At 67.0% G+C, this 56,569-nt stretch carries 53 protein-coding genes, 1 pseudogene and 1 riboswitch; of the genes and pseudogenes, 21 read left to right on the top strand and 33 right to left on the bottom strand.

Annotation, left to right across the window (positions count from 1 at the left end; all coding sequences use genetic code 11):
• Window positions 1–155: 155 nt before the first annotated feature.
• From BJQ95_RS18085 to BJQ95_RS18065, 5 genes are all read left to right on the top strand, one after another.
• On the top strand, window positions 156–1,331 hold the full coding sequence (locus tag BJQ95_RS18085) for an ROK family transcriptional regulator (protein WP_205750269.1): 1,176 nt from the start codon (window positions 156–158) through the stop codon (window positions 1,329–1,331).
• A 69-nt stretch (window positions 1,332–1,400) separates the two neighbouring features.
• A complete protein-coding gene (locus tag BJQ95_RS18080; protein WP_130179401.1) occupies window positions 1,401–2,753 on the top strand; it encodes an extracellular solute-binding protein in 1,353 nt (450 codons plus the stop codon).
• 45 nt (window positions 2,754–2,798) lie between these two features.
• Window positions 2,799–3,743, top strand: coding sequence for a carbohydrate ABC transporter permease (locus BJQ95_RS18075; protein WP_130179400.1), 945 nt, complete (start codon window positions 2,799–2,801; stop codon window positions 3,741–3,743).
• Window positions 3,740–4,666 (top strand): carbohydrate ABC transporter permease, encoded by a 927-nt coding sequence (locus tag BJQ95_RS18070; protein ID WP_130179399.1) that lies wholly within the window; start codon window positions 3,740–3,742, stop codon window positions 4,664–4,666. Before BJQ95_RS18075 ends, BJQ95_RS18070 begins: the two co-directional genes overlap by 4 nt.
• Window positions 4,663–6,228 carry a glycoside hydrolase family 3 protein gene (locus BJQ95_RS18065; RefSeq protein ID WP_130179398.1) on the top strand — a complete coding sequence of 522 codons (1,566 nt, stop codon included), beginning with the start codon at window positions 4,663–4,665 and terminating at the stop codon, window positions 6,226–6,228. Before BJQ95_RS18070 ends, BJQ95_RS18065 begins: the two co-directional genes overlap by 4 nt.
• A gap of 203 nt (window positions 6,229–6,431) precedes the next feature.
• Here the strand turns inward: BJQ95_RS18065 and BJQ95_RS18060 are convergent, their stop codons facing one another.
• The gene (locus BJQ95_RS18060) at window positions 6,432–7,394 is read right to left on the bottom strand and encodes an ROK family protein (RefSeq protein ID WP_130179397.1); all 963 of its coding nucleotides are present in this window, start codon (window positions 7,392–7,394) and stop codon (window positions 6,432–6,434) included.
• Between the two features lie 214 nt (window positions 7,395–7,608).
• Here BJQ95_RS18060 and BJQ95_RS18055 point away from each other — a divergent pair, with 214 nt between their 5' ends.
• The 3 genes from BJQ95_RS18055 to BJQ95_RS18045 all read left to right on the top strand — a co-directional run bounded on the left by BJQ95_RS18055 (window position 7,609) and on the right by BJQ95_RS18045 (window position 10,644).
• The gene (locus tag BJQ95_RS18055; protein ID WP_370688350.1) at window positions 7,609–9,246 is read left to right on the top strand and encodes a peptide chain release factor 3; all 1,638 of its coding nucleotides are present in this window, start codon (window positions 7,609–7,611) and stop codon (window positions 9,244–9,246) included.
• 94 nt (window positions 9,247–9,340) lie between these two features.
• Entirely contained in the window at window positions 9,341–9,517 is a 177-nt protein-coding gene (locus BJQ95_RS18050; RefSeq protein WP_130179396.1) for a DUF1059 domain-containing protein, read from the top strand.
• A gap of 92 nt (window positions 9,518–9,609) precedes the next feature.
• Window positions 9,610–10,644, top strand: coding sequence for an EAL domain-containing protein (locus tag BJQ95_RS18045; protein WP_370688349.1), 1,035 nt, complete (start codon window positions 9,610–9,612; stop codon window positions 10,642–10,644).
• A gap of 6 nt (window positions 10,645–10,650) precedes the next feature.
• On the opposite strand, the gene BJQ95_RS18040 is transcribed toward BJQ95_RS18045, so the two are convergent.
• The 13 genes from BJQ95_RS18040 to BJQ95_RS17980 form a co-directional block, all read right to left on the bottom strand.
• Complete coding sequence (locus BJQ95_RS18040; RefSeq protein WP_130179395.1) at window positions 10,651–11,091, bottom strand: SRPBCC domain-containing protein; 441 nt, start codon at window positions 11,089–11,091, stop codon at window positions 10,651–10,653.
• Window positions 11,092–11,169: 78 nt separating this feature from the next.
• Window positions 11,170–12,255: a sulfate/molybdate ABC transporter ATP-binding protein gene (locus BJQ95_RS18035; RefSeq protein ID WP_130179394.1), complete on the bottom strand. Its 1,086-nt coding sequence runs from the start codon at window positions 12,253–12,255 to the stop codon at window positions 11,170–11,172.
• Entirely contained in the window at window positions 12,252–13,070 is an 819-nt protein-coding gene (locus BJQ95_RS18030; protein WP_130179393.1) for an ABC transporter permease, read from the bottom strand. The genes BJQ95_RS18035 and BJQ95_RS18030 overlap by 4 nt, the downstream gene beginning before the upstream one ends.
• A 4-nt stretch (window positions 13,071–13,074) precedes the next feature.
• Entirely contained in the window at window positions 13,075–13,875 is an 801-nt protein-coding gene (modA, locus tag BJQ95_RS18025) for a molybdate ABC transporter substrate-binding protein (protein ID WP_205750271.1), read from the bottom strand.
• Complete coding sequence (locus tag BJQ95_RS18020; protein WP_130179392.1) at window positions 13,875–14,279, bottom strand: molybdopterin-binding protein; 405 nt, start codon at window positions 14,277–14,279, stop codon at window positions 13,875–13,877. Before BJQ95_RS18020 ends, modA begins: the two co-directional genes overlap by 1 nt.
• Window positions 14,280–14,336: 57 nt before the next feature.
• Window positions 14,337–15,347: an epimerase gene (locus tag BJQ95_RS18015; RefSeq protein WP_130179391.1), complete on the bottom strand. Its 1,011-nt coding sequence runs from the start codon at window positions 15,345–15,347 to the stop codon at window positions 14,337–14,339.
• A gap of 181 nt (window positions 15,348–15,528) precedes the next feature.
• Window positions 15,529–16,635 carry an alanine dehydrogenase gene (gene ald / locus BJQ95_RS18010; RefSeq protein WP_130179390.1) on the bottom strand — a complete coding sequence of 369 codons (1,107 nt, stop codon included), beginning with the start codon at window positions 16,633–16,635 and terminating at the stop codon, window positions 15,529–15,531.
• 303 nt (window positions 16,636–16,938) lie between these two features.
• Entirely contained in the window at window positions 16,939–17,316 is a 378-nt protein-coding gene (crcB, locus tag BJQ95_RS18005; RefSeq protein ID WP_130179389.1) for a fluoride efflux transporter CrcB, read from the bottom strand.
• Complete coding sequence (locus BJQ95_RS18000) at window positions 17,313–17,771, bottom strand: CrcB family protein (protein ID WP_130179388.1); 459 nt, start codon at window positions 17,769–17,771, stop codon at window positions 17,313–17,315. The genes crcB and BJQ95_RS18000 overlap by 4 nt, the downstream gene beginning before the upstream one ends.
• Window positions 17,771–18,481: a 2,3-diphosphoglycerate-dependent phosphoglycerate mutase gene (locus BJQ95_RS17995; RefSeq protein ID WP_165385043.1), complete on the bottom strand. Its 711-nt coding sequence runs from the start codon at window positions 18,479–18,481 to the stop codon at window positions 17,771–17,773. Before BJQ95_RS17995 ends, BJQ95_RS18000 begins: the two co-directional genes overlap by 1 nt.
• 73 nt (window positions 18,482–18,554) lie before the next feature.
• A riboswitch (Fluoride riboswitch) is annotated at window positions 18,555–18,627 on the bottom strand.
• A 9-nt stretch (window positions 18,628–18,636) separates the two neighbouring features.
• On the bottom strand, window positions 18,637–19,173 hold the full coding sequence (locus tag BJQ95_RS17990; RefSeq protein ID WP_130179386.1) for a universal stress protein: 537 nt from the start codon (window positions 19,171–19,173) through the stop codon (window positions 18,637–18,639).
• Window positions 19,174–19,379: 206 nt separating this feature from the next.
• Window positions 19,380–20,231: a siderophore-interacting protein gene (locus BJQ95_RS17985; protein WP_256041457.1), complete on the bottom strand. Its 852-nt coding sequence runs from the start codon at window positions 20,229–20,231 to the stop codon at window positions 19,380–19,382.
• 46 nt (window positions 20,232–20,277) lie between these two features.
• The gene (locus tag BJQ95_RS17980) at window positions 20,278–20,748 is read right to left on the bottom strand and encodes a hypothetical protein (RefSeq protein WP_130179384.1); all 471 of its coding nucleotides are present in this window, start codon (window positions 20,746–20,748) and stop codon (window positions 20,278–20,280) included.
• A gap of 126 nt (window positions 20,749–20,874) precedes the next feature.
• Between BJQ95_RS17980 and BJQ95_RS17975 the strand changes: the two genes are divergently transcribed.
• Window positions 20,875–21,390: a hypothetical protein gene (locus tag BJQ95_RS17975; protein ID WP_130179383.1), complete on the top strand. Its 516-nt coding sequence runs from the start codon at window positions 20,875–20,877 to the stop codon at window positions 21,388–21,390.
• 159 nt (window positions 21,391–21,549) lie between these two features.
• On the opposite strand, the gene BJQ95_RS17970 is transcribed toward BJQ95_RS17975, so the two are convergent.
• From BJQ95_RS17970 to BJQ95_RS17940, 7 genes are all read right to left on the bottom strand, one after another.
• Window positions 21,550–23,619 (bottom strand): glycoside hydrolase family 32 protein, encoded by a 2,070-nt coding sequence (locus BJQ95_RS17970; protein ID WP_130179382.1) that lies wholly within the window; start codon window positions 23,617–23,619, stop codon window positions 21,550–21,552.
• Between the two features lie 131 nt (window positions 23,620–23,750).
• Window positions 23,751–24,707 carry a carbohydrate kinase gene (locus tag BJQ95_RS17965; protein ID WP_256041456.1) on the bottom strand — a complete coding sequence of 319 codons (957 nt, stop codon included), beginning with the start codon at window positions 24,705–24,707 and terminating at the stop codon, window positions 23,751–23,753.
• Window positions 24,704–25,714 carry a glycosyl hydrolase family 32 gene (locus BJQ95_RS17960; protein WP_130176439.1) on the bottom strand — a complete coding sequence of 337 codons (1,011 nt, stop codon included), beginning with the start codon at window positions 25,712–25,714 and terminating at the stop codon, window positions 24,704–24,706. The genes BJQ95_RS17965 and BJQ95_RS17960 overlap by 4 nt, the downstream gene beginning before the upstream one ends.
• 9 nt (window positions 25,715–25,723) lie before the next feature.
• Window positions 25,724–26,674 carry a carbohydrate ABC transporter permease gene (locus tag BJQ95_RS17955; RefSeq protein WP_130176440.1) on the bottom strand — a complete coding sequence of 317 codons (951 nt, stop codon included), beginning with the start codon at window positions 26,672–26,674 and terminating at the stop codon, window positions 25,724–25,726.
• Between the two features lie 2 nt (window positions 26,675–26,676).
• Window positions 26,677–27,627: a carbohydrate ABC transporter permease gene (locus BJQ95_RS17950; protein ID WP_130176441.1), complete on the bottom strand. Its 951-nt coding sequence runs from the start codon at window positions 27,625–27,627 to the stop codon at window positions 26,677–26,679.
• Window positions 27,628–27,681: 54 nt separating this feature from the next.
• A complete protein-coding gene (locus BJQ95_RS17945; RefSeq protein WP_240694604.1) occupies window positions 27,682–28,977 on the bottom strand; it encodes an extracellular solute-binding protein in 1,296 nt (431 codons plus the stop codon).
• 102 nt (window positions 28,978–29,079) lie between these two features.
• The gene (locus BJQ95_RS17940; protein ID WP_130176443.1) at window positions 29,080–30,102 is read right to left on the bottom strand and encodes a LacI family DNA-binding transcriptional regulator; all 1,023 of its coding nucleotides are present in this window, start codon (window positions 30,100–30,102) and stop codon (window positions 29,080–29,082) included.
• Between the two features lie 247 nt (window positions 30,103–30,349).
• Here BJQ95_RS17940 and BJQ95_RS17935 point away from each other — a divergent pair, with 247 nt between their 5' ends.
• The 4 genes and pseudogenes from BJQ95_RS17935 to BJQ95_RS17920 form a co-directional block, all read left to right on the top strand.
• Window positions 30,350–31,465, top strand: coding sequence for a DUF3500 domain-containing protein (locus BJQ95_RS17935; protein WP_256041455.1), 1,116 nt, complete (start codon window positions 30,350–30,352; stop codon window positions 31,463–31,465).
• On the top strand, window positions 31,465–32,880 hold the full coding sequence (locus BJQ95_RS17930; protein WP_130178237.1) for a HupE/UreJ family protein: 1,416 nt from the start codon (window positions 31,465–31,467) through the stop codon (window positions 32,878–32,880). Before BJQ95_RS17935 ends, BJQ95_RS17930 begins: the two co-directional genes overlap by 1 nt.
• A gap of 27 nt (window positions 32,881–32,907) precedes the next feature.
• Window positions 32,908–33,522 (top strand): hypothetical protein, encoded by a 615-nt coding sequence (locus BJQ95_RS17925; RefSeq protein WP_256041454.1) that lies wholly within the window; start codon window positions 32,908–32,910, stop codon window positions 33,520–33,522.
• Between the two features lie 344 nt (window positions 33,523–33,866).
• Window positions 33,867–34,009: pseudogene (locus BJQ95_RS17920) on the top strand (IS982 family transposase); the annotation flags it as partial.
• A 417-nt stretch (window positions 34,010–34,426) separates the two neighbouring features.
• Here BJQ95_RS17920 and BJQ95_RS17915 read toward each other — a convergent pair.
• The 3 genes from BJQ95_RS17915 to BJQ95_RS17905 all read right to left on the bottom strand — a co-directional run bounded on the left by BJQ95_RS17915 (window position 34,427) and on the right by BJQ95_RS17905 (window position 37,273).
• Window positions 34,427–35,239 carry an ExeA family protein gene (locus tag BJQ95_RS17915; RefSeq protein WP_130176659.1) on the bottom strand — a complete coding sequence of 271 codons (813 nt, stop codon included), beginning with the start codon at window positions 35,237–35,239 and terminating at the stop codon, window positions 34,427–34,429.
• Complete coding sequence (locus BJQ95_RS17910; protein WP_165384866.1) at window positions 35,236–36,648, bottom strand: DDE-type integrase/transposase/recombinase; 1,413 nt, start codon at window positions 36,646–36,648, stop codon at window positions 35,236–35,238. Before BJQ95_RS17910 ends, BJQ95_RS17915 begins: the two co-directional genes overlap by 4 nt.
• 148 nt (window positions 36,649–36,796) lie before the next feature.
• Entirely contained in the window at window positions 36,797–37,273 is a 477-nt protein-coding gene (locus BJQ95_RS17905; RefSeq protein ID WP_205750046.1) for a hypothetical protein, read from the bottom strand.
• A 705-nt stretch (window positions 37,274–37,978) separates the two neighbouring features.
• Between BJQ95_RS17905 and BJQ95_RS17900 the strand changes: the two genes are divergently transcribed.
• Genes BJQ95_RS17900 through BJQ95_RS17885 form a run of 4 tightly spaced genes read left to right on the top strand, consistent with a single transcriptional unit; the run spans window position 37,979 to window position 41,656 of the window.
• On the top strand, window positions 37,979–38,770 hold the full coding sequence (locus BJQ95_RS17900) for a carbohydrate ABC transporter permease (RefSeq protein WP_165384860.1): 792 nt from the start codon (window positions 37,979–37,981) through the stop codon (window positions 38,768–38,770).
• A complete protein-coding gene (locus BJQ95_RS17895; protein WP_130176540.1) occupies window positions 38,770–39,609 on the top strand; it encodes a carbohydrate ABC transporter permease in 840 nt (279 codons plus the stop codon). The genes BJQ95_RS17900 and BJQ95_RS17895 overlap by 1 nt, the downstream gene beginning before the upstream one ends.
• Window positions 39,606–40,958: an extracellular solute-binding protein gene (locus tag BJQ95_RS17890; RefSeq protein WP_130176539.1), complete on the top strand. Its 1,353-nt coding sequence runs from the start codon at window positions 39,606–39,608 to the stop codon at window positions 40,956–40,958. Before BJQ95_RS17895 ends, BJQ95_RS17890 begins: the two co-directional genes overlap by 4 nt.
• Window positions 40,955–41,656 (top strand): hypothetical protein, encoded by a 702-nt coding sequence (locus tag BJQ95_RS17885; protein ID WP_130176538.1) that lies wholly within the window; start codon window positions 40,955–40,957, stop codon window positions 41,654–41,656. The genes BJQ95_RS17890 and BJQ95_RS17885 overlap by 4 nt, the downstream gene beginning before the upstream one ends.
• On the opposite strand, the gene BJQ95_RS17880 is transcribed toward BJQ95_RS17885, so the two are convergent.
• On the bottom strand, window positions 41,646–42,671 hold the full coding sequence (locus tag BJQ95_RS17880; RefSeq protein WP_130176537.1) for a LacI family DNA-binding transcriptional regulator: 1,026 nt from the start codon (window positions 42,669–42,671) through the stop codon (window positions 41,646–41,648). The two genes, BJQ95_RS17885 and BJQ95_RS17880, sit on opposite strands and share 11 nt — an antisense overlap.
• Before the next feature lie 2 nt (window positions 42,672–42,673).
• On the opposite strand from BJQ95_RS17880, the gene BJQ95_RS19605 reads away from it, so the two are divergent.
• On the top strand, window positions 42,674–43,417 hold the full coding sequence (locus BJQ95_RS19605; RefSeq protein ID WP_130176542.1) for an HAD family phosphatase: 744 nt from the start codon (window positions 42,674–42,676) through the stop codon (window positions 43,415–43,417).
• 66 nt (window positions 43,418–43,483) lie between these two features.
• Window positions 43,484–44,497, top strand: coding sequence for a sugar diacid recognition domain-containing protein (locus BJQ95_RS17870; protein WP_130176536.1), 1,014 nt, complete (start codon window positions 43,484–43,486; stop codon window positions 44,495–44,497).
• On the opposite strand, the gene BJQ95_RS17865 is transcribed toward BJQ95_RS17870, so the two are convergent.
• The 5 genes from BJQ95_RS17865 to BJQ95_RS17845 all read right to left on the bottom strand — a co-directional run bounded on the left by BJQ95_RS17865 (window position 44,492) and on the right by BJQ95_RS17845 (window position 50,325).
• Window positions 44,492–45,643, bottom strand: a complete 1,152-nt coding sequence (locus BJQ95_RS17865; protein ID WP_240694612.1) for a glycerate kinase — start codon at window positions 45,641–45,643, stop codon at window positions 44,492–44,494. The genes BJQ95_RS17870 and BJQ95_RS17865 overlap by 6 nt on opposite strands.
• Window positions 45,644–45,845: 202 nt before the next feature.
• Complete coding sequence (locus BJQ95_RS17860; protein WP_130176534.1) at window positions 45,846–48,440, bottom strand: hypothetical protein; 2,595 nt, start codon at window positions 48,438–48,440, stop codon at window positions 45,846–45,848.
• Window positions 48,441–48,464: 24 nt separating this feature from the next.
• Complete coding sequence (locus tag BJQ95_RS17855; protein ID WP_130176533.1) at window positions 48,465–49,553, bottom strand: PTS fructose transporter subunit IIC; 1,089 nt, start codon at window positions 49,551–49,553, stop codon at window positions 48,465–48,467.
• Window positions 49,553–49,810, bottom strand: coding sequence for a PTS system fructose-like transporter subunit IIB (locus BJQ95_RS17850; RefSeq protein WP_205750035.1), 258 nt, complete (start codon window positions 49,808–49,810; stop codon window positions 49,553–49,555). Before BJQ95_RS17850 ends, BJQ95_RS17855 begins: the two co-directional genes overlap by 1 nt.
• A gap of 53 nt (window positions 49,811–49,863) precedes the next feature.
• Window positions 49,864–50,325 carry a PTS sugar transporter subunit IIA gene (locus BJQ95_RS17845; RefSeq protein WP_130176531.1) on the bottom strand — a complete coding sequence of 154 codons (462 nt, stop codon included), beginning with the start codon at window positions 50,323–50,325 and terminating at the stop codon, window positions 49,864–49,866.
• A gap of 302 nt (window positions 50,326–50,627) precedes the next feature.
• Between BJQ95_RS17845 and BJQ95_RS17840 the strand changes: the two genes are divergently transcribed.
• Complete coding sequence (locus BJQ95_RS17840) at window positions 50,628–51,206, top strand: TetR/AcrR family transcriptional regulator (protein ID WP_130176530.1); 579 nt, start codon at window positions 50,628–50,630, stop codon at window positions 51,204–51,206.
• Between the two features lie 247 nt (window positions 51,207–51,453).
• On the opposite strand, the gene BJQ95_RS17835 is transcribed toward BJQ95_RS17840, so the two are convergent.
• Window positions 51,454–52,698, bottom strand: coding sequence for an IS256 family transposase (locus tag BJQ95_RS17835; RefSeq protein ID WP_256041350.1), 1,245 nt, complete (start codon window positions 52,696–52,698; stop codon window positions 51,454–51,456).
• A gap of 69 nt (window positions 52,699–52,767) precedes the next feature.
• On the opposite strand from BJQ95_RS17835, the gene BJQ95_RS17830 reads away from it, so the two are divergent.
• Complete coding sequence (locus BJQ95_RS17830; RefSeq protein WP_370688348.1) at window positions 52,768–54,351, top strand: IS1182 family transposase; 1,584 nt, start codon at window positions 52,768–52,770, stop codon at window positions 54,349–54,351.
• 199 nt (window positions 54,352–54,550) lie between these two features.
• On the opposite strand, the gene BJQ95_RS17825 is transcribed toward BJQ95_RS17830, so the two are convergent.
• Both BJQ95_RS17825 and BJQ95_RS17820 read right to left on the bottom strand, forming a co-directional pair.
• Complete coding sequence (locus BJQ95_RS17825; RefSeq protein ID WP_130178143.1) at window positions 54,551–55,657, bottom strand: Gfo/Idh/MocA family protein; 1,107 nt, start codon at window positions 55,655–55,657, stop codon at window positions 54,551–54,553.
• Window positions 55,654–56,457: a sugar phosphate isomerase/epimerase gene (locus BJQ95_RS17820; RefSeq protein ID WP_130178142.1), complete on the bottom strand. Its 804-nt coding sequence runs from the start codon at window positions 56,455–56,457 to the stop codon at window positions 55,654–55,656. Before BJQ95_RS17820 ends, BJQ95_RS17825 begins: the two co-directional genes overlap by 4 nt.
• Between the last annotated feature and the right edge of the window lie 112 nt (window positions 56,458–56,569).

Below are 56,569 nucleotides of genomic sequence, written 5' to 3'. Positions count from 1 at the left end.
GTTCATCGGCATCGCAGCGCAAACACTTTCGCGGCCTGCCGCGCTGAGCCCGGGCGGCCGTTCCGGTGGCCGCGCCGCGTCACGACTTGGTAAACACTCGGCCAATAGTTTGTTCTCCCTTGCGCGCGTTTCGTTCGTAAGGTTTACTAACAAACATGACAGCCACCGGCGCCCCGCGGATGATCCAGGACCGAGCCCTCCGTCCCACGACGAAGGTCCTGCCCGAACACATCCGCCTGAACAACCGCACCCTGGTGATGCAGACGCTGTACCGCGCCGGCCTGCAAAGCCGCGCGGACCTGGCCCGGGAAACCGGCCTGACCCGGGTGACGGTGTCCGACCTGATCAGCGAGCTGATGGGGGAGAACCTCGTCATCGAGCTCGGCCAGCGGCAGGAATCGCGCCCCGGCAAGCCCGCCACCCTGTTGGACATCAACCGGGTCGCGTTCCAGATCGTGTCGCTCGACCTCTCCGGGCATACCCGGTTGCGCGGCGCCGTGCTCAGCCTCGACGGTGCGGTGCTCTCCAGCTCGGAAGTCGAGCTGGCCGGAGCCCGCGGCGAGGCCGCCTTCGACAAGGTCGCCGAACTCCTCGCCCAGGTGATCGCCCGGGCCACCGCCCCGATCCTCGGTGTCGGAATCGGGTCCCCCGGCATCGTCGACGGGGCCGGCATCGTGCGGAACGCGCCCAACCTGGGCTGGCGCGACCAGCCGCTCCAGGCCCGGCTGCAGGATGCGACCGGCCTGCCCGTGCGGGTGGTCAACGATGCCAACGCCGCCGTGCTCGCCGAACACAGCTTCGGCGGCGCAGACCACGATCTGCTCCTGGTCAAGGTGGGCCACGGTGTCGGCGCCGGCCTGCTGATCGGCGGTCGGGCCATCTTCGGTGAACGCTTCGCCGCCGGTGAGATCGGCCACGTCGTCATCGGCACAGACGACGGCCCGCTCTGCGCCTGCGGCAAGTCCGGCTGCCTCGAGGCCTGGCTCTCGGTCCCGCGGCTGACCGCGGCGATCCACGACGCCACCGCCCAGGCCGCCACACCGGCGGATGCCGAGCAAGCCGTCTCCGACATCCTCACCGAAGCGGGCCGCCGGCTCGGCATCATCCTCGCCCCCGTCGTCGGTGCCCTCAACCTGCTCGAGATCGTGTTGAGCGGGCCACCCGAACTTCTCGATGGCCCGCTCTCCACGGCCACCGTCGAGACCCTCCGGTCCCGGACCATGGCCACCGAAACCGGCGATCTCACCCTGCGCATGACCGCACAGGGGGAGGACATCGTGCTCCGCGGTGCGGCCGTCATGGTTCTCTCCGCACAACTCGGAGTCTCGTAGCCCCAACGCTTCCCCTGCACCAACGATGTGGCGCCCGCCAACGTCGGCAATCCCCGAAAGGAAAAGCTCATGACGAGAAAGATCGTATCTCTCACCGCACTGGCCGCCGCCTCTGCGCTCGTGCTGGCGGGATGTTCATCCGCGGCCGATGACGGTGCCGACGCCTCCTCCGACAACAGCGACAAGAGCATCACCCTGTGGCTCGCCGGCGGTGACACCCCCGATGAACTGCGCGACTACCTCAAGAAGGAGTTCACCGCAGAGACCGGCGCCACGCTGAACATCCAGCAGCAGGACTGGGGAGACCTCGTCACGAAGCTGACCACCTCACTGCCGGACGCCAACAACACGCCCGACGTCGCCGAGCTGGGCAACACCCAGTCGTCGACCTTCACCAACGTGGGGGCGTTCCTGGACGTCTCGGACCTGTATGAGGAGCTCGGCGGCAGCAAGCTGCTGCAGTCCTTCGTCGACGCCGGAAAGGTGGGCGAGAAGAACTACGCCCTGCCGTACTACTTCGGTTCGCGTGCCGTGTTCACCCGGGCCGACGTCTGGGCGGCAGCCGGCGTCGAGCAGCCGACGACCCTCGATGAGTTCAACGCCGGTGTCGCCGCGGTCAACGCCGCCGACCCGCTGGGCATCCCCGACTTCTCGGGCTTCTACCTCGGCGGCCAGGACTGGCGCAACGGCATCTCCTGGATCTTCGCCAACGACGGCGACCTCGCCACCGTCAAGGACGGCACCTGGACCTCGACGCTGGCCTCCGAGAACACCCTGAAGGGCCTCGCCCAGCTGCAGGAGCTGTACAAGTCCGCCTCCAACGCGCCCAACGACGCCAAGGACTCGAACCAGTACATCTACCTCAACGACAGCGACGAGATCAAGGATGCCGAGGGCGCCGTAACGTCGAACACCTCGCTGTCCGCCGCCACGATCATGGCTCCCACCTGGGCGCACTGGTCGATCGGCACCCTCGGCGCCGACGCCGACGGCAAGGCCACCCGCACCTGGGATGACACCAAGAACGCGGTCTTCGCGCTGCCGGGCAACGACGGCAAACCTGCCCCGGTCTTCGCCGGCGGATCCAACATCGGCATCTCCGCGACGAGCAAGAACCCCGAGCTGGCCAAGAGCCTGCTCAAGATCATCTACTCGGGGGAGTACCAGACCATGCTCGGCCAGAACGGCCTCGGCCCGGCGAACAGCGACTACGTGGACTCGCTCGGCGACGACCAGTTCGCCGAGGCACTGATCGCCTCGGCCTCGAACTCGAAGCTCACCCCGGCGGCGCCCGGCTGGGCCACGGTGGAGGGCTCGCTCGTGATGGAGGAGTTCTTCAGCAAGATCGAGGGCGCCACCGACCTCAAGGCCCTCGCGAAGGAATACGACGCGAAGCTGACGCCGATGCTGAACGGCGAGTAACACGCGCACCTGTCGAACCAGACGAACAACGAAGGGAGGACCGGCGTGACCACGCAGAACCTCGTGCTGGGCCAGGCCGATCCGCCGCGCCAGGCCAGGCCCCGCAAAAAGGGCAGATCAACGCCGTACCTGCTGGTCATCCCGGCCTGCGGCATCCTGATCCTAGCGCTCGGCTACCCGCTGGTCTGGCAGTTCATCACCTCGATGCAGAGGTTCGGACTCTCCCAACAGTTCGGCCAGCCTCCGGAGTTCGTCTGGTTCGACAACTACGTCACCCTGTTCACCGACCCGTACATGTGGACCGTGGTGGCCCGGTCGCTGGCCTTCTGTCTGGTCACGGCCGCGGTCACCATGGCCATCGGTACCCTCATGGCACTTCTGATGAACGCCGTGCACACGGCCGTGCGCATCACCCTGCAGATCTCGATGCTGCTCGCCTGGGCGATGCCCGTCGTCGCGGCGATGACGGTCTGGAACTGGCTCATCGACTGGCGCCGCGGCGTGCTGAACTCGGTCCTGACCGGCATCGGCCTGGATTTCCAGAACCACAACTGGTTGGCAGACCCGCTGTCGTTCTTCGTCGTCGCGATGGTCATCGTGGTGTGGATGAGCGTTCCGTTCGTGGCGTTCTCGATCTACGCCGGTCTCACCCAGGTGTCCACCGAGGTGCTCGAGGCCGCCCAGCTGGACGGCGCCACGCTCTCCCAGCGGCTCCGGTTCATCATCGTTCCGATCATCCGGCCGGTGCTGGCCATCATCCTGCTGCTGCAGGTGATCTGGGACCTGCGGGTGTTCACCCAGATCCGGCTGCTGCAGGATGTCGGCTCGATCGCCTCGGAGACCAACCTGCTCGGCACCTATATCTACCAACTCGGCGTCGGCTCCAGCGACTTCGCGATGGCCAGCGCCGTCTCGATCTTCGTGCTCGTGCTCACCGTGGCGCTGAGCTGGTTCTACGTACGCAGCATGCTCAAGGAGGACGAATCATGACCTCGACAGTCCAGACCGCCTCGACCGTCTCCCGGCCCCGACCCAGCGCTCCGCCGGCCCGGCGGCCGGGTGGCCCCAACGGCACCCGCCGCATCCGGCCCGGACGGATCGTGCTGGGCGTTGTGGGCATCGTGGTGTCGCTGATCTGGGTCTTCCCGGTCTACTGGATGCTCAACTCATCGCTGCTGCCCAATGTGGTGCTGCAGAGCACCACCCCGACCTGGCTGCCGTTCGGCGGCTCACTGGACAACTTCGCCGCCGTCTTCTCCGGCGGCACCTTCCTGCCCGCCCTGGGCATGAGCACGGCCATCGCCATCATCACCGTGGTGTTCTGCCTGCTTTTCGCGTTCCTCGGGGCGCTGGCGATCAGCCGGTTCCGGTTCCGCGGGCGCAAGGCGTTCGTCCTGGCCGTGCTGCTGATCCAGATGCTCCCCGCCGAGGGGCTCTTCATCGCCCAGTACAAGCTGATGGGCAGCCTGAACATGCTCAACTCCATCGTGGGGGTGAGCATCATCTACATCGCCGCCGTCGTGCCCTTCACGATCTGGATGCTGCGCGGCTTCGTCGCCGGGGTGCCCGCCGACCTCGAGGAGGCGGGCATGATCGACGGGCTGAGCCGCACCCAGGCCTTCATGCGCATCACCTTCCCGCTCCTCGCTCCCGGGCTGGTGGCGTCGGGCGTGTACGCCTTCCTGCAGGCCTGGAACGAGTTCACGGTCGCCCTGGTGTTGCTGCAGGACAACTCCAGCCAAACGCTTCCGCTGTGGCTGCGCGGCTTCATCCAGGCCAGCGCCAGCCGGGCCACCGACTGGGGCCAGGTGATGGCGGCCTCCACCATGGTGGCCATTCCGGTGATCATCTTCTTCCTCTTCGTGCAGGGCAGAATGACCAGCGGACTGGTCAGCGGGGCGGTCAAGGGATGACCAGCCTCCTCGGCGACGAGACCCTGGTGCGTAGCCACATCCGGGCCACCCTGATGCCGGGCTTCGTGGGCACGGTGCTGCCGGGCTGGCTGCGCCAGCGCCTGCGGGACGGTCTCGGTGCCGTGTGCCTGTTCGGGCAGAACATCGTCTCGATCGACCAGCTGCGGGCCTTGACGGATTCGATCCGCGCTGCGAACCCGCTCGCGGTCATCGCGATCGACGAGGAGGGCGGCGACGTCACCCGGCTCTACTTCCACTCCGGCTCGCCCTACCCCGGCAACGCCATCCTCGGCCGGATCGACGACCTCGGTTACACCGAGGAGGTCGGCCGGCTGGTCGGCTGGGAACTGCGCAAGGCCGGCTGCACCCTCACGTTCGCCCCGGACACCGACGTCAACTCCAACCCCGACAACCCCGTGATCGGGGTGCGCAGTTTCGGCGTCGACCCGGCCCGGGTGGGCCTGCACTCCGCCGCCTGGGTGCGCGGAGTCCAGTCCACCGGGGTCGCCGCCTGCCCCAAGCATTTTCCGGGCCACGGTGACACCGCCCTCGACTCCCACCTGGCCATGCCCGTCGTCGACCTGCCGACGGCGACCCTGCGGGAGCGGGAACTGGTGCCCTTCGGCGCCGCGATCGCCGCGGGCGCACGGACCATCATGACCTCGCACATCCTGCTGCCCCAGATCGACGCGGAGAACCCGGCGACGCTCTCGTCGCGGGTGCTCGGCGGCCTGTTACGCACCGAGTTGGGCTTCACCGGCGTCATCGTCAGCGACGCCCTGGACATGAAGGGTGCCAGCGGCATCCTGGGCATCCCGGGAGCCGCCGCCGCCGCGCTGGCGGCCGGCTGCGATCTGCTCTGCATTGGCACCGAGAACACCGCCGAACAGCTCGACGAGATCGAGGCCGCGGTCCTGGCCGCCGCCCTGGCCGGAACCCTCCCGGAAGACCGGCTCGCCGAGGCCGCCGGCCGGGTGGGCCGACTGGCCGTCGGCATCAGCGCGGCGACCCTGAGCATCCCGATCCCGGATGCCGCGCTGGCCGCGACCGAACCGCGCTTCGACACCGGGCGCATCATCGCCTCCTTCGCCGTCAGCGACCACGCGAAGCGGTGGCTCGCGGCGGCACCGGAGTCCTACGCGGTGGTGCGGCTGGACACCGCAACGAACATCGCCGTCGGCGCCGCGCCGTGGGGGCCGTTCGCCGAGGTGGCCGCTCACCCGGAGTCAGGCCTCGGGGCCGCGTGGCGGGCCAAACCTCTCGTCGGCCGCACGGCGGCCGACCACGAAGCGCTGGACCTGGCGGACCGGGCAGCCGTGGTCGTGATCGGCAAGGACAACCACCGGCATCCGTTCATTCGGGACCTCGTCGATGCCCTCCGGGCCGAGCGCCGTGATGTGCTCGTGGTCGACATGGGCTGGCCGTCGGATGACCTCGCCTACGCCGACATCGCCACCTTCGGTGCGTCCAGGCTGGCCGGGCGGGCGCTTCTCGAGCTGCTGGTCTTCCCGTCAGGCGAGCCGGCCGAGATCGCGGGCGCTGCCCGTCGCGCCGCATCATGACTCGCCCATTCTTGCTAGTGCGGCTCCTGTTCGACTAGCAAAAGTGGGCGAGTCGGGTGGCGGCGGCGTGCGGGGTCGGGTGCGGGGTCCGGTGCGAGTTCCTGACTCGCCCATTCTTGCTAGTGCGGGTCCTGTTCGACTAGCGAGAATGGGCGAGTCATGGCGGGGGGTGATGGTTCTCGGTGAGACTGGGGGATGCGCTGCTAGCTCACCAGGTCGCGAGCGCGCAGGGCGCCGCCGAGCAGGCCGGCGTTCTCGCCGATCGACGCCGGCACGATCACGGGACGCCGGTGGAAGCTCAGCAGGGCATTCACCCGCTCGCGCAGGGGAACGAACAGGCCCTCGCCTGCCTGCGCCAGCCCGCCACCGATCACGACCGCCTCCGGGGCGAGAATCGCGGCCAGCTGGGCGATGCTCAGGGCGAGGGCGTCGAGGGCATCGTCCCAGATCGCCGTCGCGGCGGCATCGCCGGCCCGGGCGAGGGCCAGCACCTCACGGGCTCCGCTCGGTCGGCTGCCGGTGAGTTCGGTGTAGCGCCGCACGAGCGCGCCGGCCGACGCGATGCTCTCCAGGCAGCCGCGCGCCCCACAGCCGCAGACGGGGCCCGCCGGGTCGACGATGGAATGGCCGATTTCGCCCGCATAGCCCGCGCCGGTGTGCGCCCGGCCGTTGATGAACAGTGAACCGGCGATTCCGGTGCCGATGACCAGCACGACCACGTTGCGATACGGGCGGGCGGCGCCGAGCCTGAATTCGGCTTCGCCGGCGGCCCGCACGTCGTGCGAGAACGTGGTGGGCAGGTGGATGAGGTCTTCGGTGAGCTTTTTGAAGGGCACGTTCGACCAGTGCAGGTTGGTGGAGAGCACGCCGATGCCGGCGTCGTCGTCGACGACCCCCGGGGCGAGCAGACCTACCGCGCGCGGCTGCACCTCGGGAAAGTGCGCGGCGAACTGCAGGGTGAGTTCCTGCACCCGGGCGATGACCGAGAACGCCGTGCGCTCGCCATCCACCGGTGTCGGCGTGCGGCTGAGACCGAGCATGCGGCCCGTCGTGTCGAAGAGGGCGGCCTTGGTGTCGGTGCCGCCGACATCAACGGCGATCACGGCCTCACCATTGCCGAGCGGGAGGGCCTGGCCGACAACCGAAGTGAGGGTCACGTCGGTCATGGCGGGGCTCCTCAGCGGTAGGTACCAAAATTATCCCATGTGCCGGCGCTGTTTGTAAAGGATGGTAACAATTAGCGGGGAGGAGTTGAACAGCTGCGCAGGTTATGTTTGGAGGACTCGTGTGCCCAAGCGCCGTATCAACAGACGCATATTTGAAGGACTCGTGCGCGCGAGCGCCGTATTGACAGACGTATACAGGTAGGAAACTAAGCACGTGGCTGAAGCAACCGTGACCTTGGGCACCGAGGTGTCCCCGAAAGAGGTCGAGGCCCAGGCCCTTCGCCGACGCACCTTCGCCGTCATCTCCCACCCCGACGCGGGCAAGTCCACGCTCACCGAGGCGCTGCTGCTGCACGCGCACGCCATCACCACCGCCGGCGCCACGCACGGCAAGGCCGGCCGTCGCGGTACCGTCTCCGACTGGATGACCATGGAGCAGGAGCGCGGCATCTCGATCACCTCCGCCGCCATCCAGTTCGAATACCGCGACAGCGTGATCAACCTGGTCGACACCCCCGGCCACGCCGACTTCTCCGAAGACACCTTCCGGGTGCTCTCCGCGGTGGATGCCGCCGTCATGCTCGTGGACGCCAGCAAGGGCCTCGAGGTGCAGACCATGAAGCTCTTCGAGGTCTGCAGGCAGCGGGGCCTGCCCGTCATCACCGTGATCAACAAGTGGGACCGGCCCGGCTCGGCCGCGCTGGACCTGATGGACGAGATCCGCACCCGCACCGGCCTGATCCCCACCCCGCTGACCTGGCCGGTCGGTATCGCGGGCGACTTCCGCGGGGTGATCGAGCGGGACAGCAGCGACTTCATCCGCTTCAACCGCACCGCCGGCGGAGCCACCCGCGCCGAGTCCGAGCGCACCTCCGCCGACGAAGCCGCCGCAGCAGAGGGCGATGCCTGGGTCGCCGCCGCCGAGGAGTCCGAGCTGCTCGCCGAGGAGGGCCAGAACCACGACGAGGAGTCGTTCCTCGGGGGCATCACCACCCCGGTGCTGTTCTCCGCCGCGGTGCTCAATTTCGGAGTGCAGCACATCCTGGACACCCTGGTGGACTTCGCCCCGCCCGCCGAGGCGCGTCTGGATGCCGACGGCGGCCATCGCCCCGTGACCAGCCCGTTCTCCGGCTTCGTCTTCAAGGTGCAGTCCGGCATGAACTCCTCGCATCGCGACTACGTCGCCTTTGTGCGGGTCTGCTCGGGCCAGTTCCGCCGCGGCATGGTGGTCACCCACTCCGCCACCGGCCGGCCGTTCGCCACCAAATACGCCCAGCAGCTGTTCGGCAAGGACCGCGAGGTGGCCGAGGAAGCCTGGCCCGGCGACATCGTCGGCCTGGTCAACGCCTCCGCGCTCCGCGTTGGCGACTCGATCCACGAGGGCAGCCCCGCCGTCACCTTCCCGCCGCTGCCGATGTTCGCGCCCGCGCACTTCCGTGCCGTGCGCCCGGCCGACACCAGCAAGCACAAGCAATTCCGCCGCGGCATCGACCAGCTCGACCACGAGGGCGTCATCCAGGTGATGCGCTCTGACCTCCGCGGCGACCAGGCCCCGGTGCTCGGCGCCGTCGGCCCGATGCAGTTCGAAGTCGTCGAAGAGCGGATGTCGCACGACTTCGGCGCCGCCATCCGCAGCGATGTGCTGCCGTACCAGCTGGCCCGCCGCACCGACAAGGAGAGCGCGCTGATCCTCGGGCACGACCGTCAGGTGGAGGTGCTTCGCCGCAGCGACGGCACCCTGCTGGCCCTGTTCAGCACCCCGTGGCGCCTGCGCAACACCGTGCGCGACCACCCGGAGCTGTTGCTCGAGGACCTGGCCGGCGGCGGGCCCGTCGACGAGGTGCGCTACTAGCTCCAAACCTGAACCACTTCGCCCCCGAACTACACTCGGAAGCGGACCGAATCATGAAGTCGCCTGCCGGCGACGACAACAAGGGGAGAGTGTCTTGAAGTCTTTTGCATGCGGAGATGTTGTGCCCGGCTGCACCGCGAGTTGGGTCAGTTCCACCGACGACGAGATCCTCGTTCTTGTCGCCCGGCATGCCAGCAAGGTGCATGGTCTCGACTCTGTCAGCCCTGAGATGGTTCAGAGCATCACGGACCGCATCGTGGTCGTCTCCTGACGACACCACTCTCCGCTGCACCGCTCTCCGCTGCACCGCTCTCGGATGCACAGTGGAGCGACCTGCTGGATACTCTCAGCGCCGGAACAGGAGTGTCCTCCGCGTTCCAGCCGATCGTGGACACTGCCCGCGCGATCGTGGTGGGCTACGAGGGCCTGGCCCGATTCGAGATGCCTGCCGGGATCAGCGTGGAGGACCTGTTCGCCCAGGCCCGTGCTGCGGACCGATCCGCAGAAATCGAGGCACGTTGCCTGCGCGTGGTCCTCGCCGACCGTGCGTCGATTCCGGTCAATTGCTTCCTCACTGTGAACGTGTCACCGCACGTGCTCCGGCAGGACGCCATCCGGGCCGTGTGGCGAGACCACCCCGACCTGCAGGGTGTCTTCGTTGAGCTCACCGAACAGTCCGCCATCGACTCCGCGACCGACCTCGAGCCTGTGCTCGACGCCATCCGTGCCGCCGGCGGCCTCATCGCTGTGGACGACCTCGGCTCGGGCTATGCCGGGCTGTCGCGCCTGTTGGCCCTGAAGCCGGCGCTGATCAAGCTCGACCGGGAACTCATCCAGGGCATCGACACCGACGAAACCAAGCGCGCGCTCGTGGAGATGATCGGCACCTTCGCCGGCCGTATCGACTCTTGGGTCCTGGCGGAGGGCATCGAGACAGAGGCGGAGTATGAGACCATCACCGCCCTCGGGGTGCCGCTCGCGCAGGGCTACTACCTTGCCAGGCCCGGGCCGGCGTGGCCTGTACTGAGCAGGCTCGTTCTGCCGATTGCGCAGCCTGAGCAGCTCGTGGTCGTGCGTGATCTGCTCGACGTCGCTCCCGCTGTGCCGTCGGTTGCTGCTGCAGCCAGGGTCTTCACCGATCATGAGGGAGTGCGCACCGTGGTGCTCGTTGATCATCACGGTCGACCGGTGTCGGTTCTCGACAGCGAGAGCGCTCAACTCGGAGTCGCCACCGACGCGCTGCGGGTGAACGTCGACACCCCGGTGAAGGATGCCCTGCTGCGCGCGATCACTCGAGACCGCTCCCACCGCTACGACCCGCTGATTGTCATCGACAACGCCGGCCGGTATGTCGGCATCGTGCGGTTGGAGCGCCTCATCACCACCGCGGTTCAGTAGGGCGGATCAGTCGCGACCGGCGAGCAGGATCTCCATGGTGTCGAAGAACGAGTTGTAGCCGAGCAGGGTCTGCGCCAGTTGTTCGTTGGTGAGATCGTCGCGCGGCTGGGTGAGCCGCATCTCGGTGCCGGCTTCGGCCGGCGTGAACGTCACCACGACGGGATCGACGGTGTCGGAGGCCGGGTCGTCGCCCATGGTGAAGGCCAACCGCCGGGGCGGGTCGACCTCGGTGTACCGGCCGTGCCAATAGATCTCGCTGCCGTCGGGCACATGCATCACGGCCGTCCACCGGCCGCCCACCCGCACGTCCATCAGCACGGACTCGGTCGGCACGTCGACGGCGTCGCCGCCGAACCACACCGAGAAGTCCTCCGGCCGGGTCCAGGCGGCGAACACGCGCTCGGGCGGCGCCGCGATGGTGCGGGTGATGGTTAGTCCGACGCTCATGAGCGGCCTCCTCGGTCGGCGCCACGGTTCGCCACGACACTAGCGCGCCCGGCCCGTGCCGGTATTACGGTGCGGGTGTTAAGGCGCCGAATTCTCGGACGGCACGGTGGGATACAGCGTGGCGGCGCTCACCGGAAAGGAGAACCACACCGGCAAGCCCACGGCGGTGTCGAGTTGCGCCGCCTCCTTCGGGCTCACATCAGCGGCCAGCACGGCGCTCCGCGCCCGAACAAAATCGCCGCGCGGCTCGAGGTCGATCAGTTCGGCCTTCACGCTGATGAGCCGGGGATCGGCCGGCGGCGGGATCGACACCGCCACGGCGGCCGGACGCACCGCCAACGACAGCGGCGACCCCTCGGTCACGCCCGGCTCGGGGAGGTTCGCGATGGTGGCCGCGGCATCCGCCGTGATCAGGGTGGTGCCCCGGCGGATGCCGGTGAGCAGGTTGAGCCCGGCCAGCCCGGCGGCGAAGGCGCCGCGCGGGCGGTCGAAGACCTCGGCCGGGGTGCCCTCGTCGCTGATCCGACCATTTTCGACGATGACCACCCGGTCGGCGAGGGTGTACGCGTCGAGCACATCGTGCGTCACGATGATGGCACTGCGATCGACAAGCACGCGGCGCAGCATCCGCCGCACCGCCGGCGCCACCGAGATGTCGAGGGCGGCCAGCGGTTCGTCGAGCAGCAACAGGCCGGGGTCGGAGGCGAGGGCGCGCGCCACCGCGATCCGCTGCGCCTGCCCGCCGGACAGCTCGGCCGGGCGCCGGGCCGCGAGCGGCTCCGCATCCACCTGGCGGAGCCAGTGCATCGCCCTCTCCCTGGCGTGACGCGCTGACGCTCCCGCGCTCCGCGGCGCGAACGCGACGTTGTCGAGCACGGTCAGGTGCGGAAACAGCAGCGGCTCCTGTGCGAGAAGCGAGACCCCCCGCCGGTGCGCCGGCCGCCAGACGCCGCGGCCGGACCCGGCGGCCGGCAGGTCGAACAGGACGGTGCCGCCCAGCTCGCTCCGCCCGCTGTCGGGTCTTATCAACCCGGCGATGCTGTTGAGCAGGGTGGATTTGCCGGCGCCGTTGGGTCCGAGAACGGCGACGGTCTCGCCGGCCGCCACGGTGAGGTGCAGGCGAACGTCGCGGTCGGTGACGTGCAGGTCGACGGAGAAACTCACGACAGCGCCCGTTCCCGGCGCCGGGAGGGCACGCCCGTGCGGTGGGCAAGGCTCACAATCACGATCGCCACCACCACGAGTACCAGCGACAGTGCCACCGCGGTGTCCGGGTCGGTTTCCCGCTGAAGGTAGATCTCCAGCGGCAGGGTGCGGGTGCTGCCCTGCAGGCTGCCGGCAAAGGTGAGGGTGGCGCCGAACTCGCCGAGGGCGCGGGCGAAGGAGAGCACCGCCCCGGACACCACGGCCGGCACCACCAAGGGCAGGGTGATGCGGCGCAGCACCGTCGACGGGCCGGCGCCGAGGGTGGCGCCGATCGCCTCGTAGCGAGTGCCCACCGTGCGCAGCGCCCCCTCCAGGCTGAGCACCAGGAACGGCAGCGCGACGAAGGTTTGCGCGAGCACCACCGCCGTCGTCGTGAACGCGATGTCGAGGCCCAGCACCTCGAACGTCTGGCCGAGCAGGCCCCGACGGCCGAAGGTGTACAGCAGGGCGATGCCGCCGACGACCGGCGGCAGCACCAACGGGAGCAGCACCACCGACCGGAGCAGCTTCTGGCCCCAGAAATCGGTGCGGGCCAGCACCAGGGCCATGGGCACGCCGAAGATCACGCACAGGACGGTGGCCGCGAGCGAGGTACGCAGGCTGAGCAGCAGCGCGGCGACCGAGGACTCCGAGCTGATCAGGGGGATGAACTCGGCCCAGTTCACTCGCAGCACCATCGCCGCGAGGGGCAGAAGCACGAAGGCCGCGCCGACCACGGCGAGGGCGGCGACCCACGCGGGGACGCCGGAATACTGCTTGGCTGCCGGGCTCATGCGGCTACGGCGCCCCGAACCCGGCGGCCGCCAGAACGCTCCGGCCGGCGCTGCCGGTCACGTACTCGATGAAGGCCTGGGCCAGATCGGGGGCGGCGGAATCCTGCAGCGCCACGATCGGGTAGGTGTTCACGACCTCGACGGATTCGGCGAATTCGACGCCCTCGACGGCGTCGCCGGCGGCCGTGACATCCGTGACGTAGACGAGGCCGGCATCCGCCTGGCCGGAGGTGATCTTGCCGAGCACATCGGTGACGGAGGACTCCTCGCTCACCGGTGTGAGCGTGACGCCGGCGGCCCTCTCGCTGGCGACGGTGGCCGACCCGCAGGGGACCTCGGGGGCACAGACGACCAGTTTCAGCCCCGGCGTGGCCAGGTCGGCGAAGTCGGCGATGCCCGCGGGGTTGCCCGGCGGGACCGCGATCTCGAGCGCATTCGTGGCGAAGTCGACCGAGGCACCGGTCTGGAGGCCGGCATCCGTGAGCTTCGTCATGTTCGTGATGTCGGCAGAGGCGAACACGTCGGCCGGGGCGCCCTCGGTGATCTGGGTGACGAGGTCGGAGGAACCGGAGAAGTTCAGCGTGATCGTGGTTCCCGAGTGCTGGGCCTCGAATGCCTCGGCCAGCTCGGTGAAGGTGGTCGTGAGCGAGGCCGCGGCGAAGACCGTGATGCCGCCCTCGAGTATGTCGGCGGACGCGGAAGCGGGCGGCGCGGTCCCGGCCGGGGCGGCGCATCCGGTGAGGCCGGCGCTGAGGATGCCCAGTGCGGCCAGCAGCGTCAGCGCCCGGAGGGGACGGGTCACGATCAGGCCTTGCCCGCCGGGGTTTCGACGATGACGGTGGTGGCCTTCACGACGGCGATCGCGACGGAGCCGAGCTCCAGGCCGAGCTCGCGCACGGCTTCGCTGCTCATCAGGGACACCACCCGGTGCGGGCCGCACTGGATCTCGACCTGGGCCATGACGGTGTCCATGACGATGTCGGTCACCAGGCCGACGAACCGGTTGCGGGCGGACCGGCCGATCCCGGACGGGTCCTCTGGCAGCACGGCGTTCGTGCGGGCCAACCGGGCGAGCGCGAGGCCGTCGACCACGGTGCGGGAGGAGGCATCCTTCGAGCTGCGCAGGGTGTGGTTGTCGATCAAACGGCGCACGGTGTCGTCGCTGACGCTCAGGAACGCGGCGGCGTCTTTGATCCGTATCTGAGACATGAAAACCACTCTATTACCGTTTTCGCGGAGATAGACGGTGTTCAGTCGCGGGCGGCCTCAGTTGATGCGACGCGTGGGCCGTCGACTTCCACGTCGCACGACGTCGTCGATCGCCGGGTCGAGGTGCGGCCAGGCAAAGGTGTACCCGGCGGCGAGCAGCCGTTCCGGCTGCACCCAGCGGCTCTTGAGCACCAGCTCGGGTTCGGTGCGGAGCAGCCACATGGCGGGTTCGAGCATCCAGCGGAATGCCGGCAGACCGATCGGGGCGCCCACTGCGCGGCGCAGCGTGGCCATGAGCGTGCGATTGTCGCTGGCGTGTGGCGCGGCCAGGTTGACCGGCCCGGCGATCTCCGGGTGGGCGACGATGAACAAGACGGCGCCGATCACGTCGTCGATGTGGATCCAGCTGAAACGTTGCCGCCCGCGGGAGCGGTGCGACGGCGCGCTGCCGTCGCCGGAGGGATGGGCGCCGATGCCGCGGTAGCGCCGGTGCGGGAACCACCGGCCGTCGAACTGGGGCCCGCCCAGCCCGACCCTGGCCAGGCGTTCGAGGATCGCGGTGGCGGGGCCGTCGCCGAGAACGATCGCCATCCGGAGCGCCACCCGCCGGGTCTGGGGCAGGGTGCCGGCGAAGAACTCGTCCTCCCACTCGCGGGCGATGTCCACCGAGAAGCCGGAGCCGATCTCCCCGGTGCTCTCGGTCATCGGACGGTCCAGAGCGTACCGGTAGATGGTCGCCGTGCTCGCGTTCAGCCACAGCCGTGGCGGCCGCTCGCTCGCGGCGACAGCCTCGTGGAGCTTTTTGGTGGTGTCGACCCGGGAGCGCAGGATCTCGGTGCGATTGGCATCCGTGTACCGGCAGTTCACGATTTTCCCGGCTAGGTTCACCAACAGGTCGGCGCCGTCGACCAGTGACCGCACGGCGGCATCGTCGCCCCACCTGGCGTCGGGACCGGAGCGGCCGATGCAGGCGACCTGGTACCCCTGGTCTCGGAGGTCGCGAACGAGCCTCTGGCCGATGAAGCCGGATGCCCCGGCCACCACTGCGCGTTCTCTGGTGTCCCCCACAGGCTCAGCTTACGAGGTGGGCCCGCTGCTCCGGGGAAGCGGCGTGGCCCGGTTCGTGAGCGTGACCACAGAGTGAACCTCGAGGGGCGTTATGCGGGTGCCGCGCCGTTACGCGGGTGGCACGCCACCCGCATAACGGCGCCTGGCCCGCACACCGCTCGCGGACGCATCCGTCAGCGTGTCAGCGTCGGGCGGTGGCCAGCGGCAGGCCGAGCGCGGCGGCGACGCCGGCGTTGGTGACGGTGCCGGCATGGATGTTCAGCCCGGCACCCAGAGCGGCATCCTCGGCGATCGCCCGTTTCCAGCCCTTGTCGGCCAGGGCGATCACGTAGGGCAACGTGGCGTTGGTGAGCGCCCGGGTCGAGGTCTCCGGCACCGCGCCGGGCATATTGGCGACGCAGTAGTAGACGGAGCCGTGCACGGCGAAGGTGGGCTCATCGTGGGTGGTGGGCCGCGAGCCCTCGAAGCAGCCACCCTGGTCGATGGCGATGTCGACGAGCACCGAACCCTTCTTCATTCCGGCGACCATCTCGTCAGTCACCAGCTTGGGCGCGGCCGCGCCCGGAATCAGCACGGAGCCGATCACCAGGTCGGCGTCGGCGAGCTGGGCCGCGATCTCGAACGCCGACGACGCCCGGGTCTGGATCTTGCCCCCGAAGCGGGCCTCCAGCTCGCGCAGCCGCGGCACCGACAGGTCGACGATGGTGACGTCCGCTCCCATGCCCAGCGCATTGGCCGCGGCGTGCTCGCCGGCGACGCCGCCGCCGATCACCACGACCCTGGCCTTGGGTGTGCCGGGCACGCCGCCGAGGAGGATGCCCCGGCCGCCGGCGGCGCTCATCAGGTGGTACGCGCCCACCTGCGCGGCCAGGCGCCCGGCGACTTCGCTCATCGGCGAGAGCAGCGGCAGGGTGCGGTTGGGCAGCTGCACGGTCTCGTAGGCGATCGCCGTGGTGCCCGAGGCGAGCAGGGCCTCGGTCTGGGCTCGGTCGGCAGCCAGGTGCAGGTAGGTGAAGAGCACCTGGTCGGCGCGGAGGTGGCCGTATTCGGCCGCGATGGGTTCCTTCACCTTGAGCAGCAGGTCCGCGGTGGCCCAGACCTCGGCCGCGGTGTCGAGGATGGTGGCCCCCGCCAGCGCGTAGGCGTCGTCGGTGATCGAGGAGCCGAGTCCGGCACCCCGCTGGATGACGACATCGTGGCCGCGGCGGGTGAGTTCGGACACTCCGGCCTGGGTGATGGCCACCCGGTTTTCGTTGTTCTTGATTTCGGTGGGGACTCCGACGCGCATGATGGCTCCAGTTCAAGAAGGTGATGGATGCGGGTCAGCCCGAACAATCGACTGCTCCCTGCAGGAAATAGTGGTGGATTCCTGTTTCAGATGGGTTTCGGCCGAAGAATCACGCGCAATGTCGTTCCGCCGGTTTTATTTTCCGACGATGATCCGTTCCTCACGCCGGGGTGACCGTAGATTATTCGGTCGCCACGCCGGGCGCATCCGGGGCCATCGAGTTCGCGCCGCACGAACGTCCATGGTGCCCGTCTATCCGGGAAGGGTGTCGTGGCAGTACCCCAGTGCCATGGGCTCAGGCGCTCAGGCGCCCAGGCCCAACCAGAGCCCGAGGAAGGCCGAGGACACGGCGAGCACGAGCATGCCGAGCCCGTTGACCAGGGCGGAGAGCGACCGGCGGTCCTGCGCCAGCCGCACGGTCTCGACGCTGGCGGTGCTGAAGGTGGTGAAGCCGCCCATCAGGCCGCCGCCGAGCATCAGGTGCCAGGCCTCCGGCAGCCACGCCGCCAGGGTGAGACCCGTGATCAGGCCGAGCAGCAGCGAACCGACCACGTTGATCAGCAGGGTGCCCACCGGCAGGGCCGTGCTCACCCGGGCGCGCACGACGCCGTCCACCCAGAGCCGCAGGGCCGCGCCGGCGCCGCCCGCCAGGGCCACGGCCATAAACAAGAGCCCAGTCATAAGGCCGCCGGTCTGGCACGGCCTGCCCGCCGTCGGTGCAGGCCGGCCCCGGCGCCGATGCCGGCCCAGGAGGCCAGGGCGCCGACCAGGACTGTGCCGAGCGCGTAGAGCAGCGCAGTCCCGATCCGGTTGTCGGCCAGCAGCAGAGTGGTGTCGGTGGCTAGGGCGCTGTAGGTGGTGAAGCCGCCGAGCACCCCGGTGCCCAGCAGCAACCGCAGCTGTCGGCGCCGGCCCTCGTCGGGGCCGCGGCGGGTCAGGGTCTCCAGCAGCAGCCCGAGCAGGAATGCGCCGAGAATGTTGATCCCCACGATGACCACCGCCACCCCGGCCACCGGCGGGACCGAGATCGCCAGGAGCTCCCGCAGCGCGGTGCCCACGGTGCCGCCGGCGAACACGAGTGCGAGGTACCGCCAGCGCAGGTGCGCCGGTCGCGGCGCGGCATCCGGATCGATCATCAGGTGCCGCCGTCGAGGGTGAGGGCGCGGGCCGCAGCCTCGGCCCGCGGGGCGTCGAGGTACCGCCGCCCGCCGGCCTGATAGACGAGCGGATGCCCGGTGGGCAGGTTGAGCCGGTGGATGGCGGACTTGTCGAGGTGCTCGAGCACGGCGCAATAGGCGCGCAACGAGTTACCGTGCGCCACCACCAGCACGGTGCGCTCCTCCGCCAGCAGCGGCACGATCCGTTCGGCATGGAAGTCGCCGATGCGGGCCATCACGTTCCGCAGGGATTCGGTGCGGGTGAGCGCCAGGTCGGGCAGGCCGCGGAACAGGGCGGTGCTCTGGAAGACCGCGAACTGCTCGTCGGACAGGGGCGGGGGCGCGGTGTCGACCGAACGCCGCCAGGCCAGGAACTGCGCCTCGCCGGCCTCGGCGCGCACGTCGTCCTTGTGCCGGCCGGTCAGGGCGCCGTAGTTGCGTTCGTTCAGCCGCCAGTCGGTGCCGACCGTGGTCGCCGGCAGGTGCAGTGCGGTGGCGACGATCGCGGCGGTCTGCGCGGCGCGCTGCAGGGGAGACACGTAGACCGCATCCGGCACCAGGTCGTGCGTCAGCAACAGGCCCGCGGCGGTGCCGGCCTCATCGGCGCCCGACGGCGACAGCCCGGGGTCGAGGATGCCGGTGAACAGGCCGGCGGCATTCGCGGTGCTTTGGCCGTGGCGGAGCAACACGAGGGATCCACCGCTCGGTCTCGTCGCCACCGCTCACCCACCAGTCTCGTCGGCCGGCGTCGGCACGACTAAGAAGTCGGTAGGAACCATCAGCGCAGTCGGCGGTTCGAGCGGGTGCTCAGGTGGGATCCATCACCACGAAAAGGGTACACCGCTCAATCGGACTCCCAGGGCAGGTCATCGTCGAACGACACCGGCGACACGGGGATGACCACGACGGGCCGGTTCTGCCGGTGGGCGAGGTGCATCGCTATCGAACCGGCGAAGAACTCCTGCAGGCTGCCGCGCACCGTGCCGTCCCGGGTGCCGACCACGATCATCACCGCCCGCAGTGACTCGGCGAGCTGCCCGAGAGCCCGGGCCGGGTCGCCGGAGAGTTGCCTCGTGCTCCAGGTGATGGCATGCGCGCCCAGGATCCGGTCCAGGTGCGCGGCGAGGTAGTGGCTGAACCCGTCGGAACGAGGCGGCGCGGCGGCCGCCGACCCGATCCCCGGGGCATCGGCGAGGGCATCGATGGGGGACCCAGCCGGCGGGGTGGTGTCGGCGTGGTCGGGCCGTGGATGGCGCCCCGGATCCACCCAGGCGCACACGAGTTCGGCGTCGAAGCGCGCAGCGAACACCGCGGCCTGCAACACGACTCCGTCGGCCTGACCGGGATAGACGCCCACCACCACACGGCTTCGGATGCTCATGGCGCCCAGAGTGACAGAAGAGTCCCCGCGGCGGTAGGCCCCGTTCAGCCGTGGATCCGATGTGTACCGGGCGCACCCCGACTGGACCCGGCCGGCGTCACCGCGGCCCAGCGGCCGCCGATCCTCTCCCGGGAGACGGCCATCCTGATCGAGGTGAGCCGGCTCTGACGCGGTGGGCGACTAGCGCCTGTCGGCGACGGGGGACCTCATCGGTTCGGCGGTGACGGCCGCTCCGCAACCGGGAGGATCTGACCGACAGGTTCCCGCTTCTCGGCCTGGAACCGGTCCTCGGTGCGGCCCTGGGCCCAGTACCCCGACAGGGAGAGCTCGGATCGGAGCACACCGTGGGCGGAGAAGATCTCGCGGAGGCCCTTCATCGCCGTGCGCTCCCCGTGCGCGAACACCTGCGGCCGGCCGGGCAGCCAGGCCGCCGCATCCACGGCCTCGGCCAGCACCGCCGGGCCGGGTTCGAACAGCCACTGGATCTGCACCGCTTCAGGAGCGACGAGGTCGAGCATTTCCGTCGAATCAGCCGCCTGGAGGAAGGCCAGGCCCTGTGCCGTCGCCGGCAACGCCGCCAGGGCGGCGGCGATCGCCGGCAGCGCGGACTGGTCGCCGGCGAAAAGGTGCCACGCCGCGGCCGGATCCGGAGCGTATCCGCCGCTGGGCCCCGAGAAGGTGAGCGGGTCGCCGGGCTGGGCTGCGTTGGCCCAAGGGCCGGCAAGCCCCTCGTCGCCGTGCACGACGAAGTCGATGGACAGCGTGCGCGCCTCGAGGTCGACCTGGCGCACCGTGTACGTGCGGGTCACGGGCGCGTCCTCGGGAGCCAGAGTCGCCCGCAAGGCCGGCACGTCGAACGGCGGGGTGAGCCCGAGCTCCGGCTTCGCGAAGTAGATCTTCACGTATTTGTCGGTGGAGGCGTTCGTCACGACAGTGTCGAACTGGTCGCCGCCGAGCACGATCCGCACCAGGTGCGGGCTCAACTGTTCGCGGCGTTCGACGTGGAGGGTGATCTGCGGCCGGACGGGGCGGGCCGGTGCCAGGGTGGGAGTAGTCATCCAGACCTACCCTAAGTTAGGTAACCCTCACCATGCAATGCGGGGGCTAGCCGAAGCGTAGGATGCGGAATCCTGCCGCGTCCAACGTGGTGAGCCCGATCCGTTGCCGCAGGGTGCGCTCTTTCTGACCGGGTATGACATTCGACAGTGCCAAGGCCACGTGGAACAGGACCTCGGCGGCGACCAGGCGCTGCAGCTTGGGCGGAGCGAGCTTGGTCCGGCGGCTTTGCACCACGACGATGCGCACGGCGTCCGGCGCGATGTGGTCGTCCAGCTCCCGCAGCATCGAGGCTGCCTTCACCAGGGAGGACCGCCGGGCGTCGCGTTGGATGGCCAGCACGACCACGCGGGCCGGCTGTGTCGAGGAGGCGTGGTCGGTTTCCGGGATTCCCGCCGAGCGGGCTCCCGTGCGCATCACGGTGAGGAGCTGCTCGGCGTCCCCCTCCAGGAGGACTGGCGCAGTCAGAACATGGGCGGCGAGCGCCCGCAATCGTTCGGCCCGTCTCTTCCGTGTCATGCGGCCCCCTCTTCCCGATGTGTTCCATTCTCCGGCAAACCGGTCCGGGCGGGCCTAGACAGCGTCGGCCGGTCGGGGCAAAGATCGTTCCAATGAGCGCCGACGGCCGGCGCGGAACGGATGCCAGTGAACGCCCAGACCGCGAAGCGCTGGTCCAGCGGGTGGCTGCGGCAGGAGTTCGTCACCCAGGAACTGATCTCGGGCACCGTGCTGGTGAGTGTCGTGATCGCGGTGGCCAACGAAGCCGGCGGCATCCTGGATGTCTTCGCGATCACGCTGCTGAGCGTGCTGATCTTCTGGGCCACCGAGGTCTTCGCGCACACCGTTGCCGCGCAACGGCGCCGGCCCGACACCGAGACCGTGCGGGTGCGGGCGTCGATCCGGTCGGCGCTCAGGGACTCCCGCGGGCTCCTCCTGGCGGGGATCCCGCCGTTGGTCTTCCTGCTGCTCGGCTTGGTCGGGATGCGCGGTGGCACAGTGGCCTACTGGACGGCGCTCTGGGGCGAGGTCGCCATCCTGGCCGCGGCGGGCTGGATCGCCTTCGGCGGACTGAGCGTCGCCTGGTACTGGCGGGTGTGCGGCGCGGCGGCCACGGCGGCGCTTGGCCTGCTCGCCATGCTGCTGAAGATCCTGGTGCACTGAGTCCGGAGCGGTGCCGGCCACGAACGTTTAATGGGAAATAGGTCGCAAAATAGGACCCTATGGGCAATCCCGTCCTTGCAAAGTCACTACTTCCCGTTAAGCGTGCGATCGGGGCTGGATGCTTCACCGAACCGCGGGAGCATCTCCTGACGGGCGGCGTTAGTCGCTCAACACCGCCTGGTCCACCATCAGGTGCCCCCAGGCCCCAGTCGCGTCGTCGAGCACCTGTAGTTGGGCGGTCTTGCCGGCGAGATCGTTCACATCCCACAGTGTGGGGCGCAAAGTGCCATCGTTGCTGCCGGTGGCGGTGCGCACGGGTTGGCCGTTGACCAGCAGGTTCACTGAAGTTGCCGGTTCCACGCCGAGCGGATGCGCGCCGCCGCCGATCAAGAACCGGAGGAAGCTGCGATCGATGGTGAACGGCGCCGAGGTGATGGTGCCGGTGGCCGCATCGCCGCCGCCGACGTAGGTGTCCAACACCTTCTTGCCCACGGTTCCGGACGCGGTGGAGCCGCTCGGCCCCTGCCCGGCGAAGCTGCCCGTCGCCGTCCAGCCCTCTGGCCACGAAGTGCCCTCGAAGTCCTCGAGCACCCGGGCCGGTCGCTGCTCGGCACTGGCGAACTCGGTGATCGTCACGTCGGAGAACGTCGCCGCGCCGCCGCTGGTGAACAGGTTGATGCCGGTATCCGCGGCGTCGGCGAACACCTCGCTCGACATCACATACCGGCCATCGTTCACGAAGACCTCGACGGTGGTGCGGTCGACGAGGATGCGCAGGTGCACGTTCGTCGCGGCCGGATCGAACGGAACCTGGCTCTCGAGTTTCTGGCCGGAGGCATCCGGGTTGCCCGTGCCGCCGCGGTTCAGGTAGGCGAAGTCGTCGAAGACGCCCACGTCGGCGTGCCGGCTGTCGTCCGCGGAGGCCCGCAGCTGCAGGCCGACGTTGTCGAGGTCGGCCCAGCTGATGTCGGCCTCGAGCTGGTACGCCGAACCCTCATAGTTCAGCGGAAGCTGCCCGTTCACCGCGAAGGTGCCCAGGTTTCTCACGCTGGTGGCGTGATCCTCCTCGAGGGCGGCGACAGGCTGCGAGACCAGGCTGTAACCGGTGCCGTAACGCTTGAGGCTGATCTCCCGCACGATCGAGTCGGTGCCGTTGAAGCCGTCGGCGGGCCAGTTGGGCGTGACGTGCGGGTAGGACCAGTTGTTCATCCACGCCATCGCGAACCGGCTGTCGTTCGCGGCATTCGTCGGGTCGGCCCAGGTGACCGCCCCGTACCAGTCGAAGCCGTGGTCGAGCCACTGGGGAGCGGTCACGTCCGGAACGAAGGCGCTTCCGTCGAAGGTGCCCGTCCAGTACGCGTAGGTATTCGGCTCATCGGTGGCGTAGCCGTTGGCGCTGATCCCCATCACCCATTTGCTGGTGCCGTCGTCCGCGGTGATCTGGAACAGGTCGGGGCATTCCAGGGTGCCCAGCCCGGTGTTCACGTACTCGGATGCGCGGGTCCAGTCCGTCAGGTTGGGCGAAGTGTAGAAGCCGATCTTCTGACCCTCGGCGATGAGCGCCACCCAGCGGCCGCGGTCCGCGTCCCAGATCACCTTGGGGTCGCGGAAGTCGGTGCGCCCACCGTTGGCGATCACCGGGGTGTCGCCGGCCGGCTGGAAGTTCAGGCCGCCGTCGGTGGAGTACCAAAGGAACTGCGCCTGCGGGCCGGAGGCGTTGGCGATCTGGGCGGGCGTGGGGTGGTCCATCTGGGTGACCAGCATGATGATGGCGTCGGCGCCGTAGCCGGCGGTGTTGGCGCTGTCGAGCACGGCCGAGCCGGACCAGAGGTCGTAGTTGGCGTTGGTGCCCTTGTCTGCGACGACGCCCTGGTCGGCGAACATCACGTTGTCGGTGGTGGTGGCCAGCCGCCAGGCGGTGCCGACCTTCTGGTCGTAGTCCCCGTTGTAGAGGTAGTAATAGTTGAATGCGCCGTTGACGTACAGCGGCCGTTGAGGGTCGTTCTTCCAGTGGTCGGGAACCGTGAAGTGGTACTGTGCCCGGTTGCTCTCCGCTGCGACGCTCGCTGAGGCGGCGCTGCCCGGTGCCGCTGCAGGGTCGGTGGTGGCCGCGCTGGGCGGCGCGTTTACCGGTATGAGTGCCGCGACGGCCAGGACGCCGATCACAATCGCGGCGGTCCGCCGGAGGCGGTGGGTCGGTCGGGGTGACGCGAATGGTGCAGTCATCATTGACTCCGTTGTGTGACGGGTGGATGCCGGTTGGGTCGTGTGCCGATCGGCCGGTCGGCCGGTCGGCCGGTCGGCTGGTCTGCGGGTCGGCCGGTCTGCGGGTCGGTCGTCGGGCGAGTGGGCGGGTTGGGTCAGTGGCTGGATCGCGCCGGGAATTGCGCCGCGGCGAGCTCCGCACGGGTGGGCGGGTCGGCCCCGGGGCGGGAGACCGTGACGGCGGCCGCGTCGGCGCTCCGTCGCATGATGCTCTCCAGCACGCCGAGCGGCACGTCGCGGAGCGCCTGGCGGCGGTCGGCCCCGATCAGGTCCGCGTCGATCAGCCCGTCGAGAAGAGCGCCCATGAAGGTGTCGCCGGCGCCGACGGTGTCGATCACGCTCACCCGGGGCGCTGACGCCCACACCCGTCCCTGAGCGGTGACCGCGAACGCGCCCTCCCCGCCCTGGGTGACAACCACCACCGCTGGCCCGGCAGCCAGCCAGGATGCTGCCGTCTCGGCGAGATCGCGGTCGGGGTGCAGCCAGAGCAGGTCTTCGTCGCTGACCTTCACGACGTCGGCGAGGCGCACAAGCTGCTCCACCCTCGACCGGGCGGCCTCGGCATCCTCGATCAGCGCGGGCCGGATGTTCGGATCGAAGGTGATGGTGGCCGTCGCGCGGCGGGCTTCGACCAGACGCGCCACGTCTGACGCGCCCGGCTCGAGCACCGTCGCGACCGACCCCACGTGCAGCACGTCGGCCGCGCCGGCCAGTGAGACGTCCACGGACCAGGCCAGGTCGAACTCGTAGGTGGCCGCCCCCGTGGCATCGAGCAGTGCCGTTGCGGTGGAGGTGTGCGCCCCTGTCGCGCTCCCCGCAGACACTCGTACCCTCGATCCCTCCAGCCAAGCCCGCACCGCGCTGCCGCGAGCATCCTCCCCCAGGCTGGTGAGCAGCTGCGGATGCCGGCCCAACCGCCCCAGCGCCAGCGCCACATTGGCCGGGCTGCCGCCGGGCGCCTCATCCCGGGAACCGTCGGCGCGCTGTACCAGGTCAATCAGCGCCTCACCGACAACGAGCACCTGGCGCTCGCCACGGTCGACCCCGGTCACAGCGCTGCCGCGGCGAACGCGCGTGCCGCGGCTGCGTCCTCTGCCGACCTGAGCGCAGCCTGCCGGTGCACGAGCCCCCGCACCGGATCGGCCGTGACCGGGATCGGGTCGCTGAGTGCGCCGACGAACTCGCCGTCGACGATGTTGATGAAGCCGAGCAGCACCCAACCGCCATCCGCATCCCGCAGCAGCCGGGCGGCGTAGAGGTCGGTGCGGTCGAAGAGCACCGAGCCGGTGAAGTCCACCTGCTCGAGCCGGGCATCCACGGCCACGCTGTAGACCCCGCCTGCCTCGCCCGACGCCTGGCGTTCGGGGGAGAGCTCGGAGACGCCGCAGCAGAACAACAACACCGGCACGCCGTCGACGATCTCGAACTGGAACACCTCGAGCTGACCGAAGCCCTGGCCGGGCTGGCTGAGCGGCGGCTGCACCGTCCACTCAAGCAGGTTGTCGCTGGTGGCGTGGCCGAGCACGCCGCGCACCAGTGGGTCGCCGGATGCGGCGCGGGCCGTGATCAGCATCTGCCAGGTGCTCTCGCCGGGGAAGCGGAACACCCACGGGTCGCGCCAGGCCTCGTCATGCCAAATCGAGAGGTCGAGCCTCTCGTACCAAGAAGGGTCGGCCTCCACGAGCGGTTCGGTCGCGACCTTGGTCCAGGTGAGCAGGTCGGCCGAGGTGGCCGCGCCGACCCGCTGCACCATGGTGTTCTCGGCGCGGGAGGTGCCGGTGTAGAACATCCACCAGAGTCCGTCGTCGGCTTGCACCACCGAGCCGGTCCAGGTGGTGGCGTCGTCGAAAGCGGGCGCAGCCGAGATGATGAGCGCGTCCTGCACCACGGTCCAGTTGGTGAGATCGGTGCTGACGGCGTGGCCGACGATGGGGTGCCGGTGCCGGCGCTCGGGATCGCCAAGGGCCTTGCTGGCGTGCAGGTAGAAGGCGTGGGTGACACCGTCGACCTGCACGTACCAGGAGTCCCAGATCCACTTATCGGGCAGTTGGAGCGACATAGATCTGGCCTAACCTTTCACACCGCTGGACGCGATGCTGTTGACGAATGAGCGTTGGAAAGCGATGAACAGGGCCACCACGGGCAGCGTGATCAGTGTCGAGTACGCCATCACCTCACCCCAGGAGACGTTGAGCTGGAAGAAGTACTGCACGCCCACCATCACCGGGCGGAGCCTCTCGGTTTGCACCACCATGAGTGGCCAGAGGTAGGAGTTCCAGGCGGGCAGGAAGGTGAGGATGGCGACGGTGGCGATGGCGGGGCCGGAGAGCGGCATCACCACCTGCCGGTAGATGCGGAACCAGCCGGCGCCGTCCATGCGGGCGGCCTCATCGAGTTCCTTGGGGATCGATTCGAAGTACTGGTGGAACAGGTAGATCGAGAAGGCGTTGGCTACGAACGGGATGATCTGCACCTGGTAGGTGTCGATCCAGCCCTTGCTGAACATGAGGCCCATCTCGGTCAGCTCGAACGAGGGCAGCTGGTTCACCCACCACACCAGCGGCAGCGCGAGGGTTTCGAACGGCACGATCAGGGTCGCGATGATCAGGGTGAGGATCACGGTCTTGCCGCGCACCCGCATCCGGCTCAGCGCGAACGCGGCCAGGCTGTTCACCAGGATGCCGGCGATGACCGTGATTGCCGAGATGCCGATCGAGTTGACCAGGAACCGGGCGGCGGGTACCCGGTCGAACACGGCGGAATAGTTGTCCATCGAGATATTGCCGACGGGAAGGAACGCCGCGATCGAGGACAGGTCACCGAAGATCTGCTGGTCGGGCTTCAGCGAAGACACGAACAGGAACAGGATCGGGAAGAGGAACAGCACGGCAAGGCCGATCCGGAGGATCCAGCCGCCGATGCCGAGCACACTCTTCCTCTTGGCCGTTCTGCGACTCTGCACCACGTGCGGGGCGGATGCGTGGGCCGTTTTTGCGCTGGCCACTTCTGCGATGGCCATGATCAAGCCTTCTCTCTGCTGAGGAAGCGCTGCACGACGGAGATCAGCAGCACGATGACGAAGAACACGAGGGAGATCGCCGAGGCGTAGCCGGTCTCCTGCTGGGCGAAACCGGATTCGACGGCTTCATAGACAACGGTGGTGGTGGAGTTGAGCGGGCCGCCCTGCGTCATCACGCTGATCTGGGTGAACAGGCTCAGCGCCTGGATGGTGATGGTCACCAGGATCAGGCTGCGGGTGGCGGACAGGCCCGGCCAGGTGATGTACCGGAAGCGTTGCCAGGGCGAGACGCCGTCAAGGTCGGCCGCTTCGTAGAGGTCGGCGGGGATGGTCTGCAGCCCGGAAAGCCAGATGATCATGTGGAAGCCCACGCCCTGCCAGACCGACATCAGGATGATGGCGGGCATCGAGGTGGTGGTGTTGTTGAGCCAGTCCGGCCCGGCGACGAGGCCCAGGGTGACCTTCTCGATGATCACGTTGATCAGGCCGTCCTGGCGGTACATGAACAGCCAGAGCAGGGACACGACGACCATGGAGGTGACCACGGGCAGGAAGTACACCGTGCGGAAGAACGTGGTGCCCTTGACCTTCTTGTTCACCAGGATCGCCATCACGAGGGCGAGGCCGGCCTGCAGCGGCACGACGACCAGGGCGAAGTAGCCGACGTTGATCAGTGCGCGGAAGAATGCGGCATCCCCGAACAGGCGGACGAAGTTGTCCAGACCGACGAAGGTGGCCGGGTAGGGCGAGATCAGCCGGGCGTTGGTGAAGGCGAGCCCGAACGCGAGGATCGCGGGCACGAAGATGAAGAGGGCCAGCAGAAGCACGGCGGGCGTGAGCATGGCCAGCCCGGCGAAGTGTTCGGTCGTACTGGTGCGGTCCCGCTTGGGCCGGGTGGTGCGCGCCGGGCGGGCGGTGGGGGCCGCCGGTGGGCGTTCGATCGTGGTGGTCATGAGAGTCTCCCTGAGCGAGAGCGGGGGCGCAGGCGTCTGCGCCCCCGCGGTCGACTACTTCTGCGTGTAACCGCCGTTGGACTTGATGTTGGCGTCGATGGCCGTGACCGCCGCGTCGAGGGTTTCTTGCGGGTCGCCGCCGTTGATGATGTCCTGGGTGGCCTTGGTGAACTCCGTCGCGATGAACGGGTACGCCGGGGTCTCCGGGCGAAGCACCGCGCTTGCGGCGGAGAACTCACGGAAGACGGCGAGGTTGCCGCCCTCCTCGAAGCCGGGCACCAGGGCGGCCGCGGCATCCGTGGCGGGGATGGTGGCGGTGGCCACCGCGACCGCGGCGATGTTCTCGGGGGAGAGCGAGTAGGAGAGGTAGTCCATGGCTGCCTCGGTGTCGGCGCAACCGGTGGTCACGCCCCACTGCCAGGAGCCGCCGCCGATCTTGGTGCCTTCGCCGAGGTCGACGGAGGGCATCACGGCCAGGTCGTCGCCGAGGGCGGCGGCGTTGTTGGCGGCCGCCCAGCTGCCGCCGTACTGGATGGCGGTGACGTTGTTCTGGAAGTCCAGGGCCGGGTCGGCGCCGCTCTTGGTGGCGATATAGCCGTCGGTGGCGAGGGACTGCATCCACTCGGCCCATTCGACGGCTTCGGGGCCGTTGAGCACGCCCTCCGCCGACTGGAACTCGTCACGTTCGATGAGGTCGCCGCCGAAGGACTGCAGCAGCGGCGAGAACGCGTACGGGTACCACTCGCCCACGTCGCCGGTGGCGATGTCGAGCGGGTTGGTCCAGGTGCCGGTGGCCTTGAGCTTCGCCAGCGCGTCGCCGAACTCGGCCTGCGTCCACGGCTGGTCGATGGTGGCCTGGCGGATGCCGTTCTCGGCGAGCACCGACTTGCGGGCGAACATGGCCAGCGCCACGTCGTAGTAGCCCACCGAGTAGGTTTCGCCGTTCCAGATGCCCAGCGTGCTGGGCAGGTTTTCGTCCAGGTCCACGCTCAGGTCGAGCGGGGCGAGGTACTTGGCCCAGGCCCAGTTGGGCACGTTGGGGCCGTCGATATCGACGACGCAGGGCAGCTTGCCGGATGCGGCGGCCGCGATCACCGAGTCGTTGTAGGAAGCCTGCGGGAACGCCTGCAGCTTCACTGTGGTCTTGTCCTGGCTCTTGTTGTAGCCATCGACGATGGCCTGAACCGCGGCGAGCTCTTCGACGTTGCCGCCGTTGTGGGTCCAGACTGTCAGTTCGCCGTTCGTGCCGTCCGAGCCGCCGGCGCTGCCGCTGGCGCAGCCGGTCAAGGCGGCAACAAGACTCGTGGCGAGTACACTCGCTACGATCAGGCGCTTCTTTGCGTGTCGCATCTTCATTCCTTCTTTTCGTGGGGTGGGGGAGTGCATCGGCAAGGGCGCCGATTGTCGCGGCCGTTCCAGCGGACGCGAAATAGGGGTTGGCTCGTCACCGCGCTAGCGCGGTGGCGGGCCGACTGACTGCCGCAGGACCAGTGGGCACGGCATGCGGATCTGCTGCGGCGCCGCGTCGGAATCGCCGGCGAGTTCGGCCGCGAGCCGCTCGACGGCCCAGCGGCCCATCTCGTAGTGCGGCAGCGCAATGGAGGTGAGCCCGGGTAGCAGCGCGTCGGCCAGGACCTCGAAGTTGTCGATGCTCACGATGCTCAGGTCCTGCGGGATCGCCAGGCCGGCCAGCTGGGCCGCCTGGTAGGCGCCCATCGCGATGCGGTCGTTGAAGCAGAACAGCGCGGTGGGCCGGTCGGTCTGAGCGAGCATCCGGCTGGCCGCGGCGCGACCCGGTGCGGTCATAGGTTCGCTCACCGTGACGAGGGATTCTTCGAAGGCGATGCCGTGTTCGGCCAGGGCGGCGCGGTAGCCGGCGAGGCGGCCGTGGGTGGCGGGGATGTCGTCGACGTTGCCGAGGTAGCCGATGCGCCGGTGCCCGGCGGCGAGCAGGTGCGCCATCGCGGTGCGGGCGGCACCCTCCTCGTCGGGGACCACCGAAGAGAGGTCGGGGCGATCGGTGTAGGCGTCGAGCAGCACGGTGGGCACCCCGGCCAGGGCCTCGGGCAGCTGCACCGCCTGGTGGTACATGCGGGCGTAGATGATGCCGTCCACGCTGTGCTGAAGCAGTGCGTCGATGCCGCGGTTTTCGAGCCGGTCGTTGCTGTTGGTGTTCACGATCATCAGCACCTGGTCGTTCTCGGCAGCGGCCTCCTGGGCCCCGAGCAGCACCCGGCCGGCGTACGGCGTGGTGGAGATCTCGTCGCTGACGAAGCCGATGATCTGCGAGCGCTTGCTGCGCAGTCCGCTGGCGAGCCGGTTGGGCGTGTAGTTGAGGCCCTCGGCCACCGACCGCACCCGTTTCCGGGTGGCGTCGCTGAGCTGGCCTCCGCCGCTGAGCGAGTGCGACACGGTCGTCACGGAGACGCCGGCCGCGGCCGCGACCTCTCGAATACCCACACGCTTGCTCATCATTGAACCCATTCCCAAAAACGTTTTTGTTGATCTGGAAGTGATCTTACATAAACGTTTTTGTGGATGTCAAGCGCTCGTGCCGATTCGCTATGGATTTTCTCGCTCGCAAGCGAGGAGACATACTTCACAACGCCAAACGGCGAAGAACCCCTTGCGCTTGCACTTGGACCCCCAGGACCCGGGCATTCATAGACAGCTGATAGCGAACCCATAGCCGGCTGTAGCCCGTGGTCCCTACTTTTGCGGGATGCACACAATTCCAGCCATTTTCCGATCCAAACGCGTCCTCACCCGTGTCGCGTCGACCGCCGTCCTCGGCATGCTCCTGACCGGATGCACCACCACCACCCCCACCACCTCCACCGGAAGCACACCAAGCGCCACCGCCACCTCCACGGCGGCGGCCACGACCACCGCGAATGCGGGCACGGTCGTCGCCGCCACCGAGGCCTTCACGGCGACGCTGACGAGCGACCAGCTCGCCTCCCTCAGCCAGGAATACACCCTCGAGAACGCCGAGGCCTGGTCGAACCTGCCCCAGGCGATGTCGCGCAACCGCGTCGGCCTGCAGCTCTCCGAGCTGGACGACTCCCAGCTGACCGCGCTCGGGACGCTGCTGCAGGCGGTCACCGGCACGACGGCCGGAGAGGGCTACGACGAGATCCAGCAACTCCTGAACGCGGATGACTATATCGCCGACAACGGCGGCAGCTCCGACTACGGCAGCGGCAACTATTTCATCGCGTTCCTCGGCACGCCCTCCGACGCCGGAACCTGGGAGCTCCAGTTCGGCGGCCACCACTTCGCCGTCGCGAACACCTACACCGACGGCGTACTGGCCGGCGCGACCCCGTCATTCCGGGGCGTCGAGCCGTTCGGCACCTTCGAGCAGGACGGCGAAACCAACGCCCCGCTCGAGTCGGAGCAGGTCGCCCTCGCGGCGGTGCTGGCCAGCCTCTCGACCGACCAGCTCGCCTCGGCCGAGCTCGACAGCGTCTACCAAGACCTGGTGCTGACCCCCGGCAATGACTGGGCGTTCCCGACCGCAAGCGAGGGCGTGCAGGTCGGATCGCTCTCGGCCGACCAGAAGGCCCTTGTGCTCGCGGCGATCGCCACCTATGTCAACGACATCAACGATGCGGATGCCGCGACCATCCTCGCGAAGTATGAGAGCGAGCTCGACGAGACCTACGTCTCCTACTCCGGCGGCACGTCGCTGACGGAGCAGGACGACTACATCCGCATCGACGGTCCCTCGGTCTGGATCGAGTTCTCGATGCAGCGCGGAATCGTCCTCTCCGGCAACCACCCGCACTCGGTGTGGCGTGACAGCATCACCGACTACGGCGGCACCCAGCAGTGATGAAGAAACTCGCAGTCGCGGCGCTGACCGTGCTGGTGGGGGTGGCGGCGCTGATCCTGGGCGTCGCCGCCCCCGCCAGCGCGCACGTGCTGCCCACAAGCACCGTCGTTCTCGAGGTGCACGGAGACGACCTGGATGCCCAGCTCCGCATTCCGGTCACCGATCTGGTCTCGGCCAGCGGCATCGGTCTCGGCGACGGCACGGCGGCGGAGCTTGCCGCCCACGACGACGAGGTGGCCGCCTACATCGCCCGGCACTTCGAGCCCGAGTCCGAGACCGGCGGCGCATGGACGGTCTCGGTCGACAATCTCGCCATCACCACCGCGGAGGAAAGCGGCACCAGCGAGTACCAGGCGATCACCGCGGCGGCGCACCTGGTTCCGCCGGACGGCGCCGACCCACGGGTGTTCGACCTCGGCTACGACGTCGTCGTGCACCGGATCGTCACCCACGCGGTGCTCGTCTCCGTGCGGAACGACTGGTCGGGAGGTGTGGTCGAGTCCGCGCGCGGGCTCGGCACGATCCGGCTCGACACCGTGACCGGCGAGATCGCCCCGCTCGCCGTCGATCTGGGCGATGCGAGCGCGTGGACCGGATTCACCAGCATGGTCTCACTTGGAATCTCCCACATCCGTGAGGGCGTCGACCACCAATTGTTCCTGTTGACGCTCCTGCTACCCGCGCCCCTGCTGGTCGCCGCGGGGCGCTGGGCCGGACCGACGGTGCCGCGCACTGCCGTCACACGGATCGCGTCCATCACCGTCGCGTTCACGATCGGCCATTCGGTCACGCTCGCACTCGGGGCGCTTGGGCTCCCGGCACCGCAGCAACTCGTCGAGGTGCTGATCGCGGTGAGCATCCTGCTCGCCGCCGTGCACGCCATCCGTCCGATCTTCGCGGGACGGGAAGTGGTCGTCGCCGCGGGTTTCGGGCTCGTGCACGGCCTGGCCTTCTCGGCCACGCTGGCCGGTCTGCACCTCTCCGGCGGCCAGTTCGTGCTGAGCCTGTTCGGTTTCAACCTGGGAATCGAGCTCATGCAGCTTGTCGTCGTAGCCCTGGTGCTGCCGCCGCTCATCGTTCTCGCACGCACGTGGGCCTACCGGCCGCTCCGGCTGGTCGCCGCCGGCGCGACCGGCGTCGCGGCGATCGGCTGGCTCGCCCAGCGGGTCGGCTTCGGCAACCCGATCGCCTCCGCAGCGGACGGTATCGAGGGCGTCAGCCTCTACCTGGTGGTCATGCTGTGGATTGCCGCTCTCATCGTGTTCGGCCTCGATCAGCATTGGAGGTTTCTGAAGGGACCGCTTTCGCCGGATGCTCGCTTTTCGACTCGTCACCCCGTTAGCCTCGGTATCGAACGTCTCGAGCAGAATCCCGGTCAACCCGTGGAGCGGGCACCGCATCCTTCTAATGTCTGAACGACGTACCAGTGAGGCACTCGCACCATGAAACTCTCAAAATCATCTATCGGAGCGGCCAGTATCGGCGGCCTGCTCCTCGCCCTCGTCCCCGCTACAGGAGCGATGGCCGAGGACACTCCGACTACCGAGGAGTTGCTCGCGCAGTGTGAATCCGCCGACTTCTGCGAGTTCACCCCAACGAGTAACGAACTCTACGTGACCGAGGCCGAGCAGGTCTCGCCTCTCTCACCCAACTGCGACCCCGACGTCGTCGACTTTCAGGCCAACTGGTCGCAGACCAAGGGCACCACTGACAGCGTCGGCGGGTCGGTTACCGCATCCGCCAAGGTGATGGAAGTGTTCGAGGTCAGTGTCGAAGCCAATTACTCGCACGCGTGGACGTCGACGAGTACGACCGGCGGGTTTCTCACCCTGCACGTGCCCGAGGGCAACATCGGTTACATCACCAAGGCAACCGCCATGAACCGGGTCACCGGCACCTATGAGCTTCACTTCTCCGACCGGTATTACGGCCACTACTACTGGTACACCGCCCCGGTCACGATCGAGGGCCCCGACACCACCCGACCCTCATCTGAAGTGATCCAAGGTCACAACAAGGTCATGAGCGCCGACGAGCGCGCCCAGTTCTGCGGGTAGCACGGCCCACTTCGGGACGACCCGCCCGGGGGCACCACGGTTGGGGTGAGAATCCCACCGAATCAGCCGAAGTCTGCCAGGGAGACCGCAACCAGCGCGCTCCTGCCCTCATCAGAGCATCGAGACCGCACAAACCGCGGGTGGCTCTGGTGGGGGAACGCGAGGGGGTGGTCTCCTGGCCGCTGGCCGCTGGCCGCTGGCCGGTGTCGCTCACCCGTGGTCGTCCCGTACGTTCGGCTGCTGCTCGGCCACTTCGACGAACTCTCGCCCCCGGAAGCAACGTCCCCAATTGCCGCTCGAGCGGGGGAGTAGCGCGCGGTTGTCCTTCCCGATCGGATTTCCGCCACGACCGACACCTGATCCACCCCGGCCAGGTAGTCATCGGCGACAGGGCTTCGCGGCGTCCGGGTTCGAGGGATTCATCGCCGACGAACTCGGCTCTCACCTGATCCGCCCAGACCGAAAAGACGAGAAGAAACGTTTCGGGAAACAAACGATCCCTCATCGCCTACGACCATTAGGACTCACTCATCCCGTAGCCGTAGAAGGCGACCGTGATCCAGGCCGGGGCTTTTTCGTTCAGTGGCCACACCTAATCTGCAACCGCAGCGCCCTGCCAGCTTGAGACCGGTCGGTGCCTCCACGGCAACGATCACGTCGCACGCAAACCTCGCGAGTCACACAACACTCGTTCGAGGGCGACACGCTCGTCTCGAGCGCCCTGAACCGCAGACCTAGATGACCCTGATTTCGAGACCGTGGCGGGGTGTCGCCCGTCGCGTTATTTGACGATGTCGGCGTCATCTCTGGTGACGATGCCGGGTCATGAAAAAGCCCCGCCGGAGGATTCCGGCAGGGCTTTCGTCAGGATGGTGACGTGGTGGTCGTCAGCCGTGACGCGGGCTCACTCGCTGTTCTCGGTGATCGCCGATTGCGCGGCGGCCAGGTCGACGATCGCTTTATCGGCGGCGTAGGTCGCGATCAAAGCGGCAACGGCGAGGTTGTTCACCGCCCGCGGATAACCGCGCGATGCGAGGTGGATGGCATGGATCGCGTCGTCGGAGAAGAGCGGGTCGGACCGGCCCGCGAACTTCAAGTGCTGACGGACGTAATCCGTGGTGTCGCCTGCGTTCATCCCGGTGATTGTGTAGCGCGTGGAGATGCGTTGATCCAGCGCCGAGAGCACCGCGAGCTTGAGCCTGCGCCGCAGCGTCGGCTGGCCGATGAGCAGCATCGCGAAGTGCGAGCCCGTGTCCATATCGCTGTTGGTGAGCATGCGAAGGGCTTCCAAATCGGTGTTGGTGAGCAGGTGTGCTTCATCGATCACGACCACGGGCAGGCGGGCGCGTTCGTCGAGCTCCCCGGCGAGCAGCGCCGCAGTTTGCGAGGCGAGCACTCCGGAGAAGAACGCGGGGGTGCCGCCGAGCGCGGTGACGATGCGAGTATGAATGCCGCGCATCGTGATCGTCGGATCGGGAATGTAGATCACCTGGTGCCGGGAGGGCTCCAGTTGAGCGAGGGCAGCGCGAACGGCGATGGTTTTCCCGGCGCCGACTTCACCGCTGATCACGCCGAGTTGGCGTTGACTGACGCACCAATCGATGCGGGCAATCGCTTCCCGGTGCGAAGGGTGCGGGTGCAAGGCTTGCGGCGGAATGTCCCGGGCGAAGGGCATGCGGGTGAAACCGTAGTGCGATTGCAGGGTGTCAATACTCATCGGACGGCCTCCTGGACGCTCGGCACGAAGACGACCGCGGCCCGTTTCGAGGTGGACGCTTTGACGAAACTGATCGGCTCGCCCGCCATGGTGCCCTTGTGACGGGTCTCGACCAGGCGGAGGTAGTCAATGCCGGAGACGGCGTTCTTCGCACCGGTCTCGATGCTGTCGGCAGCGGCCGTGGCGGCCTTTTTATGCACGTGCCGCCGGATCTCGCTCAAGACGGCGATGCCGGCCGGGACGCCGTTGCCGGCGGAGACGGTGATCAGCCCGGCGAGGTCGAAGGGGTCATAGACCAGCTCCACCCGTTTGCCGACGAGGAGCTGATCAACCTGGTAAGTGTTGGATTGCAACGACACCGTCGCGGACTTCGTCACGGTGCGGATCGTCGACCACCGGAACGCTTCCGCGATCTCGTCCCGCGATTTCCGCACCGGTTTGCGGCCGGCCCAGCTGGCGTCCCAGCGTTGCAAAGGTGTTTGCCCCGTCGTGGAGTGTGTGGCCTGGTGGTAAACCATCTCCACCCACGAGCTGAACAACGCATTCAACTCATCCAATGACGTCACCATGCTGCCCACCCCGGCATCGACGACGCCGGTCGCGGTGTCGACGACGGTGATCTCGGTGAGGAACTGCGAGTTGACGGTGTTGAAGAACCGCTCGATCTTCCCGCGGCCCTGCGGACGATACGGCTTCGAATGCGTCAACCGTATTCCCAGGCGTGCGCAGGTCCGAGAGAGGGACTCATCAACAAAAGCGCTCCCGTTGTCGACATAGATCGTGCCCGGAATACCGCGGGATTCCAACGCCGGGCGGAGGGCCGCCGTGAGGCGGACGGAGTCTTCGGCGTAGGCCCACCGGGCCGCGGTGACGAGGCGGGTGTGGTCATCGAGGAACGCGAACAGATACGTTTTCCGCCCGTTGATCCGGGGGCCGTGGAGGCCGTCACCGACCCACATTTCGTTGGGGTAGTCCGCTTCGAACCGGCCGAAGACCTCGCGGACTCCGGTCGGGAGTTCCAGCGTGCGGAAGTGCCGCAGCAACGTCGACTCGGAAGGTGCGTCGCCGAGGGTATCGATCATGATGCGGCGCACCTGCGCTGAGGTGCGGGCGGGCCGCTCGCGTTTCAGGGTCGCGGCCAAGGACAGGATCTGCGCCGGCGTCACGGCGCCCTGGGCGCGGCCGCGGGGTTTCAACGCGTCGAACCCGCCGGCCCGCCAGGCCCGAATCCACCGGTCGATGGTGTCTTTAGAAACCGTCACCGTGCCGCCAAACGGCCCCGGATGCACCATCGCCGCGAGGTCCCGCACCATCGGACCGCGCTGCCGCGTCGTGACGCTGGCATCGGCGGCAGCGCGGATGAGCTGATACCGGAACAGGGCGATCTTCTCCGTCCGGTCGCGGCGCACTGCCGTTTCCGACGGTGACCCGGCCGGCACGAGCAAAGACACGGCAGGGCGTGCCGGGGAAACCCGCGGCACTGCCGGTGGCAGCGTCGGAGGGAGGGTCGGCGGTGTTGCGGGCATGAAAGGTCCTCTCAAACAGTGAAGACGCCCATCACAGGGATATGGCAGGCGCTCCTGCCACCCTTCCCGCCGCCCCGGTCTGGCATAAGGGCCTGTTGGTGTTGGGAGCGCCAGCCCACCAGCTCGAGCAAAACAGCCGCCCGTTCGTCGTAGCGATACCCGCCTGGATCCACGTCACCGTGACGGTCGCGGCAAACCGACGCCCCAGTCCCTCCGCATACGCCATCAACACCGACAACGCCTCACCCCGAGCGGTGCCGGCCGGTTTGGGCCACAGCACCACCGAATCGGGAGCGTCCCGCACCAACAACCCCGTGAACCGCTCGCCGATCGCACCGGCCGAGGCGGCGAAAGCGCGCAACCAACCACGGACCGTCGAGACCGGCCTGCCGCAGCCCGCGGCAATCTTCCGGTGGCCCCAACCCAGCACTGTCCTCGCCTCGACCGCCGCCGCGATCACCTCGGCCGCATCGGCCCGCCGCACGGCCAACCGCACCTCGAGCAGCACATGCGTGCCGCCGCAGACCGCGCACCTCGACCTGCGCGGGCGAAGGCGACGACAAGCCCAATCCGTGACGAGGCCATCGCGGATCACACGCGCCCGGGCCCACCCCCACGGACGTAATCGGCCACCACAATCCGGGCAGACCACGCGCCCGACCCGCAGGTCCAACTCGACAACAACAGAATCATGACTTACCGTGAGCATCAGCGCGCCTTTACGCGTCAGAATGGCCCGGCGTGATCCGCAAAGATCGCACGCCGGGCCCTTCGTCTATCCGGACATCGTCAGCCTGACGCCGCCGACGAGCAGACACCAAATCCGGTCGCGCTAAAACACATCGTCACCGGCGACGACGCCTACATCGTCACCCCGCGAGACGTACAACACGGGGCGGCCATCCCGATGGCGACTCAGCACCGACTTCCTCGGTGCGCCAAGCCAGGTGCGCATACATGGCCACTCGATGAACGCCGAGTGAAGACATCACGATCGAGTACATCTCAGTTTGCAGACGGAAGGCTTTCATTGCGACAGTGGTTTCGATCCCAATGGGATCGATCCCAAGAACCTGAGGTAACCATGTCTTTTCCGACCACCCGAATGCCGGCGGTGCGGAGCACCCGACGCCGCATCACCACTCCACGGTGGGCAGTATTGTGCGTCGTTCCGGCTCTGGCCGCGATGCTCGTGTTTGAGTATTGGCCTCTCGTGCGCACCATTTTCATGTCCATGCAAGGCACGAACCTGTTCGGTCAGCCCACCGGCTTCGTTGGATTTGACAACTACGCACGCATGTTCCAGTCGTCCGACTTCTGGCACACCATCTCGGTGACGGCGCTCTTCACGGTCGGCAGCGTAGTAGCGACGCTGTTGGTGGGGTTGGCGGTTGCAATCCCACTCACCACCCGGCTCCGCGGTACCGGCCTCATCCGTGCCACCGTCATGATTCCCATGGCGGTCTCCGTAGCTGCGGCGGGCCTGGCATTTCGGAGCATTTACCAGCCGGAGACCGGAGCCGCGGACCGACTCCTCTCATTCGTCGGCATCGATGGTGTGGGCTGGCTAACGGATCCGGCAGTCGCGATCTGGTCGGTCATTATCGTTGACGCATGGGTTGGGCTCGGCTTCACGGTGTTGCTTCTGCTTGCCGCCTTCGACGGAGTCCCCGAAGACGTACTCGAGGCAGCGAGTCTGGACGGGGCCGGCCTGCTGCGACGTGTGCGACACGTCGCCTTGCCGATCATCTCGCCGACGCTGTTCTTCCTCATCGTGACGGAGACCATCGGCGCGATGCGCGAGTTCACTGCGATTCAGGTGCTTACGCAGGGCGGTCCCGCCAACGCCACCCATACCCTCGTGATCGATATCTATCAGGCCGCTTTTGGTAGCGGGACCTCAGACTATGCCGCGGCGTCCGCGCGCGGCATAGTCCTCCTGCTGCTGATCGTACTGGTCACGGCTGTGCAGTTCCGCTTCCTCGACCGCAAGGTGGCGTACTGATGGCTCGCTCCACAACCGTCACTGGACGCATCGGTCGGCTCACCCTCGTCGGCTATATCTCCGTTGTCGTCTTGCTGGTCATCTTCCCGGCGGCGGTGGCCGTGCTGGGTACCTTCTCGGGCACGACGGATCCGATCGCGTCGCTCCAGCGACTCATCGACGGCCAGTGGACGATCGACTACGTCGTGAGCGCCTTTGACCGGGCCCCGCTTCTCCAACAGGGACTCAACTCTGTGTTGGTGACACTGGCGCAGACGGCGTTGCAACTCGTAACCTCCCTTCTGGCGGCTTACGCACTCGTCTTTGGCCGCCTACGTCGATTCGCCGGTGTGCTCCTCGCGGTTTTTCTCGTCACGATGATGATCCCGTCCGAGACGACGATCGTGGCCAACTATCTGACGATTCGCTCGTTCGGCCTGTATGACACGTTGACGGCAGTATTCATCCCCTACGCGGCATCTGCCTACTCGATCTTCCTTCTCCGGCAGGCTTTTCTTTCCTTCCCGACCGAAATTCGTGAGGCCGCGCTGCTGGACGGGACAGGCCCCTTACGATTCTTGATGCAATTCCTCATTCCGCTCTGCCGACCGGCGGTCGTCACCGTGATCGTTACGAGTGCCATCGCCGCCTGGAACGGCTACCTCTGGCCGCTGATCGTCACGGAGAGCCCAGAATCCCGCACCGCACAGGTGGGTGTCGCATCGCTCGCCGATTCCTCCGTCACCGATATCGGTTCGTTGCTCGCCGGCACCGTTCTCGTGTCGCTGCCCACAGTCTTTCTCGTCATTTTTGGCCAACGCAATCTCGTCAAGGGATTAACCCAAGGAGCAAACCGATGATTCACCTGACCACCACCCGCACGCAGAAGGCCCGGCGTGGGACCACCGCGGCCGGCTTCGCAGTAATCGCCATGGGTCTGACCGCATGTAGCGGTACGCCTACCACCCCGCTTTCTGCCGAGGCGCCGATCACTGTCGACTTCTGGCATGCGTCCTCGGGGCCAGCCGGCGAGGTGCTCGAGCAGCTCACCGACGATTTCAACACGAACAACGAGCAGGGCATCACGGTCAACCTCGTTTTCCAGGGCAGCTATTCCGACCTTCTCGCCAAATTCACCAACGGGGTCGCTAGCGGCGACATACCCGACCTCATGCAGGCGAGTGACATCACCAGCGGATTCATGCTGGACTCCGGTGTCACCGTTTCCGCGCAGAAGGCAATCGAGCAGTATGGCGTCGACTACGACTTCGCCGGCCTCATCGACTCCGTCAAGAGCTACTACACCGTCGATGGCGAGCTCACCTCTGTCCCGGTCATGACTTCGCAGCCGTTCCTGTACGTCAACCCCGATCTTGCATCCGCAGCCGGCTTCGACCCGTCGACGCCGCCGACAACCTTCGACGAGGTCTTCGACTGGGCAGAGACGATCCACACAACCACTGGCAGCCCCGGCCTCACTTTCCACTTGAGTCCGTGGTGGAACGAGGAGTTCAGTGCCGCAGCCGGCGTCGTGTACTGCACCCCGGGGAATGGTGTCGGCACCGAACCGGTCACCTCAATGAACTACACCGATCCCGCGCAAATCGCGATCTGGACCCGGCTCCAGGAACTCTTCGCCTCTGGCGCGGCCTTGAACGTCGGGACTGATGGCAACGCCTCCATGAGCGCCTTCACGAGTGGGACCTCGGCCATGCTGTTCGGCTCGTCCGGAACGTTGGGGACCATCAGCGACGCCCTCGGCGACAACTTCGTCTCAGCGCCATTCCCCGTCGAAAACTCCGACGGCGGGGCCGTGCCAGGTGGTAACTCCGTGTGGGTCATGGGCCAGGACAAGTCGGACGAGCAGAAGGCTGCCGCGACAGAGTTCGCTGCCTTCCTCGGCTCGGCCTCGAGCCAGGAGGAAATCTTCCGTGCCTCTGGGTACCTGCCGAGCCAGGTCACCGTTCAGGAAGCGCTGGCAGGCGATGCGACAGCCCCGCAGGAAGTGCTCCTCGAGCAGCTCGCAGCGACGCCCGGGACGACCGCGACCGCCGGCTGCCACACTGGAGCGCTCACAGAGACCCGAACCGCGCTTCAGGCCACTATGGAGCAAATCGTCAACGGGGCCGACGTGACGACGGCCTTCGAAGCGGCAGAGAGCGCCGCGCAGGAAATCCTCGCGACCTATAACGCACGAGCCGCCCAATGACCGGCGTCACACTCAGCCACAACAGCCAGCGAACAGTGGTCGAGCACTATGCGAGCCCGCACCGATATGGCGTGTTCCTGCGCCCCTCTCCGGAACTGATCCGAGACTGCATCACCGCCTTCGGCATCGCATCCGGCCAGTTCGGATTCACGGCCGCCGCGGCTTTTCCGCCCCACGCCACCCTCGTCGGAAGCATCGCTCTCGCGCCCAACGCGACCGAGACAGACCTGAGGGCAGCAATCAAGGATGCGTTGGCTGAGGTAGCCCCCTTCACAGTGCATAACGCTGGACTCGGCCGACAGTTCGTCGATTCCATCGGCTATGACATCGACGGAGACGGCACCGGCACTGGCACCGGCACTGTGAACCGGGATCTGCGCGCAGTCATGGAAAAGCTGTTTCACGCGTTGTCGTCGCTGACCGTGTTCCCCAGCAGCGACAGATTCATCGAATCCCGCAAGGCAGCCTCCAGCGAGACGACCCGCGGGCATGTCACCGTCGTTGGGCACGATGGTGCCGGACATCCGGAATTACTCGACGAGCTGCTGGAGGTGCTCGAAGAACTCGATCTCGACCATCCATCGACATTCTTGGCGGACACCATCACCCTCTACAGGCTCACCTCTGAAGACTGGACTGGAAAGTACTGGCAATCGATGAGGTGGGAGGTGCTCGAAAGCGTCCGACTCAGCGCATGACAGACGCCGTGGCAGCCCCGAACGTGTTGCCCTCGTGCAGATGCCTCGGGACCGCCACGGCGCTCGTGGGCCGATCGGGGTCGGCCAGGCGAGAGCGGAGCAACGACCAAACGGCGCCAGCAAGCTCCGCGGTGTCGCTTCGAAACCCCGTGAGATCCCACTGACCGGAAAGTGCCTCGTCCGGCAGTGCCAACGTAACGACAGTGAGATCGCCTGGCACGGATACTTTGAGCTGTGCAGCGGTCTCCAGTACGGCTTCGGCAGCCTCATGACCCAGGGTCACGACGGCGGAGATGGCGGGATTGTTCCGCAGCTCTGCAAACGTCCGGGACGCAACGACAAGGCCCGGGATGTAGTCATAGCCGGCATCGACCACCGTGACGTGCAGGCCGCGTTCCTCAGCGGCCGACATGAATCCAACACGGCGCGGGACCGCGGACGCGCTCAGGAGGTGGTCAAAGAAATACACAGCGCGGTGGCCCGCGTCCCACAATCGCTCAACCGTTTCGCGTCCGACAAGAGTCCCATCAAAACCAACAATGTCAGTCAGGACGGAACCTTGTTCACGTTCGATCATGATCGTCGGTACTCGCGCTGCCACATCATTGACCACCGCCGCCGGAATGCGGCCACTACCGATAATGACCGCGGCCACACGGAGCTCGAGCAGCGTCTCAAGCGCCTCACGCTCACTCGCGTCGTCCAGGTTGCCGGTCACCGCCACCAACCTCGCGTTCTCGGCGGAGGCCTCGCGCTGCAACTCATACATCAGGCGCCCGTAGAAAGGAGACACCGACGACCGCAGAAGCAACCCCACCAGCTGACCTCGACCAGATCGCAGCGCCTGCGCAGTCAGGTTCACGCGATAGCCAAGATCATCCGCTGCCGTCAGCACCCGCTCGCGAGCAGAGAGGCTGACACTTCCGCGGCCACTGACCACTCGCGAGACGACCGACTTCGAAACGCCAGCCCGCTCGGCGACCGCATAAATCGTTGGCTCGCGGTCTTTACCCATAACTGGTTTCTATCACAACGAGACTACATACGTGGTTTCCAGACCAAGGAGACAATATTTCATCCTCACAGGTTCCGTACCGTACGAAGTGGCTCCTCTTTGACGTTGGCGGGGTCCTCATTGAAAGCCCCCACGATTTCGCCGCGTTCGCCAATGAACTCTCAGGAGATGACAGTCCCGCCACGCTGGCTGGAGTTCGACGATCCTTCGACAGCCACCGCGATGCCTACGACCGCGGTGCATCTGCTGCCTGGTTCTGGACAGAGGTCGCCAACGACGCAGGCGCGCCTCATCCGAACGATGGAACGATCAGATCGCTCGTCACACTCGAACAGCAACGCTGGAGTTCTCCGTCGCCCGCGACACTAGCCGCACTGGAGCGCTGCAAAGCGGCCGGTCATTCCCTCGCGATACTCTCTAACGCTCCCCACGAGCTCGCTGACATCCTGCAGGCGGCGACGTGGACTCAGCTGTTCGACCACATCATGACCTCGGCCCGACTCGGAAGCGCGAAGCCCGATGCCGCTGTCTGGCAGATGGCTGTAAAGCAGCTGGGCACGACGCCCACTGATATCTCCTTCTTCGACGACCGAGAAGGCAATATTGCCGCTGCCGCCGCAGCTGGCATCCGCGCTCACCACTGGACTGGGTTAGGCAGCCTGGAGCACCTACTTTTTCAGTGGAATGACGTCTCAGTCCACGAGCGCCAACCTTCGGCTGCGACTGCGGGAACCTCGCATAGCTAGGCCCTGCTCAGAGCCATCCTGTTACGGCTCCAACGGCCACCTCGATGGCGACGTAAGGTCAGTACCATGTTCGGCACATTGGGGATTCGGATTCCACAGGACCTCGCCCAGGGGGTCACTGACGCTGCAATGGCGGACGTCGTTTATAACGTCAACATCTTTGACGCGGACGGGGTCATCATTGCGTCCGGGGACCCGGCCCGACTGGGCCAGGTCCATCAGGGTGCACTTCTCGCTCTCAAGACCCGAGAGCCAGTCGAGATCGCCGTGGACGATGGCGACACGAAAACCGGCATCAACCTCCCCTTCGCCGTGGACGGTGAGCTCATCGGAGTGGTCGGCATCACCGGGCCCCTCACCGAAGTCCGCCCCTTGGCGCGGCTGGTGCGCACGACTGTCTCGCTGCTGGTGCAGCAGAACCTCGCGTTTACCCGACAGCGCAACGAGGTACTGGCCGCGGCCCTGGCTTCTGAGGCCGAGGCGTATCCGGCCGGCCTTGTCGAGCTGGCTCTCATGCAAGGACTGGACCTCAGACATCCACAGGCGGCCATCCTTGTCGACGGAGAAACCGAAGGCCTCCAGAAGCTCTGTCCGACGGCATTTGCCCTACCGGGAGGGATCTTCCTCCTCAACCCTCATGACATCGAGGAAGCTCTGGCGAGGTGGATCCGTCATGCTCCGCTAGCGGTGTTTTTCGTGAGCGAGGCGCATGATTTGGCCAAGGACTGCATCGCGGAGGTCACCTGCGCCAGAGTCGCCCAGTGCGGCCTCATGATCCCAGGTTTGATCCACCACGCCGCAGACCTCACGGAGCTCATGGCGTTGATGAACGCCCCCCGGAGGGAAGCCCTCGCAGTGTTAGACAGCCACCCAGAGCTGGTGGACACCCTTCGCGACTTCATTTCGGCGAACATGAGTATGAGCGCAACTGCGGCCGGACTACACATCCATCGGAACACACTGCTCTACCGACTGAACCGGATTCGGAAGCTCACGGGGCTCGATCCCCGCAAGCTCCTCGAGCTCATCACTCTCGTCGCCTATATCCTCCACCCGCCCAGCGCCCCGATCTCGCTATAGGCAGAGGCCAGCGGGTAGCCCGGATGTCCGTTGCCCGGCGAGGCGCTCAGAGCGGTTCCGGGCCGTAAGCAGTCGGGTGACCGTCGCTGAGGCGCGTTCCAGGTTGACGCTGCCCTCCAGAAGCGCGGTCGGAAGGTCAGTCACCTGACGCAGGATCGGGACCACGGCGACAACGGCGTCACCGATGAGCTCGTAGGCATCGTCGCTGATCCGACCGCCGAAGATGATCGCAGGAACGCCTTCCGCTCGAGCCGCTTGGGCTACACCCCATGGCGTCTTACCGGACGCGGTTTGCCGGTCGACGCCCCCTTCGCCAGTGAAGACCCAGTCGGCTCCGGCGATCCGGTCTTGAAGCCCCACCGCATCTTTGACCACCTCGACACCACTCTCCATTGTCGCGGCGGTGGCAGCGGCGAAGGCCGCTCCGAGGCCCCCTGCGGCGCCGGCGCCGGGGATCTCCCGAACGTTACGGTCGAACGCCGACTCCACGACATCCGCCCAGCGGGCCAACGCTGCGTCAAGCTCAGGGAGGTCCTTGAGCTCGGCGCCCTTCTGTGGACCGTAAACCGCCGAGGCCCCTCGGCTACCCAGGAGAGGGTTGGAGACGTCAGAGGCGATCCGGAATCTGACGGTGCGTAATCGTGAGTCCAGGGACGTCAGATCCACGGACCTGAGCGAGGTCAGCCCCCTGGCTCCGACCGGCAGCGGCCTGCGGTCACTGTCAAGGAACCGGGCACCCAGGGCGGCCAGCATGCCGGTGCCGGCATCGTTCGTCGCCGAACCTCCCAGACCCATGATGAACTCGGTCGCGCCGCGATCAAGCGCTGAGAGGATCAGTTCGCCGACGCCCCGTGACGTTGCCGCCCAAATATCCCGTTCTTTCGGGTCGATTTGGGCGAGCCCTGCGGCTGCGGCGACCTCGATTATCGCCAGGCGACGACCGGGCACGAACCCGAATCGCCCTCTCGTCGGCCGGTTGAGGGCGTCATGACACGGGGCTTCGACCCACTCGCCGTGCAGCGCCGAGATGAGGGCTTCCGTGGTTCCCTCGCCGCCGTCGGCCATCGGCACCAGCTCGCACAAGATGGTGGGGTCGACCCGGTGGATACCGCGGGCCATGGCCTCGGCGGCCTCGACGGAAGTCATGGATTCCTTGAACGAGTCCGGCGCGCACACGATCCTCATGGACGTGAACCGTTCGCCGCGGTGGAAAGCCTGTCGACGATGGAATACATGGAACCTCTTCTTCTCGTGGGAGCGGGCTTCTTCAGCGGGTCCGGCGACGATGGTGCCGGCGGGCGGTACCTCAGCGGGATGGCCCCGAGCGGGGAACTCGGGGCCCGTCGATTCAGTCCGGCAGGTAGACCAGGGTGACGGTGCCGCAGGGAGGGACAGCCAGCATTCCGCCCGGAGCCCGGTCGCCGACCTGCTCGTCCATCCGGCTGAGGTAGGCGACGTACCCCGCAAGCTCCGGGGTCTTGACCGAGACCGCGTCCAACGAAGGATTGAAGAAGCGGGCGGAGTAACCGGCACCGGATTCGGTCATCTTGACCGTGCTGAGCACGACCGAATCGTCCAGCGAGAACCAGGAGAGGGACCTCGGAATCCGCTTCTCGGTCGGGTTCAGCTGGAAGTCGTTGTACTTCTTCACCTGGAACGTGCAGTCGACGGTGTTCATCCGATGCGCCGCGCGGCTCGCTGCGACGACGTCTTTCTCCCCGTCGAGGAAACCGACGGCGAGATCGAACTCGAGATGCTGGCGGAGCTGTGAGTCTGGTGCCGGCACCTTGATACCGGAGGCACGGCCCGGTCGACGCGTGAGGTCGTCCTTGCCGATGTCACCGACGGAACGGTACAGCGTCACGCTCAGTTCGCTGTGATCGGCGCCCGTGACCTCGTACTCGCGCAGGCCCTTGGTTGCCATGTAGGCTCCGGCGTCTCCCTGCGTCACGGCACAGAAACTCATCATCGGGTAGACCGGGATGGGTTTCTCGGCCCAGCCCAGCTCGACGAACCGCTCCGCCTCGGGGTGGACAAGCTCTCGCTTGATCACACCGAACTGGTTGTTGGCGATGGAGTACTCCGGCGTCACCCCGGTGACCGCCTTGAGCCGAAACCGGTGGTTGTCGACCGCATTGACATGACTGAGGTGGATGCGGGCGAAGCCTTCGCCGTCTCGCAGCTCGACCGTGCCGTCGAAGCTCGCGAGGGTGCTGGTGGTCCCCTCCGTCCGCTCCTTGAGAGAGGCGGGGACCTGGCGGTGTGCGGTGAAGGCGATCCGCTGCGCGCCCTGGAGGACGGTCGCTCCCTGAGCCTGGAAGGTGAAGTCGTCGAGGACGAGGTCGACAGGCGGTGGAGAGTAGTCGTAGCCGTCTCCCTCGTCGCCCGATTCCTCGAGCTTCACCTGGATTTCTGTGCCATCCTTCCGGACCAGACGGATCCCGTCCGCGGTCACTTCGGCGGACAGGGCGTCGCCTTCGATCGTGGTGGCGGCGGATGTCCGAGTGTCCACCACGGTCCCCACGCGGCCGGGAACGATGCGGTAGGAGGTGTACCCCAGACCCTCGAATTCGGCGTTGAAGGTGATCACGGCACGGAACATCGGGATGTGCTGGTTCAGATGAGCGATTTGCCGATCGATCTTCTGGGCGTCGTAGTCCTCGATCTCCACCACGGAGTACGGGACCTCGTTGCTTTCGGAGTCCAGCACGGCGAAGTCACGGGTGCCCACGAAGAGTTCCTGCTCCACCAACCGGGTTCCGCCGGACGGGATCGCATTGAAGACCAGGAGCAGGTCTTCGCCCTCGTTCTTCTCAATGCTCATGCCCATCAGGCGCAGCGTCATGTTCGCGTGTGCCCGGATAATCTCGCCGGCCTTCACGAACCGATGCTTGATGTCCGCGTTAACACGGTCACTGTTGCAGCAGCCGATACTGTCGTGGGCGTGGCACTGCAGGATGGTTTTCCAGGCCTCGGCCACCAGCGACTGCGAGTAGTCGAACCCCAGGTGACTCGCGACCGAGAGCAGAGGCTCCAGCATCTGTGTCAACTCCGCCTCGCACGAGGCGTTGAGCATCTTGATGTCCATCCGGGTCGAGTAGATCGACCGGTGCACCCGCATGTACTTACCCTCGGTGAACTCGCCCTCGTAGACCTCAAGGGCCGACGTGTCGGCGAAGGTGTCCGCGAAGTAGTCCTCGATCGTGCTGATGCGGTAGGTATCGCCGGGGTTGATCTCCTCGAGATTCTTCAGCAGCCCGGGGAGGTTTTTTTGGATCGGCATCTGGTCATGCCCCGCCGGGAGCAAAACATTGTCCGACGCGGAGTTGCCGCCCAGCCGGCCCAGAATCTTCTGCATGCGCGCCTGGAGCACGTCGGGATCGGACTCCAGGTACTTGGCGACCTGGTAGCCCTGTGCGATGTTGGTCGCGTTCACCTGGCTGCCGTCCGTCCCCCGCCACAGGAAGTTCACGTCTGTGGTGTGGCGCTCGGTCCTGCCGCGCCAGAAGATCACTGAGTCCATGCCGAAGCCGTTCAGCAGCGTCGGCAAGCTCGCCGTCTGGCCGAACGAGTCCGGGATGTATCCCATCCGCATCGCCGGTCCGACCCTCTCCGCGATCTCGATCCCGTAGACCAGGTTGCGCACCATGGACTCGGCGGACACCACCTGGGAGTCGGTCTGCGTGAGCCACGGGCCGAGCTTGAGACGCCCGGCCTGGGACAGCGCCCTGATCCGGTCCTCGTCCTGGGGCCGGGCCTTGAGGTAGTCCTCAACAACGATCGACTGTCCGTCGAGTACGAAGTAACCGAACTCGGGGTTTTTCTCGAGATGGGTGAGGATCTCCTCCAGGTCGTGCATCAGGAGGGAACGTGATTCCTCAATGGTGAAGTACCACTCCCGGTCCCAGTGGGTGTGCGGGAAAACGTAGACGTTCGTGCTCATGGTCGCTCCTCTGTCTCAGGTGGCTCAGGCGTAGACTGCGGCGGGCTCTTCGAGAGCTGCCTCGTCGGGGCCGTGGACGGAGACCTTGCGCCACTTCAACGCAGATAAGACGAGTGCACCGAGCACAGCACCGCCGACGAGACCGGCAACCCAGTACAGGGGATTTTCGGTCACGGGGATGGTCAGCACGCTTCCCCCGGCGCTCTGTAGCGACGACTTGCCCCACAGTGAGACGACGGCCGCGAAGGCGCCGCCCACCATGGTGGCTGGGATGACCCGCAGCGGGTCACGCAGGGCGAAGGGAATCGCGCCCTCGGAGATGCCGAAGATGCCGAGAAGCCAGCTGGTCTTGGCGGCATCCTTCTCGTCGCGGGTGAATCCCTTGGGAACGAGTACTGCACCGATCGCACAAATGATGCCGGGAAGACTCTTCGCTGCTGCGAACGCGGCGTAGGGAAGGCCGTTGCCCGCGTCGATCGCGGCCAGCGCAAAGGCATAGCCGGCCTTGTTGACGGGTCCACCCATGTCAAAGCCTGCCATGGCGCCCAAGACGATGCCCAGGATGATGAAGTTCGAGCTCTGCAGGTCACCCAGCCAGAGGATCATGGACTGGTTCAGCCACGCGATCGGCCCGCCGATCACGAAGAACATCAAGAACCCGGTGATAACCGTGCCAAGCAGTGGATAGAAGAAGATCGTGACGATGCCCGCGAACGATTGTGGGTACTTGATCTTCTTCAGGTACCGGACCGTGTACCCCGCGATGAGGCCGGCGATGAGACCGCCGAAGAACCCGGCGCCAAGTGTGGAGGCGGCAATGCCGCCGGCCAGCCCGGGGATCAGGCCGGGCTTATCGGCGAGGCTGTAGGCGACGTACGCGGCCAGGATAGGAACCAGCATCCCCAGGATGGACCCGCCGAACTCCCGCCAGATGGACCCGACGGAACCATCGATCCGAGCGCCCTCGTTGCCGAAAAAGAGTAGCGCGAGGGAGAGGACCATGCCGCCGGACACGACCAACGGGATGATATAAGAAACACCGGTCATAACGGCTTTGTAAATGTCCTGGCCGGTCGTGACCCACGGGCTCTGCTTGCGTTGGATCTTGACCATCAGCGCACCGCCTCAACGACCTCGGCGAGGAGTTTCGGCCCCTTCTTGATGGCCTCGGAGACCGAGCACTCCAGGGTGGGAACGTCGGCGAATCGCTCGGCACCGGAGATGCTCACGTCCGCAGCAATGATGGCGGCATCCGCACGCTCGCAATCCTCCGGGGTGATCTCGTTGTCACGACCCGTGGCACCCTGGGTCTCTACTTTGAGCTCGATGCCCTTGGCCAGAGCGGCTTTGCGGAGGCTTTCGGCGGCCATGAAAGTGTGGGCGATGCCCGCGGGGCATGATGTTACGCAGACGATGAACATTGTTACTTCCCTTCCTTGGAAAGAATGGCGTTGTTGATTTCCTGTTCGGACTTGGCCTGGACGAGCGTGGCGCGGAACTCTTCGTCCATGAGCGCCACGGAGAGCCGTGAGAGCAGCTTCAGGTGAGTTGTCCCGGCCTGCTCCGACGGGACGGCAAGCATCACGATGAGGGCGGTCGGCTCGTCATCGTCCTCGTCCCACAAGAACGGCGTGGCGAGATTCGCAATCGCATAGGACGCTGCTTTCACAACCGGCGACTTCGCGTGCGGAATCGCCAATCCGCCACCGACGCCCGTGGAATACGAGGCTTCGCGTGCCTCGACGTCGCCAATGAAACCGTCGAGGTCAGTGACCTTGCCCGCGTCTACGAGAAGTTGGCCGATTGAGGTGAACACAGCCGTCTTATTCGCCGCCTCAAGGCCGATAGACACAAGCAAGGGATCGTACAGATCAGAGAGTTCCATGGGTATCCTTCTGGCGGTGTGCGCCGGCCGCGTCCACGCGGTCAACGGGCTGCTGTCTGACAACTGCGTCGGTCGAGCCGTGAGTTTGACCCTACGCGGCGGCCCAACGCGGATCTATCCGCAACCCGACAGATTCCGTTGTGCGAATGCACAAAGGCGAGCGACGCGACGGCGAGGCATCAACGACCGGTGCTCGTGCGGAACACGCGGCCGGTGATCTCGCGAACCGTGAGATAAGCCCCACGATGCGTGGTTTGTCGGTGCTTTGCTCACGGCTCGCGGAAGCTCGGTAGCCTGGGGAAATGGCGAGCGTGGGCAGGTACCCGAAGGGCGTTGCGAAGCGCGCCGAGATCCTCGAGACCGCCCTGGCGCTCGTGGCGCAGCGGGGCTTCCGGCAGACGTCGGTGCGGGACATCGCCGCCGCGGTGGGGCTCACGCAGGCCGGACTGCTGCACTACTTCGAGTCCAAGGACGACCTGTGGGTGGCCATTCTGCGCACCAGGGACGCGATTGACGAGGCGAAGGACCCGGATGATCCCGACCCGGCGGCCACCTTCGCGGCACTGATGCGGCACAATGCCGAGGTGCCGGGGCTCGTGCAGATGTTCGCCAACCTGTCGGCCGCGGCGGCGACCGACCCCGAGCATCCGGCCCACGAGTATTTTCGGCAGCGCTACGCGCGCTCGCGGGCCACGATCGCGGCAGGGCTGCGCCGCATGCAGGCCTCTGGGCGGCTCGACACCTCGGTCGACCCCGAGGTGTTCGCATCTATCCTGATGGCGGTCAGCGACGGCATGCAGGTGCAGTGGATGTTCGATGAGACTCGTGACATGGGCGCGCATGTCGAGGCCCTGATCGCGCTGGCCCGCCGCGAACTGTGAGCAGAGCACCGAAGAACTCGAGTTTAAGGGGCTTAGCTCACAGTTCGCGGGTGGTGGAGGGCCCTAGGAGGCCGCTGAACAACTTTGGGTGCGGGTGTCGCTTATTTAAGGCGCGCCTGCGGCGGGTCGGCTCTTGGTCGTTAAGACTGGGGTGATGCAGGGTTGTGATGATGGTCAGCGTGAGATTTAGGTCACGTCCCGCTGAGTGGTGGAATTTCTCAACACCGTGCGGGTCAGTGGTTCTAGTCTAGGCGGCGGCGAGTTCTGGGAGGATCACCGCCTCGTCGATGACCTCGATGGGATTGTTCATGGTGGCCAGCTCGAGCATCGAGGCCTCGGAGAAGTAGCGTCTTTCGCCGGCTTCCCACTCGTCGTGCTGCTCGATCAACACCGACCCCGCCAAGCGCAGCAGCGCGGCGGCGTTGGGGAACACGCCGACGACGTCGGTGCGGCGTTTGATCTCCTTGTTCACCCGTTCCAACGGATTAGTGGACCAGATCTGGCGCCAGTGCCGCCGCGGGAACGCGGCGAAGGCGAGCAGGTCGGGTTGCGCGTCGACGAGCATCGCGGCGACCTTCGGGTGCGACCGACTGAGCATCGTGGTGACCTCGCGGAACTGCTTCTCGATGTGCTCACGGTCGGGTTGGGCGAAGATGGTGCGGATGATCGAGGCCACCATGTCCTGGGATCCTTTCGGGATCACGGCGAGGACGTTGCGCATGAAATGGACTCGGCATCTCTGCCACCCGGCGCCTTGGAACACGGTGCTGATGGCCTTCTTGAGCCCGGTGTGGGCGTCAGACATGACCAGCTTGACCCCGTCGAGACCGCGGGTCTTGAGCGACCGTAGAAACGACGTCCAGAAGCCCTCATTCTCGCTGTCACCCACGTCGAAGCCCAGTACTTCCCGGCGGCCGTCGGCGGCGACCCCGACCGCGACGACGATGGCTTGGGACACGATCCGGTGGCCGACCCGGGCTTTGCAGTAGGTGGCATCGAGGAACACGTAGGGGAAGTCCTGGGCGGCCAAGGTGCGGTCGCGGAACTCGGCCACCTCCGCGTCCAGGCCCGCGCAAATCCGAGACACCTCGGACTTGGAGATCCCGGTGTCCGCGCCGAGGGCCTTGACCAGGTCGTCGACTTTGCGGGTTGAGACGCCGTGGACGTAGGCCTCCATCACGACCGCGAACAACGCCTGGTCGACCCGTCGGCGCCGCTCGAGCAGGGCAGGGAAGAACGACCCGGCACGGAGCTTCGGGATCTTCAGGTCGAGGTCGCCGGCGGTGGTCGTCAACGTCCTGGATCGGGTGCCGTTGCGGTGGGTGGTGCGGTCGCCGGAGCGCTCGAACGGGGCGGCGCCGATGAACGCGGTCGCTTCCGCATCGATCAGTTCCTGGTAGAGCTTTTCGGTCGCGGATCGGATGCGATCGGTGACATCGGTGAGTTTGAGTTCTCCCAGCAGGTCGAGCAGGGCAGACTGGTCTAGAGCCATCGTGGTTTGTGTCTTTCTGTGAGTAGCTTTGATCGGTTCTCACTGACCATCCCACGGTGGCTCTTCACGTTGACGAAGCAACACTCAAGAGCGGGAAACCACACCACTCACGGGGACGTAACCGAGATTTACGATGTCGATGCCGTAGCGGGGCACTTGCTTCCGCCTGGATCGGTGTTCGCTTTCCTTGCAGCGCACCGTCGGGAGCTGTTTCCCGACGATGCGTTTGCGGACTTGTTTTCCTCGCAGAACGGCCGCCCGTCAATACCGGCGGACGTGATCGCGTCGGTGATGGTGTTGCAAACACTGCACAACCTTTCCGACAGGGAAGCGGCCGAGGCGTTGACGTATGACCTGCGGTGGAAAGCCGCCTGCGGGTTCGCGCTGACTGAAACCTCTTTCCACCCGACCGTGCTGGTCTATTGGCGCAAACGCTTGGCTGCCAGTGACCGGCCGCACCGCATTTTTGAGGCCGTGACCGCGGTCATTGCCCAGTCCGGAGCATTGTCGGGGCGCAAACGCCGGGCGTTGGACTCAACAATTTTGGAGGATGCGGTTGCCCGGCAGGACACCGTCACGCAGCTGGTCGGACAGATCCGCCGTGTTGGCCGGGAGATCCCCGGCGCGGACGTGAGCGTCGCCGGCTTGACCGGCCATGATTACTCCCAGCCGGGCAAGCCCGACATTGCGTGGGACGACCGCGACGCCCGCGACGAGCTCGTCTCCCGCCTGGTCACCGATGCTCTCGCTCTGCTGGGCAGCATCAACGTCCATATCCTCAACAAGAAGCAGCAGGAAACCGTCGCGCTGCTTGCCTTGGTCGCCGGCCAAGACGTGGAACCCGCCGACGGGTCCGACGGGACCGACGGGCGGTGGCGGATCGCCCGCCGGGTCGCTCCCGACCGGGTGATTTCCACCGTCGATCCTGATGCCCGCCATGCGCACAAGAGCCGCCAGAAAAAGATCGACGGCTATAAAGCCCACGTCAACGCGGAGCCCGACACCGGGTTGGTGACGGCGGCAATGCTCACGAAAGCCTCTGGTTCGCAAAACAGCGACGCGGCTCGCGGCGGCGAGCTGCTCGCGGCCGACGTCAGCATCGGTGAGCAAAACATTGACGTGCTGGGTGATTCGGCCTATGGCAGCGGCGGGCTCCTGACCGAGATTCATGCCGCTGGGCACCGGCCGATCATCAAGCCGATGCCGCTGGGCCGAGCCGTTCCGGGCGGATTCACCATCGATGACTTCACCGTGGATGAAACCCTGCAGACCGTGACCTGCCCGGCCGGGAACGTCCGGTCGCTCAGCCCGAAACGACGGGCCAGTTTTGGTAGTTCGTGCCAGGCCTGCCCGCTGATGGCGCAGTGCACCACCGCGAAGTCCGGCAAGAAGATGCAGATTCATCCGCTGGATCAGGTTCGCCGGGAGCACCGCGTCACCGCTCAGGACCCGGACTTTCAAGCCGTTTATCGCCAGCACCGTCCAATGATTGAACGGACGCTGGCGTGGATGACGCGCGGGGCCCGGCGGGTCCGCTACCGCGGCGTTGCCAAGAACAATGCGGGGTGGGTGATCCGTGCTGCCGCGATCAATCTCAAACGGCTCCTCAACCTCGGTTTGACCAGCCAGAACGGGGTTTGGGCCCTTGGATAACACCCCGACGCACGAGGACCACCTCGGCGCACGGTCCCAGGCGGCAGAGCCGCCCACTACGGCCCCATCGATCAGCCCCGACGCGAGATCCCACCATCGTGGCCGATCGCTCAGTCGACCGCACAAAGCCCCACAGCGGAGCAAAAAAACACTCTAAGAACTCGCCGAGGCAACTGGACCCCTAATATTCAGCGCCCTCCTAGAGGGTGGCCGCGGCGGGATCCCAGGTCTCGGCCAGCGGTGTCGGTTTCGTGATCCTCGACCGCACGTCGACCATGGTGCCGGTCTCTGCGGCCTCGGAGACGGCCAGCAGCACGTCGAGCACATGCGCCGCGACCGCCCCGCTGGCGCGCTCGGGAACACCGGCGCGAATCGACCTGGCCAGATCGAGCACCCCGGAGCCGCGACCGTAGGTGGAGCCGACCGGGGCGATCGTGCTGGGCTCTTCCTGGCCGAACCGCCACAGGGTGGACTTGCCCTCGAAGGTGTTCGGGTCGGGCAGCACGATCGTGCCGTCGGTGCCGCTGATCTCGACGAAGCCCATCCGGGGCAGCGCGTTCTGGAAGCTGAACGTGGACTGCGCGGACTGGCCGCTCTCGAACGAGATGACCGCGGCATGGTGGGTGGGCACCTCGACGGAGAACTCGGTGCCGGCCCTCGGACCACTGCCGATGGTGCGGATGGCGCTGGAGCGCGACGACACCGCGCCGACCCGGCTGGCGGAGCCGAAGGCGTGCACCAGGGTCGTGACGTAGTACGGGCCCATGTCGAAGAGCGGACCGGCACCGTTGGCGAAGAGGAACTCGGGGTTCGGGTGCCAGGCGTCGGGGCCGGGCACGTGGAACATCGTGGTGGCCGTGAGCGGTTCGCCGATGTCGCCACGGGCGATCGCGCGCATGGCCGTCTGGATGCCAGCGCCCAGCACGGTGTCCGGCGCGCAGGCGACCCGGAGGCCGGCGGCGTCGGCAGCGGCGAGCAGTGCCGCGCCGGACTCGTGGTCGAGGGCCAGTGGCTTCTCGCTCCAGACGTGTTTGCCGGCGGCGATGATCCGCTGCCCCACGGCGGTGTGCACGGCGGGAATGGTGAGGTTCACCACGATCTCGATGTCGTCCCTGGCCAGCAGCTCGTCGACGGAGCCGTGGCCGGGTACCCCGTAGGCCTCAGCCTGCGCCTGGGCGCGGGCGAGGTCGAGGTCCGCGACGAAGAGCACGTCGAGGTCGGCGAACGCCGTCATGTTCTCCAGGTAGGTGCCGCTGATGACTCCGGCGCCGATGACGCCGACGCCGACGCGCCCAGTGCGGCTCACTTGTCGTTCTCAGCGAGCCAGGCGAACGACGCCGCGATGCCGTCGAAGACGTCGCCGGTGTAGCCGTCGAACTCGACGACCCGCAGGGCGTTGGGCGCGGCGGCGAGGATGGCGGCGACGCCGACGTCTCCGCTGCCGGCGGGCAGCTGGTTGGCGAAGGCCGCGGCGAGGGCCTCCGGCACGCTGAGGGCGCTCTCGCTGCTGGGCAGGGCGGTGGCGATGTCGCCGCGCACCGGGCCGTCCTTGACGTGGATGAACTTCACCCGGTCGCCGAGCTGGCGAAGCAGCTCGGGGGCGTCGGCGCCGCCGACCGTGGACCAGTAGGTGTCGACCTCGAGGGCCACCTCGGGCGAGAGGGCCTCGACGAACAGGTCGTAGATGGGCCGGCCGTCGACGAGGTTCGCGAACTCCCACTGGTGGTTGTGGTAGCCGAAGCCCAGCCCCGCCTCGGCAGCCAGCGCCTGCAGGACATTGACCCGGTCCGCCAGCCGGGCGGCGTCATCCGCGCTCTGCCAGCGGTCACTCGGGATGAACGGGTCGATGACCGTGCCGATGCCCAGCTGCGCCGCGGCAGCGAAGGTGCGGGCCGGGTCGTCGGAATCGATGACCGGGGCGTGGCCGGACGGCGCCGTGATGCCCGAGGCGGCGAAGGCCTTCTCGAACTCGTCGACGCGCTCGACGAACGCGTAGGGCTCGACCTGGGTGAACCCGATCTCGGCGACCCGGGCGACAGCACCCTGCAGGTCGGCGGAGATGGCGTCCCTCACTGTGTAGAGCTGGACCGAGGGTGTGCTGGACATATCTTGCTCCTTTGGAAGTCATGACGGACGGGTTTCATCCGCAGGAACAAACCTAACAACGCTCGGTTTCTATTGCCAGGCCCTCGTGGCTGCGAGCATCCTGTGCGTTTGT

The organism is Cryobacterium sp. SO1 (assembly GCF_004210215.2).
GTDB lineage: Bacteria > Actinomycetota > Actinomycetes > Actinomycetales > Microbacteriaceae > Cryobacterium.
This window is presented reverse-complemented; position numbering and strand designations above follow the sequence as displayed.

Coding starts and splice junctions, on each gene's coding strand:
- crcB (WP_130179389.1), bottom strand. CDS start 17,316: ATGACTGGGCTCTTGTTTATGGCCGTGGCCCTGGCGGGCGGCGCCGGC.
- BJQ95_RS17870 (WP_130176536.1), top strand. CDS start 43,484: ATGTTCGGCACATTGGGGATTCGGATTCCACAGGACCTCGCCCAGGGG.
- ald (WP_130179390.1), bottom strand. CDS start 16,635: ATGCGCGTCGGAGTCCCCACCGAAATCAAGAACAACGAAAACCGGGTG.
- BJQ95_RS17850 (WP_205750035.1), bottom strand. CDS start 49,810: ATGGCCGCCGAAAGCCTCCGCAAAGCCGCTCTGGCCAAGGGCATCGAG.
- BJQ95_RS18085 (WP_205750269.1), top strand. CDS start 156: ATGACAGCCACCGGCGCCCCGCGGATGATCCAGGACCGAGCCCTCCGT.
- BJQ95_RS18040 (WP_130179395.1), bottom strand. CDS start 11,091: ATGAGCGTCGGACTAACCATCACCCGCACCATCGCGGCGCCGCCCGAG.
- BJQ95_RS17990 (WP_130179386.1), bottom strand. CDS start 19,173: ATGAGCATCCGAAGCCGTGTGGTGGTGGGCGTCTATCCCGGTCAGGCC.
- BJQ95_RS17960 (WP_130176439.1), bottom strand. CDS start 25,714: ATGTCGCTCCAACTGCCCGATAAGTGGATCTGGGACTCCTGGTACGTG.
- BJQ95_RS17980 (WP_130179384.1), bottom strand. CDS start 20,748: ATGACACGGAAGAGACGGGCCGAACGATTGCGGGCGCTCGCCGCCCAT.
- BJQ95_RS17835 (WP_256041350.1), bottom strand. CDS start 52,698: ATGGCTCTAGACCAGTCTGCCCTGCTCGACCTGCTGGGAGAACTCAAA.
- BJQ95_RS18065 (WP_130179398.1), top strand. CDS start 4,663: ATGACCAGCCTCCTCGGCGACGAGACCCTGGTGCGTAGCCACATCCGG.
- BJQ95_RS17880 (WP_130176537.1), bottom strand. CDS start 42,671: ATGGGTAAAGACCGCGAGCCAACGATTTATGCGGTCGCCGAGCGGGCT.
- BJQ95_RS18060 (WP_130179397.1), bottom strand. CDS start 7,394: ATGACCGACGTGACCCTCACTTCGGTTGTCGGCCAGGCCCTCCCGCTC.
- BJQ95_RS17890 (WP_130176539.1), top strand. CDS start 39,606: ATGATTCACCTGACCACCACCCGCACGCAGAAGGCCCGGCGTGGGACC.
- BJQ95_RS17955 (WP_130176440.1), bottom strand. CDS start 26,674: ATGGCCATCGCAGAAGTGGCCAGCGCAAAAACGGCCCACGCATCCGCC.
- BJQ95_RS18000 (WP_130179388.1), bottom strand. CDS start 17,771: ATGATCGATCCGGATGCCGCGCCGCGACCGGCGCACCTGCGCTGGCGG.
- BJQ95_RS18070 (WP_130179399.1), top strand. CDS start 3,740: ATGACCTCGACAGTCCAGACCGCCTCGACCGTCTCCCGGCCCCGACCC.
- BJQ95_RS17855 (WP_130176533.1), bottom strand. CDS start 49,553: ATGGTCAAGATCCAACGCAAGCAGAGCCCGTGGGTCACGACCGGCCAG.
- BJQ95_RS17985 (WP_256041457.1), bottom strand. CDS start 20,231: ATGACTACTCCCACCCTGGCACCGGCCCGCCCCGTCCGGCCGCAGATC.
- BJQ95_RS17935 (WP_256041455.1), top strand. CDS start 30,350: ATGCACACAATTCCAGCCATTTTCCGATCCAAACGCGTCCTCACCCGT.
- BJQ95_RS17940 (WP_130176443.1), bottom strand. CDS start 30,102: ATGATGAGCAAGCGTGTGGGTATTCGAGAGGTCGCGGCCGCGGCCGGC.
- BJQ95_RS17840 (WP_130176530.1), top strand. CDS start 50,628: ATGGCGAGCGTGGGCAGGTACCCGAAGGGCGTTGCGAAGCGCGCCGAG.
- BJQ95_RS17950 (WP_130176441.1), bottom strand. CDS start 27,627: ATGACCACCACGATCGAACGCCCACCGGCGGCCCCCACCGCCCGCCCG.
- BJQ95_RS17895 (WP_130176540.1), top strand. CDS start 38,770: ATGGCTCGCTCCACAACCGTCACTGGACGCATCGGTCGGCTCACCCTC.
- BJQ95_RS17915 (WP_130176659.1), bottom strand. CDS start 35,239: ATGAGTATTGACACCCTGCAATCGCACTACGGTTTCACCCGCATGCCC.
- BJQ95_RS17930 (WP_130178237.1), top strand. CDS start 31,465: ATGAAGAAACTCGCAGTCGCGGCGCTGACCGTGCTGGTGGGGGTGGCG.
- BJQ95_RS17945 (WP_240694604.1), bottom strand. CDS start 28,977: ATGCGACACGCAAAGAAGCGCCTGATCGTAGCGAGTGTACTCGCCACG.
- BJQ95_RS18080 (WP_130179401.1), top strand. CDS start 1,401: ATGACGAGAAAGATCGTATCTCTCACCGCACTGGCCGCCGCCTCTGCG.
- BJQ95_RS17970 (WP_130179382.1), bottom strand. CDS start 23,619: ATGATGACTGCACCATTCGCGTCACCCCGACCGACCCACCGCCTCCGG.
- BJQ95_RS18020 (WP_130179392.1), bottom strand. CDS start 14,279: ATGTCTCAGATACGGATCAAAGACGCCGCCGCGTTCCTGAGCGTCAGC.
- BJQ95_RS17820 (WP_130178142.1), bottom strand. CDS start 56,457: ATGTCCAGCACACCCTCGGTCCAGCTCTACACAGTGAGGGACGCCATC.
- BJQ95_RS17925 (WP_256041454.1), top strand. CDS start 32,908: ATGAAACTCTCAAAATCATCTATCGGAGCGGCCAGTATCGGCGGCCTG.
- BJQ95_RS18030 (WP_130179393.1), bottom strand. CDS start 13,070: ATGAGCCCGGCAGCCAAGCAGTATTCCGGCGTCCCCGCGTGGGTCGCC.
- BJQ95_RS17885 (WP_130176538.1), top strand. CDS start 40,955: ATGACCGGCGTCACACTCAGCCACAACAGCCAGCGAACAGTGGTCGAG.
- BJQ95_RS17845 (WP_130176531.1), bottom strand. CDS start 50,325: ATGGAACTCTCTGATCTGTACGATCCCTTGCTTGTGTCTATCGGCCTT.
- BJQ95_RS17865 (WP_240694612.1), bottom strand. CDS start 45,643: ATGACTTCCGTCGAGGCCGCCGAGGCCATGGCCCGCGGTATCCACCGG.
- BJQ95_RS17860 (WP_130176534.1), bottom strand. CDS start 48,440: ATGAGCACGAACGTCTACGTTTTCCCGCACACCCACTGGGACCGGGAG.